Source organism: Paenibacillus sp. Soil724D2 (assembly GCF_001427935.1).
Classification (GTDB): domain Bacteria; phylum Bacillota; class Bacilli; order Paenibacillales; family NBRC-103111; genus Paenibacillus_E.
Map to the genome: position 1 here is coordinate 232,072 of NZ_LMRY01000023.1, position 57,671 is coordinate 289,742.

General features: G+C 44.8%; 46 protein-coding genes and 2 pseudogenes (2 of these 48 only partly in view). 9 read left to right on the forward strand and 39 right to left on the reverse strand.

All coding sequences use genetic code 11. The features are described from left to right. Positions 1 to 416, forward strand: partial view of a hypothetical protein gene (locus ASG85_RS20310; RefSeq protein ID WP_235550185.1) — the 3' portion only. It extends 31 nt beyond the left edge of the window; 416 of the gene's 447 nt are visible here — the last part of the coding sequence; its start codon lies off the left edge, out of view; the stop codon is at positions 414 to 416. Between the two features lie 572 nt (positions 417 to 988). Here the strand turns inward: ASG85_RS20310 and ASG85_RS20315 are convergent. The 7 genes from ASG85_RS20315 to ASG85_RS20345 are packed head-to-tail and all read right to left on the reverse strand — an operon-like array spanning position 989 to position 7,459. Beyond that, positions 989 to 2,092, reverse strand: a complete 1,104-nt coding sequence (locus ASG85_RS20315) for a Gfo/Idh/MocA family protein (RefSeq protein WP_060647607.1) — start codon at positions 2,090 to 2,092, stop codon at positions 989 to 991. A 19-nt stretch (positions 2,093 to 2,111) separates the two neighbouring features. Beyond that, complete coding sequence (locus tag ASG85_RS20320) at positions 2,112 to 2,552, reverse strand: MaoC/PaaZ C-terminal domain-containing protein (protein ID WP_057307662.1); 441 nt, start codon at positions 2,550 to 2,552, stop codon at positions 2,112 to 2,114. A gap of 22 nt (positions 2,553 to 2,574) precedes the next feature. Continuing rightward, positions 2,575 to 3,408 (reverse strand): amidohydrolase family protein, encoded by an 834-nt coding sequence (locus ASG85_RS20325; RefSeq protein WP_060647608.1) that lies wholly within the window; start codon positions 3,406 to 3,408, stop codon positions 2,575 to 2,577. A gap of 6 nt (positions 3,409 to 3,414) precedes the next feature. Next, positions 3,415 to 3,939 (reverse strand): MaoC family dehydratase, encoded by a 525-nt coding sequence (locus ASG85_RS20330; RefSeq protein WP_060647609.1) that lies wholly within the window; start codon positions 3,937 to 3,939, stop codon positions 3,415 to 3,417. Then, on the reverse strand, positions 3,932 to 5,098 hold the full coding sequence (locus tag ASG85_RS20335; RefSeq protein ID WP_060647610.1) for a CaiB/BaiF CoA transferase family protein: 1,167 nt from the start codon (positions 5,096 to 5,098) through the stop codon (positions 3,932 to 3,934). The genes ASG85_RS20330 and ASG85_RS20335 overlap by 8 nt, the downstream gene beginning before the upstream one ends. A 52-nt stretch (positions 5,099 to 5,150) precedes the next feature. Continuing rightward, positions 5,151 to 6,308 carry a CaiB/BaiF CoA transferase family protein gene (locus ASG85_RS20340; RefSeq protein ID WP_060647611.1) on the reverse strand — a complete coding sequence of 386 codons (1,158 nt, stop codon included), beginning with the start codon at positions 6,306 to 6,308 and terminating at the stop codon, positions 5,151 to 5,153. After that, a complete protein-coding gene (locus ASG85_RS20345; RefSeq protein ID WP_060647612.1) occupies positions 6,305 to 7,459 on the reverse strand; it encodes an ABC transporter substrate-binding protein in 1,155 nt (384 codons plus the stop codon). Before ASG85_RS20345 ends, ASG85_RS20340 begins: the two co-directional genes overlap by 4 nt. Positions 7,460 to 7,601: 142 nt before the next feature. Here ASG85_RS20345 and ASG85_RS20350 point away from each other — a divergent pair, with 142 nt between their 5' ends. Further along, the gene (locus ASG85_RS20350; RefSeq protein ID WP_060647613.1) at positions 7,602 to 8,312 is read left to right on the forward strand and encodes a FadR/GntR family transcriptional regulator; all 711 of its coding nucleotides are present in this window, start codon (positions 7,602 to 7,604) and stop codon (positions 8,310 to 8,312) included. A 121-nt stretch (positions 8,313 to 8,433) separates the two neighbouring features. Here ASG85_RS20350 and ASG85_RS20355 read toward each other — a convergent pair. Continuing rightward, positions 8,434 to 8,784: pseudogene (locus ASG85_RS20355) on the reverse strand (cache domain-containing protein); the annotation flags it as partial. Between the two features lie 930 nt (positions 8,785 to 9,714). On the opposite strand from ASG85_RS20355, the gene ASG85_RS20360 reads away from it, so the two are divergent. Both ASG85_RS20360 and ASG85_RS20365 read left to right on the forward strand, forming a co-directional pair. Then, positions 9,715 to 11,172, forward strand: coding sequence for an MFS transporter (locus ASG85_RS20360; RefSeq protein ID WP_057307670.1), 1,458 nt, complete (start codon positions 9,715 to 9,717; stop codon positions 11,170 to 11,172). Positions 11,173 to 11,192: 20 nt separating this feature from the next. Beyond that, entirely contained in the window at positions 11,193 to 11,948 is a 756-nt protein-coding gene (locus ASG85_RS20365; RefSeq protein WP_057307671.1) for an IclR family transcriptional regulator, read from the forward strand. Positions 11,949 to 12,704: 756 nt separating this feature from the next. Here ASG85_RS20365 and ASG85_RS39955 read toward each other — a convergent pair. The 3 genes and pseudogenes from ASG85_RS39955 to ASG85_RS20375 all read right to left on the reverse strand — a co-directional run. Further along, positions 12,705 to 12,845: pseudogene (locus ASG85_RS39955) on the reverse strand (helix-turn-helix domain-containing protein); the annotation flags it as partial. A gap of 311 nt (positions 12,846 to 13,156) precedes the next feature. Continuing rightward, complete coding sequence (locus ASG85_RS20370) at positions 13,157 to 13,972, reverse strand: TrmH family RNA methyltransferase (protein ID WP_057307672.1); 816 nt, start codon at positions 13,970 to 13,972, stop codon at positions 13,157 to 13,159. A gap of 10 nt (positions 13,973 to 13,982) precedes the next feature. Continuing rightward, on the reverse strand, positions 13,983 to 14,642 hold the full coding sequence (locus ASG85_RS20375) for a potassium channel family protein (protein WP_057307673.1): 660 nt from the start codon (positions 14,640 to 14,642) through the stop codon (positions 13,983 to 13,985). Positions 14,643 to 14,799: 157 nt separating this feature from the next. Between ASG85_RS20375 and sspI the strand changes: the two genes are divergently transcribed. After that, positions 14,800 to 15,003 carry a small acid-soluble spore protein SspI gene (gene sspI / locus ASG85_RS20380; RefSeq protein ID WP_057307674.1) on the forward strand — a complete coding sequence of 68 codons (204 nt, stop codon included), beginning with the start codon at positions 14,800 to 14,802 and terminating at the stop codon, positions 15,001 to 15,003. 57 nt (positions 15,004 to 15,060) lie between these two features. Here sspI and ASG85_RS20385 read toward each other — a convergent pair whose 3' ends face one another. From ASG85_RS20385 to ASG85_RS20455, 14 genes are all read right to left on the reverse strand, one after another. Continuing rightward, entirely contained in the window at positions 15,061 to 15,786 is a 726-nt protein-coding gene (locus tag ASG85_RS20385) for an MtnX-like HAD-IB family phosphatase (RefSeq protein WP_060647614.1), read from the reverse strand. A 107-nt stretch (positions 15,787 to 15,893) separates the two neighbouring features. Beyond that, on the reverse strand, positions 15,894 to 17,555 hold the full coding sequence (locus ASG85_RS20390) for a glycoside hydrolase family 3 protein (protein ID WP_060647615.1): 1,662 nt from the start codon (positions 17,553 to 17,555) through the stop codon (positions 15,894 to 15,896). A gap of 16 nt (positions 17,556 to 17,571) precedes the next feature. Continuing rightward, the gene (locus ASG85_RS20395) at positions 17,572 to 19,860 is read right to left on the reverse strand and encodes a glycoside hydrolase family 3 C-terminal domain-containing protein (protein ID WP_060647616.1); all 2,289 of its coding nucleotides are present in this window, start codon (positions 19,858 to 19,860) and stop codon (positions 17,572 to 17,574) included. A gap of 375 nt (positions 19,861 to 20,235) precedes the next feature. After that, entirely contained in the window at positions 20,236 to 22,941 is a 2,706-nt protein-coding gene (locus ASG85_RS20405; RefSeq protein WP_060647618.1) for a glycoside hydrolase family 78 protein, read from the reverse strand. 86 nt (positions 22,942 to 23,027) lie between these two features. Further along, on the reverse strand, positions 23,028 to 24,548 hold the full coding sequence (locus ASG85_RS20410) for an ABC transporter substrate-binding protein (protein WP_057307680.1): 1,521 nt from the start codon (positions 24,546 to 24,548) through the stop codon (positions 23,028 to 23,030). A gap of 83 nt (positions 24,549 to 24,631) precedes the next feature. Then, positions 24,632 to 25,513 (reverse strand): carbohydrate ABC transporter permease, encoded by an 882-nt coding sequence (locus tag ASG85_RS20415; protein WP_156396700.1) that lies wholly within the window; start codon positions 25,511 to 25,513, stop codon positions 24,632 to 24,634. Positions 25,514 to 25,532: 19 nt separating this feature from the next. Beyond that, the gene (locus ASG85_RS20420) at positions 25,533 to 26,510 is read right to left on the reverse strand and encodes an ABC transporter permease (RefSeq protein WP_060647619.1); all 978 of its coding nucleotides are present in this window, start codon (positions 26,508 to 26,510) and stop codon (positions 25,533 to 25,535) included. A gap of 143 nt (positions 26,511 to 26,653) precedes the next feature. Continuing rightward, positions 26,654 to 28,264 (reverse strand): response regulator transcription factor, encoded by a 1,611-nt coding sequence (locus ASG85_RS20425; protein WP_057307682.1) that lies wholly within the window; start codon positions 28,262 to 28,264, stop codon positions 26,654 to 26,656. A gap of 1 nt (position 28,265) precedes the next feature. Continuing rightward, the gene (locus ASG85_RS20430; protein ID WP_057307683.1) at positions 28,266 to 30,011 is read right to left on the reverse strand and encodes a sensor histidine kinase; all 1,746 of its coding nucleotides are present in this window, start codon (positions 30,009 to 30,011) and stop codon (positions 28,266 to 28,268) included. Between the two features lie 141 nt (positions 30,012 to 30,152). After that, on the reverse strand, positions 30,153 to 31,892 hold the full coding sequence (locus ASG85_RS20435; protein ID WP_057307684.1) for a DUF5605 domain-containing protein: 1,740 nt from the start codon (positions 31,890 to 31,892) through the stop codon (positions 30,153 to 30,155). 3 nt (positions 31,893 to 31,895) lie between these two features. Continuing rightward, positions 31,896 to 33,404, reverse strand: coding sequence for a glycerol kinase GlpK (glpK, locus tag ASG85_RS20440; RefSeq protein WP_057307685.1), 1,509 nt, complete (start codon positions 33,402 to 33,404; stop codon positions 31,896 to 31,898). An 11-nt stretch (positions 33,405 to 33,415) separates the two neighbouring features. Further along, on the reverse strand, positions 33,416 to 34,351 hold the full coding sequence (locus tag ASG85_RS20445; RefSeq protein WP_057307686.1) for a transketolase family protein: 936 nt from the start codon (positions 34,349 to 34,351) through the stop codon (positions 33,416 to 33,418). A gap of 2 nt (positions 34,352 to 34,353) precedes the next feature. Next, positions 34,354 to 35,199 (reverse strand): transketolase, encoded by an 846-nt coding sequence (locus tag ASG85_RS20450; RefSeq protein ID WP_057307687.1) that lies wholly within the window; start codon positions 35,197 to 35,199, stop codon positions 34,354 to 34,356. 96 nt (positions 35,200 to 35,295) lie between these two features. Then, positions 35,296 to 36,729, reverse strand: coding sequence for an L-fucose/L-arabinose isomerase family protein (locus ASG85_RS20455; protein ID WP_057307688.1), 1,434 nt, complete (start codon positions 36,727 to 36,729; stop codon positions 35,296 to 35,298). Between the two features lie 324 nt (positions 36,730 to 37,053). On the opposite strand from ASG85_RS20455, the gene ASG85_RS20460 reads away from it, so the two are divergent. Beyond that, positions 37,054 to 38,103, forward strand: a complete 1,050-nt coding sequence (locus tag ASG85_RS20460; RefSeq protein WP_156390276.1) for a LacI family DNA-binding transcriptional regulator — start codon at positions 37,054 to 37,056, stop codon at positions 38,101 to 38,103. Between the two features lie 611 nt (positions 38,104 to 38,714). Here ASG85_RS20460 and ASG85_RS20465 read toward each other — a convergent pair. The 3 genes from ASG85_RS20465 to ASG85_RS20475 form a co-directional block, all read right to left on the reverse strand. Next, entirely contained in the window at positions 38,715 to 38,894 is a 180-nt protein-coding gene (locus tag ASG85_RS20465; RefSeq protein ID WP_060647620.1) for a hypothetical protein, read from the reverse strand. Between the two features lie 303 nt (positions 38,895 to 39,197). After that, a complete protein-coding gene (locus ASG85_RS20470) occupies positions 39,198 to 41,201 on the reverse strand; it encodes a beta-galactosidase (protein ID WP_060647621.1) in 2,004 nt (667 codons plus the stop codon). Then, positions 41,198 to 42,550 carry a glycoside hydrolase family 30 protein gene (locus tag ASG85_RS20475; RefSeq protein ID WP_060647622.1) on the reverse strand — a complete coding sequence of 451 codons (1,353 nt, stop codon included), beginning with the start codon at positions 42,548 to 42,550 and terminating at the stop codon, positions 41,198 to 41,200. The genes ASG85_RS20470 and ASG85_RS20475 overlap by 4 nt, the downstream gene beginning before the upstream one ends. Positions 42,551 to 42,676: 126 nt before the next feature. Between ASG85_RS20475 and ASG85_RS20480 the strand changes: the two genes are divergently transcribed. Beyond that, positions 42,677 to 43,591, forward strand: coding sequence for an AraC family transcriptional regulator (locus ASG85_RS20480; protein ID WP_057307693.1), 915 nt, complete (start codon positions 42,677 to 42,679; stop codon positions 43,589 to 43,591). Between the two features lie 24 nt (positions 43,592 to 43,615). On the opposite strand, the gene ASG85_RS20485 is transcribed toward ASG85_RS20480, so the two are convergent. From ASG85_RS20485 to ASG85_RS20505, 5 genes are all read right to left on the reverse strand, one after another. Further along, complete coding sequence (locus ASG85_RS20485) at positions 43,616 to 44,035, reverse strand: helix-turn-helix transcriptional regulator (RefSeq protein ID WP_057307694.1); 420 nt, start codon at positions 44,033 to 44,035, stop codon at positions 43,616 to 43,618. A gap of 546 nt (positions 44,036 to 44,581) precedes the next feature. After that, positions 44,582 to 45,676, reverse strand: coding sequence for a Gfo/Idh/MocA family protein (locus ASG85_RS20490; protein ID WP_057307695.1), 1,095 nt, complete (start codon positions 45,674 to 45,676; stop codon positions 44,582 to 44,584). A 20-nt stretch (positions 45,677 to 45,696) separates the two neighbouring features. Next, entirely contained in the window at positions 45,697 to 46,326 is a 630-nt protein-coding gene (locus tag ASG85_RS20495) for a ThuA domain-containing protein (RefSeq protein ID WP_057307696.1), read from the reverse strand. Positions 46,327 to 46,357: 31 nt separating this feature from the next. After that, positions 46,358 to 47,518, reverse strand: coding sequence for a Gfo/Idh/MocA family protein (locus ASG85_RS20500; protein WP_060647623.1), 1,161 nt, complete (start codon positions 47,516 to 47,518; stop codon positions 46,358 to 46,360). A 77-nt stretch (positions 47,519 to 47,595) separates the two neighbouring features. Then, a complete protein-coding gene (locus tag ASG85_RS20505) occupies positions 47,596 to 48,630 on the reverse strand; it encodes a LacI family DNA-binding transcriptional regulator (RefSeq protein ID WP_057307698.1) in 1,035 nt (344 codons plus the stop codon). Positions 48,631 to 48,893: 263 nt separating this feature from the next. Between ASG85_RS20505 and ASG85_RS20510 the strand changes: the two genes are divergently transcribed. Continuing rightward, a complete protein-coding gene (locus ASG85_RS20510; protein WP_057307699.1) occupies positions 48,894 to 50,258 on the forward strand; it encodes a putative bifunctional diguanylate cyclase/phosphodiesterase in 1,365 nt (454 codons plus the stop codon). Here the strand turns inward: ASG85_RS20510 and ASG85_RS20515 are convergent. The 5 genes from ASG85_RS20515 to zwf all read right to left on the reverse strand — a co-directional run bounded on the left by ASG85_RS20515 (position 50,253) and on the right by zwf (position 56,904). After that, complete coding sequence (locus ASG85_RS20515; RefSeq protein WP_057307700.1) at positions 50,253 to 51,041, reverse strand: YheC/YheD family protein; 789 nt, start codon at positions 51,039 to 51,041, stop codon at positions 50,253 to 50,255. The genes ASG85_RS20510 and ASG85_RS20515 overlap by 6 nt on opposite strands. After that, the gene (locus ASG85_RS20520; RefSeq protein WP_060647624.1) at positions 51,007 to 52,170 is read right to left on the reverse strand and encodes a glycosyltransferase family 4 protein; all 1,164 of its coding nucleotides are present in this window, start codon (positions 52,168 to 52,170) and stop codon (positions 51,007 to 51,009) included. Before ASG85_RS20520 ends, ASG85_RS20515 begins: the two co-directional genes overlap by 35 nt. A 151-nt stretch (positions 52,171 to 52,321) precedes the next feature. Then, a complete protein-coding gene (locus tag ASG85_RS20525; RefSeq protein ID WP_057307702.1) occupies positions 52,322 to 53,905 on the reverse strand; it encodes a peptide chain release factor 3 in 1,584 nt (527 codons plus the stop codon). Positions 53,906 to 54,134: 229 nt separating this feature from the next. After that, on the reverse strand, positions 54,135 to 55,205 hold the full coding sequence (locus ASG85_RS20530; RefSeq protein ID WP_060647625.1) for a metallophosphoesterase family protein: 1,071 nt from the start codon (positions 55,203 to 55,205) through the stop codon (positions 54,135 to 54,137). Between the two features lie 163 nt (positions 55,206 to 55,368). Beyond that, positions 55,369 to 56,904 carry a glucose-6-phosphate dehydrogenase gene (zwf, locus tag ASG85_RS20535; RefSeq protein ID WP_060647626.1) on the reverse strand — a complete coding sequence of 512 codons (1,536 nt, stop codon included), beginning with the start codon at positions 56,902 to 56,904 and terminating at the stop codon, positions 55,369 to 55,371. 191 nt (positions 56,905 to 57,095) lie between these two features. Between zwf and ASG85_RS20540 the strand changes: the two genes are divergently transcribed. Next, positions 57,096 to 57,470, forward strand: a complete 375-nt coding sequence (locus ASG85_RS20540) for a hypothetical protein (RefSeq protein ID WP_060647627.1) — start codon at positions 57,096 to 57,098, stop codon at positions 57,468 to 57,470. A gap of 42 nt (positions 57,471 to 57,512) precedes the next feature. On the opposite strand, the gene ASG85_RS20545 is transcribed toward ASG85_RS20540, so the two are convergent. Then, positions 57,513 to 57,671, reverse strand: the 3' end of a protein-coding gene (locus tag ASG85_RS20545; protein WP_057307706.1) for a GNAT family N-acetyltransferase. 288 nt of this gene lie beyond the right edge of the window; only the last 159 of its 447 coding nucleotides appear in the window; its start codon lies beyond the right edge, outside the window — the gene reads right to left on this strand; the stop codon is at positions 57,513 to 57,515.

A 57,671-nucleotide genomic window follows, 5' to 3' on the forward strand; every position in this document is an offset into this window, starting at 1 on the left:
CTAAACAAGTCATTGACGCAGCAGCTCAAGCCGCATCTAATGCTGTAACACAAGCTGCAAACCAATCATCGACTTCTATTCAAACAGAAGCTTTAACTTCTCAGGTAACAACTCAAACTGCAAAAACAATTAACCCTCATCAAACAGCTCAACAGGTTGAGCAACAAGCTCAGCAAACTATTCAGAAATCGCAGCAATTGAATCAGCAGGTACAACAACAATCTCTGCAAGTAACCCAACAAGCAACCCAAGCCCTTGAAACTGCAGTTCAAGCGGACCAATTAGCGCAGCAAGCTCATCAGCTAGCTGCTACAAGTGCACAACAACTACAACAAGCAGAACAAGAGCTCCAACAAGCACAAACATCTTTACAACAAGAACAGTCCACTGCCACCACAATACAAAATCTTCAATAAAAAAGTAGAAGTTCCCTTCCTAAAACGAGGGGACTTCTTTTCATTTAACTTAGAAATTTCTAAAAACCCTTCAAACACCGGCAGCTGCTTGCGACATTGCAACGGTATTCCTTTCAAGCATTGGAGGAATAAACATTTTCTTCATAACCCATAATAATGATACACCATCCTTAGAGCTATTTGCGACTAATGGAAATTCGAAGGAAGTAAGGAGCCTTGTAAAATGAAGAAATTAATAACCCCCAGTTCCTTTATTTGTTTGAGCATTGCAACTGCCATATCATTTCCAGTTTACTTCGCTCTTAAAGGAAGATGAATTACATAGGTGAATAAACCCGGAGGCAATACGTTTTACAAGTCTATGACAAACTATTTTACAAACGGTGACAAAGTGAATTACAAACTCGCACAACATTTCATTTGTTATTGTTAGTTGTAATTCACTCTGGCATTGGAAACACCCTTAAAGGGGTGTATTGTAACATTTTGCGTATTTCGTTGAATTATTTTGGATTATTCTACTTTTCAGCGGCAATGACATGAATATAGCACCACCGATCGCACATAAACGGTTACGAATCAATTTCCGCAAGCCAAATCGGGCGATTTTCTTCCATAGACCGATAAGCAGCAAACAGCGTCTGCATTGTGAGCAAATTATCTTGAACACTATTTTCCGGCTCGCGATCTTCCTCAATGGCACACAACAATTCTCCCATCGTGCCTAGAAAAGCGTCCGGAAACCATCTGCCTTCAAGTTGCGGTGTAAACCAGTAAGCTGGATCAATCTGGCGGGAAGTAAAGCTTAAAGTATCTTTCTGACCGATAGGGTAATTATACAAAGCCCCGTTGGTACCTTTGATCACCCCTTCAGTTCCTTCGAAACGGAATGTAGCATACCAATCATCTTGTCCAGCAATATTGTTATGATTGTCGTGAATGAGTCCTCTTGTCACGTCACCAGGAAATTTCATATGAATCAATGTGCGTGTTTCACCAATACAAACTTGACCCGGGAATTTAGCTCCATCAGCGTAAACATAATCTGGCGTTCCCAATAATGAGCGGATGGCATCAATATAATGGATACTGTGATACATCAACTCTGGATGATCAATTTTTGTTATCCATGGCCAAAGCGACCAATCCGTATTCACATTCACTTGAATCGAGGCTTGTGTAACCTGTCCTAACCAACCTCTTTGAATGATTGTACGGCTTGCCCGAATTCCCGGTGCCCAGCGCAATTGCTGATTAACGGCTCCTTTAACACCCGCTAACTCACATGCTTCCACAATGCGTTTGGCATCTGCATAGGATTCGCTTAGCGGCTTTTGACAAAGAATATGTTTGCCTTTCGCTGCTGCACGCTCGGCCACTTCAGGTTGAAATTTAGAAGGGATAGCAATATCAACAACTTCAATTTCGGGATGATCCAATAACTCGTCTAGCGTTCCAAAAACGTTTTTGAGTGTAAATTCACTTCCGACTTTTTCTGCTTGACCGCGATTAGTGTCATAAATCCCGACAACGTTCAGACCGCCCATTCGATAAGCTGGCAGATGGCAGTTCTCTACAATAGCACCAGCTCCAACAATACCGATTCCCTTGCCTTTATTCTGAGGTACCTTGGGTTTGTAATCTAAATCTAGCAAAGCACTTTGCTTCAGTTCCATTGTGATCAACACCCTTCGCCTATTTCTTCTTCACCAACAATAAGTGAGCGCAAGCCAAGACTACTTGATTATGTTGATTTAGTACTTCTACTTGTTCAGTCACGATTCCGTAAGCTGGACGTTTCGGATATTCGGCTTTGGTGGAAATTGTTGTGCGAACACGAATCGTATCCCCGATATGCACAGGTTTAACAAACCGAAGCCGATCGTAACCATACGAGAACGCTTCTGGATTCATTACGCCCGCAGACATTCCGATCCCTACACTAAATATGAGTGTTCCATGTGCGATGCGCTCTCCAAAATCCTGCGTTTTACACCATTCGGCATCCATATGGTGCGGGAAAAAGTCCCCCGTTTGACCCGCATGCATAACAATATCTGTTTCGGTAATCGTTCTGCCTAATGTTATCCGTGAAGAGTCTACTTCATAATCCTCGAAAAATTGAGTCTGGATCATTTCATTATTCTCCATTCAGTTTTTATAGACGATAAAAGCTTGCAGCTGTATGTCCAAGCACGGCATCAATTTCGGATTTCGAACGAACTTCTAGCGCTTTGTTTGTTTCTTTCCATACTTTAGTATAATCACCGGCCAAATTCGCTACAGGCCAATCACTGCCGAACATGAGACGTTCCGCTCCGAATATCTCGAATGCATAATCAATATATGGTTTAATATCTGCAGCCGACCAGTTCTCCCAATCCGCAGCAGTATTCAGCCCAGATAATTTGGCGTATACATTCGGATAAGAAGCCGCTTTCTTCATCTGACTTGCCCAAGGCTCCATCTGCCCATCCTTAATTGGCGGTTTAGCTAAATGATCAATGACAATTTTTAGATTGGGTACTTTTTCAGCAAGCGTCGGTACATGCTCTAGATGTCTTGGTAATACTGCCACGACATCAAAAGTCATACCGAATGATGCCAACACCTTTAATCCTTCTATGACATTATCCTTTACGACCCAATCTGGATCCTGCTCCTCATGAATCAGATGGCGGACGCCTTTATATACAGGATTTTTTGTATACAGCTCTAGCTTCTTCGCAGCTTCGTCCGGTTTATTCAGCGGTACCCAGCCTACTACACCCGCCACCCAATCATATTTGGCAGCGGTTTCAAGCATATAATCAGTATCTTCGTAGGAATCCATCGCTTGCACGAGGACCGTTTTATCAATCCCAGCATCATTAATTAGCGGTTCAAGCTCAGGTGCTTCAATTGTACGGTATAGAGGTCCATAAGCAGGTACTAGCCACGGGTAGGCAACTTTATCCAAATTCCAAAAATGCTGATGGGCATCAATTCTCATCTCTCATCATCCCTTTTTCTCGATTTGATCTTGCCATTGTTCCGGATTACGGTACTTCACCGTTTGTAAATGTTCACAGTAGAGGACGAGCTCGCCTTCATTTTTATAAACTTCGTAACTGACTTTGACTAACCCTAACTCTTTGTACTTAGGACGCTTTTCCATATGTGTGCGCACCGTGTAAATGGTGTCTCCGATAAATACAGGTTTAATGAAACGAAGCTTATCATAACCATAGCTAAACGTATGAATATTGTTATGTGCCATCAATCCTAGACCTACACTGAACACAAAAGCCCCAGCAACTAATCTACGCTGAAAAATGCCTTCTTCTTTGGCAAAAATTTCGTCAGCTACGTATGGGTGCATATCCATCACTAATGCGTTAAATTGCATGCTCTCCCCTTCTGATAGCGTACGACGCATGGAACGGATCTTTTTACCTACCTCAAACTCTTCATACATCCAATCTTCCGTATTAAACAAAGGGAGTTCTTGGTGTGGACGGTTACCCTTTTTCGATTCATTCATTTCCTGCCAGCTCCTTCATGATTGATAGATTATCCTGACCGAGCTTCGGTGAACCAATGGTCGATGTGAACATTTGTCCGTCTATTCGGATTGGACATCTCGTAGTTAAGAGGCTTGTGCCATTATTACGAGTGATCAGTTGGGTCATGTTTAATGTTTTGAATCCTTCGTGCAGCAATAACTGATCCCAAGACATCACGTCAGCACACCAATAATCTGCGGGTTCAAGGATGGAGAGCCATCGCTGCGTTGATTCGTTCTGTAGATGCTCCGCAAGGATTCGCTTGATTTCATCGCGCTTCGTCGCCCATTCATTCGGATCGGTATAGGTCATTAAAGCTTTACATTCCAGTAACTTGCCAAGTTCTAGAACGGACCCCATTGCCAATGCGATATAGCCATCTCTAGTCTTGTAGATACCATAAGGAGCCCTCAAATAAGCATGCGCATTATGAATACTGCTCCTTTCGGGAAGCTTGCCCCCATCATTCAAATACGTTGTTAACGCCTCGAATTGAAAATCCAGCATAGCCTCAAGCAAACTCGCTTGAACGAATGACCCTTCACCCGAAAGTCCACGTCGCACTAAGCAAGCTAAAATCCCTTGAACAAGTTGTGCGCCTGCCATCATATCCGCAATAGCTAAACCAAATGGCATAGGGGGCTGGTCTGCATCACCGTTAAGCCACGCGAGGCCTGTTAACGATTGCACGAGTAAATCCTGCCCAGGTCTGTCGCGCCATGGCCCTTCGTAGCCATAGCCTGTAATTTCACCGTATATGAGCGAAGGGTTTATTTCATGAACTTGCTTGTAGTTCAGTCCAAGTCGTTCCATAACACCCGGCCGAAAGTTTTCAATAAGTACATCTGCTTTACGAATTAAGGTTTTAACGGTTTCAAGTTCATCCGTATTTTTCAAATCCACAGCGAAACTTTCTTTATTCCGATTAATGGAATGAAATAACGTGCTATCTCCGTCCAACTCCATATTGGAAATATATAAAGTTCGACATATATCACCGGTTCCGGAACGCTCTATTTTGATCACCCTTGCACCGAGGTCGGCTAATCGCAATGCAGCAGAAGGTCCGGAAAGGAACTGACTGAAGTCCAGAACGAGAATACCATCCAGCGGTTTGTAGGTTGTTGTTATTGTCATGCTGTCAACTCCATTTATAGGGATCTTTGCGTGCGCGCAAAGTCTCTCTGCTTTAATGGCTCACTTCACTCAGAAGAAATTCTTTATCCAAGCTTTCATTATCTTCACCGATGCGTGGGGCCCACTTGTCTGATTCAAGTCTGGTTCCGTTAATCCGAATCGGACATCGTGTCATTCGTAGGCTAGAGGTTCCGGGTCTCGTGATTTCCTGAATCATGTTCAGCGTTTTAAATCCTTCGTGCTCAAGCAATCGATCCCATGTATAAACATCGGCGCACCAATAGTCAGCAGGTTCTAGTCTCTCTAGCCATGCCTGCGTCGTTCGCGTCTTGAGGTGAGCTGCTAAGATGCTCTTGATTTCATCTCGGCACGTGAACCAAGTTTTCGGATCGCTAAATGTCGCTAAAGCATCACATTCTAGAAGCTCCCCAACTCGGATAATCGAACCCATGGCAAGCGCAAGATAACCATCTGCCGTTTCATAAATTCCGTATGGAGCCCCTAAATAGGCATGCGCGTTATTCACAGAGCTGCGCACAGGAAGTTGTCCGCCATCATTCAAATGCGTCGTCAGTACCTCAAACTGGAAATCCAAAATCGATTCAAGCAGACTAACTTCCACTAGCCCTCCAATGCCTGTGCGTCCACGACGTACAAGACAAGCAAGAATGCCTTGAACTAGATGTGCGCCAGTAAATAAATCGACTACAGCAAGTGCAAAAGGAACAGGAGGTTGATCACCATTTCCGTTTAGCCAAGCTAAGCCGGATAACGATTGGATTAACAAATCTTGACCTGGCTTCCCTTTCCAGGGTCCTTCTTTCCCATATCCGGTAACACTGCCATAGACTATTTTTGGATTGATTCGTTTCACACTTTCATAATCTAATCCTAGTTTTTCCATCGTTCCCGGGCGGAAATTTTCTATCATCACGTCGGCTTGCTCAATTAGCTTTTTAACTTTGATGAGATCATCAGAGTCTTTTAAATTTGCTTGATAGCTTTCCTTATTTCGGTTGATCGTATGGAATAGTACGCTATCGCCATCCGATAACAAGTTATTTAAGGACAATTGACGGCAAGAGTCACCGGTTTCAGGCCTTTCTATCTTAATTACTCGCGCACCAAGATCCGCAAGACGGAGTGCAGCAGATGGCCCGGAAAGATATTGACTGAAATCGAGTACGACGAGTCCTTCAAGCGGTTTCATGGATGATCCTCCTTTAGCGATTCGCGATATAGACTATCCATCTTTGCCAATACTTCTTTGGGATTACCGCCATAACGAATATAATCTCGGACAACACCACCTGCATGATCTTGGAAGTGAAAATATCCGCTATAACGAGGACGCATATAAGCGCGATCCAATGCGGGTAACGTGTCTTTGTAATAATTTTGCGTTTGGCGATTGATCTCTTCATCAAGCCATGCGGCTCTGTGTCCGGGCTGACCGCCGCTCTCGAAATAAATGGTTTTTTGAATACCCGCGTTTGCCGTAAACATGGCGAAATTTAACGCATCATCCATTTGTGCGCATTTGACTGAAACAGCGAGCCCCGTTCCGCCTAGGGTTGATCTCAGCTTCCCATGATCGCCGATAGACACCATGTCAGTAGAACGCACCACATACTTGGAGTAGCCTCGTCTAGCATAATTGGAATATCCGTAAGCAAAAGGACAATAATAAATATCATTGCGCGTAGACATCACTTCCATCAACTTAATTGGATTCCAATCCAACATTTCTGGAGTGCAGTAATTCGTAAGTTCTCGAAGCTGATCCAGCACCTGAAGACCCATATCTATACTGATAACGCTTTCTTTACTGATAAAAGGCTCTTCGTCTTGCGTGTAGCAAAGCATATAAAAATTCATCAGTGTATCAATCGGAATTCCTGCAAAAGCAACCTTGCTTGTCTTAGCTAACACAATTAACTCTTCCCACGTTTCTGGCAATGAAAGCCCGTCATTTGCAAATAAATCCGCACGGTACGATGCCACAGGAGTTGCCGCGTCAACAGCTAACGCACTCTGATAGCCATCAAAATTGTAGCTCAGATGCGATTTACCTACTGTATTTGCAGCTTGATCAGCCATAAACTCGCTTGGAAGTACCTGATCCAAAGGGACCAATATGTTTTTATCCGCAGCAAACCCGGCCCATGGATGATCAATAATTAATAAATCGTATTCCTCGGCTAACTTTTGAATCGGATAATCCGCAAAATGCTGCAGCGAACGTTTATCCCACGTAATTTCCACATCTGCATGCAGCTCCATATATCGTTGTGAAGCAGCTACAACTGAAACATAACCTCTTGTATGATTCCAAGTAATGCCACGAAGTTTCTTGACCATTGTTTTCCTCACCTTTGGTTTTCTGGTACTACCAGAGTACCGATATATGTACAATACCATAAATCCTTGTTACCCTCAATCATTTTCAGTATAGTTTAAGTATTAAAGATGATTTCAATGATTTCTAGGAGGTCCTACCGGAATGTTAGATATAAAAGCAGTCAAAAAAGTTACGGTTACAGAGCAGATTATGGAGCAAATTGCCGGTATCATTACTTCAGGTCAACTTAAACCAGGTGATCAGCTCCCTAATGAAAGAGATCTTGCCGAGAGATTCAATGTAACTCGGGGCCGCGTTCGTGAAGCGCTCCGCGCTTTGTCTCTTGTCGGTTTGCTTACCATAAAAGCAGGTGAGGGCAGCTTCGTAAACGAACAACAAGCTCCTTTTTCACCTGAAACGATTACTTGGATGTTTTATAGCGAAATTCATAACTTGGATGAGGTGTATGCAGCTCGAAAACTAATCGAATCCGAGGTATATCTCCTTGCTGCGAGTAGAGCAACACAAGATGAACAAGATCATCTTCTCCTGATTCTTGATGCACTTGTCCAAGCAAAAAACAAACAAAATCCGGCTGAGTTTTTAGATCTTTTAGATCAGTTTGATATTTACATGGGAGAAATTTGCGGTAATCGCATTTACGCCAAATTGATGCAAACCGTTGTTCATTTACGCAGAGAAACAAGTTTAAAGCTATTGAAAGTACCTGGAGCGGTCGAAAGCAGCACGGAAATACGCAGCTCGTTAATGCTTGCTATTCAGTCTAAGGATAAGAAACGGATCAAAGATTCTATTCATGCTTTTTTCGAAAAATCAAAACGGTTCTATGACAACATTATCGGAAAGGCATAGCTCGCTATAACTTTTGAATGATACCGCTGCTTAAAGCGGCATTTAGAGAAGGTCAAAACGGCTTAGTCGAAAAAAGTGGTTGATCAGAATACACCCTGTCAACCACTTTTCGTTTAATATCTCATTTATTAAAATTTAAAAACAGTAAATGAAAAGCTACTAGGAAGCCAAATTGAAACGGTTCTCCTAACCGTTCTTGATCATTGCTGTAAACTAAATTTCTGTCTCCATCCATAATATAATATTGGTTATTATTGTTTTGAAGTGGAGTTACAATCTTCTGTATGGCATCCAAGTCAAGATCAACGTAGATAACACCGATTTCATCTTTATTTTCCTTACTTAGGATACTTCGCCCGATGGAGAAGATATATCGCGGTGTTTGAGTGACGTAATAGTCGGATTTATGGGTAGGGATAATAACACGTTCCCCTTTCAACTCTTTCATCTTTCTAAATGATGGCTGATCGAAAAATGAGCTTCCTTTCTTTGAATCCCAACCTTATATTTCAAACTCTGCAGGGTCTGTTGGATCTCCGTGGAATAGTCGGGGGCTTTCGTAATCTTCTCTATCTCATTCATGTAGTTTTCAATGTTGGAATTTACAATACCCGTCATATCAAACTTGTCCTGTAATAGAAGGGTTTGCACGGTTTCGACGGATTTATTGTAATACAAAAAGGCCGGAATCAAGGGCTGGAATCGGGATGAGGGTATAAGAGTATATTAATTTCTTTTTTATTTGATTTCTATAGTCAAAAGAGTTCAGCATGGTATGTATAAGTCGCATAGGCGTCCTCCAAGCACTAAAAGATACAACTATCATAGAGTGTTAGAATTTTTTTTGCCATACCAATAATTAGGATATTTTGAAACAAATTGATTTTAATTGTCTCCGCGGTAGCCCCTTCATCAAGTTTGTCGTTCGTTACGTGAAGCAAACCTGCCTTAAACACCATGATCATAACCGCCTACGAAGTTATAATGTGGATTGATAGATGCTAATTCCTCGGTATAGGTGCAAGCAAGACAAAAAGACTGAAATCACCACTTCCTCCTTTGGTGATTTCAGTCTTTTCATACATTATATAATGAATTCCATGAAAATCGGTGATTGTAATTCCACTTTTGGTGCAGTTTCTTTTCTTTGATCTTACATAGGAGAAATGAAAATTTTATATCACTTTTATCTAAATGACACTCCACTGTTATTTCATCGTTATGTGAGTTGTTATTCACTTTGTCATACAAAACACCCCATTTCGGGGTGTTTTGTAATATCTATTTGGCATACGCTGTAAAATGGCTATCAACGTCCTTACTATACATCTTATGATAAAATAATGTATACTATAAATACACTAAGTTTCTTAATAGTGAATTATTACGGAGGAATGTCAAGATGAACTTACAAAAACACTGGAGAATCGCTATCTTAACCGTTTTGGCCATTGGGCCAGGTTTAATGATTAATAGCGCCTTAATCCCCAGTCAAAGACTTGTCCAGGATTCATTTCATCTTGGAAATAACGCGATGTTCAGCCCTGCTATTATTGGCATCATCGCCTTTACGTTATTCATTCCGTTGGGTCCCCTTCTTCGACATAGATTAGGAGTTCGAGCCACTTACTCTATTTCCATGATCCTTTTTATTATTGGCTCGCTCTCGGCAGCATTCTCCGTCGATGATCAATGGATGTCTGTAGGTAGATTTCTACAAGGGATCGGTATGGGCGTGATGCTCATGATTATGGTTCCCATGCTTTTGCTTTCCTTCCCTATCGAGAAACGAAATCTTTCCTTATCCGTTCTTATAGGCGGTTTTTTCGGTTCGGTAATTGCAGGTTTATTGATCGGAAATGTGGCTATTATTTATCATCATTGGAGATGGATTTTTTATTTGGGAAGTGGTTTAGCATTAGCTGGATTCATTATGAACCATATTTTCCTGCGAAATGAGCACCATACAGAGAGTAAACATTTAAATTGGGATATATTGGGTATATCTCTGATCTTAATTTGTTCAGTTATTTCTTTGGCAACCTTAAACCATCTCGAGCAATGGTTTGGTTCTCCGGGTAATCTCTGGGTCGTAATCGGAGGAGCCTTACTTACACTGATTCTTTTTATTATTGCACAACGCAAGATTAATCATCCTGTTATATCCTTCAAATTGATCATGCATCCCAAACCGGTACTAGGAATACTAATGGCTGTATCAAGCAATGTCGTCATGGCGTTGAGCCTACCGGCAGTCCAAGGACTACTGCATATCGTTTCAAGCAAACAACTCTTATCATTGTTGCCATGCATGTTTATTGGCGTAGTATTATCAGCCATAATTTGTACATTGCTTTATGATAAATTAGGGCCCGGTCTCCTTGGCCTTATAGGATCAGTCGCAATTGCTCTCGTTCTGATTCAATGGTTTTATTTGAACGACTCTTATTCATTAGTAATAATGGCTTGTAATTTAATTCTCTTATCGAGCGGTCTTGGAATCACGATTGGGGCAGGTCTTACGGGCGCCGCTTTAGGAGGTCCATTGCCTGAATTGGTAAGTCGGATGACTGCTGTTCAATTCATTCGCTTTTTAGCTAATATTATAGTAATATTATTGGTTGGATGGTATTTGAACTTCGATTATTCACACAAACTTAAAGATGTTGTCCAGTCTGGCAGGATTGGTGATGACCAGAAGCAACAATCCCTATCTCTATTAATGACTTATCATGACCTTTTCTTCATTGCTTTTATTGCTGCAGCAGTCCTTGCTTGCTTGTCTATTGGACTTCATTTAACCGGAAAAGGTCATAAACTAGCACATAAGCCTCATCATGAGCATGAATTAGCTAAGTAGTTCTTGGAAAGGTGAATGATATGGCAACGGAATCAAAGGGGCATGGCATCCAGTCTGTTGAATTGGGATTGGGTATTCTAAAGAAGATTTCGGAGGAAAGAAAGCCACTAACCGCAACGGAAATATCCATTTTATGCGACATTTCCAAGAGCAAGCTTCATAAATATCTCACGAGTTTTACAAGAGCAGGATTTCTTCAAAAAAACCAAGATCTCAAGTATTCGTTAGGTACGGAGTTGATTCTTCTTGGGCTCAAAGCATCTGAAAAACTTGATATCCAAGATATTTGTCTCCCTTATATAACTAAGCTCAGAGAAGCGCTAAATGAAACCGTTGCGCTTGCCATTTGGGGAGAAAGTGGTCCCTTCTTTGTCAGATGGGAACAAAGTAACCGAGCCGTAAATTTAGGAATCAAAGCTGGTTCTCGGGTGAGCGTGACTGAAAGTGCTCCCGGAAGATTATTTAGCGCTTATTTGCCAAAAGATAAAACACAATCGCTAATATTAAGTGAGCTAAAAACGGATCAAATTCAAGATCTGTTACTTAAGGAGCTAGAGGAGGTTAAGCGCAAGGGCTTTGCCTTAACCTCCGGAACCTTAGTTGCTGGAATCACGGCTGTTAGCTGTCCGGTATTGGATCTGAATGGATCTATCTTAGCCGCATTGACGGTGGTGTTTATGAATGATGTACTTGATACATCCGAACATTCCGATTTCATCATGAAATTAAAGCAGACAGCTTTAGAACTGTCACAAGCATTAGGATTTAAACCTTAACTCCCCCATTCATAAGCAAGAGGCTGAGGATGTTCCCATTCGGACGATCCCAGCCTCTTTTTGTATACTGCTGTCTGCAAAGGCTGTCGCCGTCTCTACAGATAATGCTATGGTATGGACTCAGGAAAATCGGTTTGTTTTATTATCTTCTTCGCTCTTACTAGATACTGGAATCAAGCCAACCACACTTGATATTTACATGAAATATCGAAATCCTAAAGGGTTCTCTTACTATCTTTATGTACTACTGGCAAGTGTGAAATCCCGCGAATAAGCGAAGCGGGTATTCGTCGTGAGAAAACTGAATCGGACTGAGGGAGCTGAATGGGTTATAGTTAAGCCACAACGCTAAATTGCGAAAGCTGAACCCCAGCCTGATCTGATGAATTCCGAATCGCTCGGAGTCAGTAATTAATCACTCGCTTCTGCACTTCAAAAGGCCGTAGGGAATGGACAATGTTATTGTCTTCCGACAGGTGATATTTACAGCTTCTTGTGTCACAATCAAGTATTTCATTTTTATTGTTTATTTTATCACTTCACTCAAATGCCCCTGCTAATTGTCCGATGACAATCTGAATCGTACCCATTTATAAAATATTATCTCTCAAACTCATTGAAATCTTGAATTGAAATAATTCTTTATCTCTCTTACTCTTGGCTAAATATTCTGGATCCTTATCTGGGCAGGTAAACAGCAAAATTGAATCATCGAAATAATTCTCAATATGCTCGATATACTTACATTCTTTCGTTTTACAGACATCGTATATACCACATTTCAACGAAAATGCAGTCGCTCATTCTGGTCGGCTGCCGCAAATCTATAGAAGGTTTACTTTTACCTGATTCAATATCACTTAGACTGCCTTGAGAAACACCGATCAGGTTGGAAAATTCAACTTGGGTTTAAGTTATGTATCTTTCTCAATCTTTTTACGTTTTCTCCTATAATGTTCTTGTAATCCTCCTTGAAGAAAACCGGTTTATGACAATAGTCATTACAGAGATTTAAATGATAAATTTCAAGAACTTTTGTTTGGTGTCCTTGCAAATTCAAATATATTCCCACTCATTCATTGCACAAAAAAGCCCGATGTATCAAGGCTTTGAGCCACATCGGGACTGAATTAGTTGTGACAAATCTACGTTCCAAATCTATGACAAACTATATTACAAACGGTGACAAAGTGAATTACAACTCACAGTTATGAGTTTATTTTCGATGGAACCAACCGCTGCCGCGAAGCCTCAAACAGCAGCACCGTCGCGGCCATCGCGACGTTCAGCGATTCCGCTTTACCCTGCATCGGAATGATCACCTGCACATCCGACTGTGCAGCGACCTCCGGCGACACGCCCTTGGCTTCGTTGCCGAGGATCAGCCACGTCGGCTGCCGCAGGTTCGTGTCGTAGCACGAGCTCTGCGCCTGCAGGCTCGTGGTCACCAGCCGCACGCCGCGCTCACGCGCCCGCGGCAGCAGCTCGAGCAGATCTGCCTCCACAATCGGCAGATGATACATCGATCCCATCGTCGAGCGGATCGTCTTGGGATTGTACAGATCGACCGTGCCGCGGCCGAGCACAACAGCCTTGGCCCCGACGGCATCCGCGCTGCGGATGATCGTGCCCAGGTTGCCTGGGTCCTGAACGCCGTCCAGGACGACCACAAGATCATGCTCGCCGGCGAGCAGCTCGTCCATGCCAAGCTGCGGCCGAGCCACAACAGCCAAAACCCCCTGCGGCGTCTGCGTATCTGAGCATTTTTCCAGCACAGCCTGGCTGACGCCGATCCATTCCACAGATGGGGTGACCTGCTCAGCTAACCCAGCAGGAACCCCTTTTTCCAAGCTATACATAATGGTCTCCACCGGAGCTCCCGCACGCAATGCTTCCTCAACCAGATGATAACCCTCAATGATATATTTTCCTTGTTTGTCCCTGCCCTTGCGTTCTAAAAGCTGCGCCCATTCTTTGACTCTGGCATTCTGAACAGACATAATTTCCGTATGTGCACTTGTCATTTATCTTTACCTACTCTGCAAAAGTCACTTCAAAAGTTTGAAGATTTGAATTTTTTCCAACAATAACCAAGATATCGTCCATTCGAAGCGGCTCTTCCGCAATTGGCGGAATAATCAGCTGTTCATTTTGTTTGATCGCAATAACATTACAGCCATATTTAGCCCGGATATCCAGCTGTTTGAGGCTTTTACCAATCATTTGTGTAGATACCTTAATCTCAACGATACTGTAATCGGCAGAAAGCTCTATGTAATCAATAATATTAGATGAGATCAGATGATGCGCCACACGCTGTCCCATATCTCTTTCTGGATAAACGACTTTGTCTGCGCCAATTTTCTTTAACACTTTTCCATGCAAATCATTAACAGCTTTCACTATAATCGTAGGTATGCCCATTTCTTTGAGGATTAATGTAGTCAGAATACTCGCTTGAATATCCTCACCAATAGCCACAACCACAACGTCAAAATTACGAATACCTAGAGCTCGCAGCGCTTCTTCATCCGTAGAATCTGCTTGAACGGCATGTGTGACGAAAGCAGAAACCTCTTGAACCGTCTCTTCACGATGATCAATAGCAAGGACCTCAAACCCTAATTGTGACAATGTTTTAGCGACGCTAGACCCGAATCTTCCCATTCCAATAATCGCAAATTGCTTTCTCACCGTTGGCGTGTCCTCCAAATTCCTAAGATGATTATATTATAACATACACACGGTACCCATCTCACTATGCATGAAAAGGTGGCGAAGTATGGAAGGATGAACGGCTAGAAACTTGCGCATATTAATAACGATAACGAAATGGAAGCGAGGTCCACGAATGAACATCACTTTAAGACAGGCCATCGTTCAGCGAGTCCAGAATAAATCGAATAATGAGCTTCAGGAAGTTATTGAGGATTCCATCGGCGGAGAAGAACGGGTTTTGCCCGGACTTGGTGTGCTTTTCGAAATCATATGGCAGCATAGTGAGGCAAATATTCAAAACCAACTCGTAGAAACACTCAAAGAACATCTCGAATGACTACAACATCTAGCTGGCTAGGGGGTTGCATGTGGCATTCCCTTAGCTGGTTTTATCCTATTCCGGAAATTTACAGGCAGCAGGAAATCTCCCTTCAAGACGGTGAATTGCGGTGCCACTCAGAAACGAATCCCAAGCTGATCTTAGTATGTTTAAAATATCATGAAACGTCTCAAAAGGATAATAGGCCGTTCCTTCCTCATTTAAATATCTAGCAAGACTCGCTGGCGCAAAAATCCAATCGGCAAAGCCGGAGCCATAATAGTCACTGCTGCCATCACCAATATAAATGACAAGCCATCCTTCCTCTTTGAGCTGCTTAACAACACTTGCCTTGCAGCACCCGCACCATTTGCATGCTTGATTCATATTCTGAACCCCGAACTGAAATTGACCATCCTCCAAATAGGTAATCGGATTCCCGATAACTCGGTCCACTATTACCTGCTCACGACCTAAAATTTGCTCAATATAATAAAGCATCCCATCACTTAAAACCGTAACGGGCACATCTTTCTGCTGGCAAAAATCAATAAAATCGCGTGCTCCTTCGCGCAAATTCACTTGTTCTATCAGCTGATCAACCTGCTCCTGCCGACCCGCAAACATAGGGTATGCCGCTTCAATCCAAGCCAAAGAACCGACCTTTTTCTCTCGGAAAAGTCTCGATGCTTCAGTTACCTTCGGTTCATTTAGCACATCTAATCCTTCCATTAATACATCGCCAACATCCTGATCCATCAATGTTCCGTCAAAGTCTGTTACGACAACAATCTTTTGCATGGCCAGCCCCCCTTTTTAAACTCACAATCCGATAATCATAGTTTCTAGATAACAACAAAAAAACCTGCCCAAAGGACAGGTTCCTACGCTAACTATTCTACTCTCATTTATAACTTAGCCCACTCAAGACCGCAGAAAGCATCAATTGGAGACTCACCACGAAATGGCTGCTTACCAATCATACATCTAATGATTTCCTTCTGTACGGCCAAAGTCGCGTTATATGCATTAATCATCGTAGGCATAGACGGGAGTTCATATAGCGTGTACGGATTTCCCAGCGAGATAAAGATAGTCGGCACCTGTGTAGGGTACCATTTGAAGAGTCCTCCTGTCTCCTGGGGTGAGAGACGCATGGAATTTTGCATGAATCCGGGCGATTTCTGAACAAGAAAGACTACCGCATCTATTTCGTTGCCCTCTTCTTTCACGTCATATTCCCGAACAACCGTGAAGCCTTCTTCACTTAGCATCCGGGCAAACTCGTCTCCCGTTGCGGCCTTATCTGCAAAAAAGGAAGCCTCATCCGAAGCAGCTAATAATAAAATACGCTTCTGCTTTTGCGGGGTTAGAGGTAGAAGGCCCTGAGTGTCCTTAACCAGCGTTACCGATTTGCTCGCAATTTCCGCTGCAAGCTGCAGATGGTCGGCTGAACCTACCACGTCAAGATCCCTCTCATCCGCCAGAGTCAAATGTAGACCAAGTGACGCTTTCAGAGCCAGTATTCTGGTAACCGCCTCATTCAGCCGTTCCTCCGTGAGCACACCGTCCTGGACGCCCTGAAGCATAGCCTGAAAATCTTCCTGCATATTATTCGTAAACAGGAACATGTCAACACCCGACGCAATACATTGCGGAATGATATCTTTACGTCGGCCAAAGCTCGTCATGCCAATCATCGAGGTAGCATCGGAAACGATAAGTCCGTTAAACCCAAGCTCCTCCCGTAGAAGCTTCATGTTCAATTCAGACGATAAAGATCCCGGTGTATGTTTAGTTCTTACGTCCGTGATTCCCAATTCTTCATAATAGCTTGGCAGCGTGATGTGAGCGCTCATGATTGTTTTGACCCCGTTCTCGATCGCCGATTTATACACACGGCCGTAGGTCTCACGCCACTCTTTCATCGTTAACGTATTATTCGTGAGCACCTTATGCTGGTCTCGGTCATCCATGCCGTCACCAGGCCAGTGCTTCACGCAGGCAGCCATCCGGTTGTTCTTCTGAATAGCATTCATAACGGGTAGCGCAGTCTGTTCCACGATACCTGGCGTATCACCGAATGCCCGAATGTTGACGATGGGATTTTGATAGTTGTAATTGATATCAATGACCGGTCCGTACACCCAGTTGAACCCCATAGCGTGACCCTCGGCTTCTATTGCAGCTCCAAACGAGGTTGCTAGGTCTGGATCGTTTGCGGCAGCTAACTGCATGTTTGAAGCCAAATTCGTTCCATCGGCTGCCCCGCCTTGTCCGCCATTTTCAAGATCGCCTGAAACAAGCAGCGGTACTTTACTGCGCTTTTGCAAGTCACGGATGATAGCTGCCTGATGCTGCTTCGTTGCATTTGGGGAAAATCCAAATACATGGACTCCCCCTGGGCCAATACTAAGCAAATCCTTTTTGGCTCCAGTATCGAACGGTAGATCGACAGTAATGAACAGTTGGCCCACTTTTTCTTCCAAAGATAATTCACGTAATGTTTCGTTGACCCATTGAATCGCTTCTTCGTCCAAATGAAACGGTTTAACTTTCAGATTAACCATGCCTGTCTCACCCCTTTTATCGCGTACTAACGTTTACTTTTCTTTCCGAGATGGCGTTCAAGTTCTTTAAATCGTCAGCCAACATCTCTTCAGAATATTGCCCTTGCCCAAAGCCAATCATTGCGCGCAGCGGCATATATCTCATCATAGCCATCAGCATGTCGGGATTGTCGCCCAAAAGAGCATCAAAGCCGAATTTCCCTATAAATTCTTTCGCTTTATCTGCCGTGAGCGGATTAGCCATCAAGTCGCCGATTAGCGAGTTGCGATTATACGTCCCCGGTAGGGTGACCGTAGATTCGACCTCAATCGTTACACGAAGGTCGATATCTCGCGAAGATTTTCCAAGTAAGATGTCAAATGCCCCGGTTTCCACATGCCAATCGGCAATTTGAACGTTGTAATATGCGAAAGCCCTTTGATCCAACACAAAGGTAACGGTTTGTTGTTCTCCTGGCTGCAGCTCGATTTTTTGGAAGCCTTTCAGTTCTTTTTGCGGACGATTGACACTGCTCTGAACATCCTTGACATAGAGTTGGACGATTTCTTTTCCGGCATAGTCCCCTGTATTTTTCACAGTCGCTTGAACGGTAACCGTCTCATTATCTTTGATCGCTGATTTGTCTACCCGCAGATCACTGTATGCGAAATTGGTGTAGCTGAGGCCGAACCCGAATGGGAATAAAGGCTCAATCTCTTTGGTGTCGTAATAACGATAACCGACAAATACGCCTTCTTTATATTCAACCTTGTCGCCTTCACCTGGGAAATTCAAGAAGGAGGGGTTGTCACTTAGTTTCACCGGGAACGTTTCCGCAAGCTTGCCGCTTGGGTTCGCAATGCCAAACAATAAGTCGGTTACCCCACCGCCAAAAGCTTGACCCCCTAGATATCCTTCCAACACGGCTTTCGCTTTGTCAATCCAAGGCATTTCAACCGGCGAGCCGTTGCTTAAAATAATGATGAGATTGCTTTGGACTTCCGCAACCGCTTCGATCAGTGTACGATGATTGACTGGAATGGCCATGTGCGTACGATCATATCCTTCCGATTCGTAACGATCAGGCAATCCAACAAATAGTACCGCTACATCCGCCTTTGCCGCCGTTTCCTTTGCTTCCCTTACCAAATCTTCATCGATTTCGTCGCTATCCAGCTTGTAGCCTTGTGAATAAATGATTTGTGCCGCATCTCCTGCCACATTCATCATTTCTTCTAGCGCATCATCCAGCTTGGTCGGATTGACATGGGAGCTGCCGCCGCCTTGGTAACGCGGATTCTTGGCAAATTCACCAATTACAGCAATCTTCCCTTGCTTACGAAGCGGTAGAATCCCCCCTTCATTCTTGAGAAGCACCATGCTTTCATGTGCAGCCTCTCGAGCCAACCGATGATGGGCTGCAGTATCGTAAACTGCGTCTGTCTTACTGCTATCTGCAGCTTTAAAGATGAAGGTCAACATCCGTTCAACCGCAAGATTCAGCGTTTCCTCCGAAAGCTCGCCGTTTCTTACTGCCGCAACAATCTTAGCATCTCCGATGCCAGCGCTTGAAGGCATTTCCAGTTCCAAGCCAGCCTGGAGAGATTTTACACGTTCGTTAACCGCACCCCAGTCTGAAACTACAAAGCCTTCAAAACCCCATTCATCCCGCAAAACCTCTGTTAGCAAAAAAGCGTTCTCCGAAGCATATTCGCCATTGACTTGATTGTACGAACACATCACACTCCACGGCTGTGACTGCTTAACAGCGCCTTCAAAGCTGGCCAAATAAATTTCCCGCAGCGTGCGCTCGTCAATAACGGCATCAACGGACATTCTCCGATGCTCCTGGTTATTCGCGGCAAAGTGCTTAAGCGAAGTGCCTACACCCTGACTTTGTACGCCTTTAATGTGATTGGCCGCCATTTCCGATGAAAGGTACGGATCCTCCGAAAAGTATTCGAAATTTCTACCGCACAGAGGCGACCTTTTGATATTAGCTCCAGGCCCAAGTAAAACCGCAACGTCTTCCGCCTGACATTCCTTCCCTAATGCTTCGCCTACTTTGCCGATTAGCTCCCGATTCCACGAAGCAGCCATGCCCGCGGCCGATGGGAAGCAGGTAGCAGGCACACTATTATGAAGGCCTAGGTGATCCGCGTCTTTTTTTTGTTTCCGTAAGCCGTGAGGACCATCTGTCACCATGAGTGACGGGATTCCAAGCCGCTCTATCCCCTTGGTATGCCAGAAATCCAAACCCGAGCATAAGCCGGCCTTTTCCTCCAGCGTTAATTGGGAAATTAGGTCTTGAATTTTCGAATTCATAGCTATTCCTCCATTAATTAATAATTAGTTTTATGCCACACCCTAGTGAGAGCGGAAAATGCATGCCATTTTTCTTGTCTTTTCAGCCATTGAGGAACGTAGATGCCTTATTTCTCAATTATTCAGACATTGTTCAGTGAAAAGGAACGTCAGTTCGTTATTTTCTCAAATATCCTTGAAAAAAGAGAAATTGCGGCAAATAGCGAATCGTCGTTCTCTTTCATCGCAAATTCACGGTTTTTCAGTGAAATAGCGAACCATTGTTCCTTTTGAAGCATAATTGACCGAGGAAATGCTATACCTGTCGAGCGTGCATAGTAAGAACTCGTGTTTTTAACTAGATCACCTTCACCCCAATCAATCAAATGAACCTACTTAGCCAAATACAAACGGCTTCACTTGCGGAAGCGGCGGAATAGGTTGCGTCAACATATAGCTGAAGCTGTATTGACCGGAGCCTGCTTCTAAGCTCACACCCGTGTCCGTAACCTCAACATTGCATATACCTGCAGCCTGTATAAGAGCTGTTCCACTTTCTGTCACACCATCCGCACTAGCATATGGCAGGCGAATTTCAGCCGTTGTATTCGGCGGAATCACCACCTGAATGTCCAATCGTTCACCATCCAATTTCGTCCAGCGGCAGCTAACCTCTCCGTACATCGTGTCGATACGCCCTTCTGCAAATGTCAGACCATCGCCAGGCTGAGGACGGATAATCACCCGTTTATAGCCCGGCTGCTGCTCATCCGTATCAATTCCGGCAACAACACGGTACAACCAGTCTCCAATGGCTCCGTAGGCATAATGGTTAAATGAATTCATATCCGGGCTCCAAAAACTGCCATCCGGCTTAATCCCATCCCAGTGCTCCCAGATGGTTGTGGCGCCTTTGGTCACTTGATACAGCCAGGACGGATAATCCTGTTGATGTAACAGCTTATAGGCGAATTCCGATTTGCCGTTATCGCTTAGCACGTGGTTCAAATAAGGGGTTCCGACAAAACCGGTTGTAAGATGGTACTTCTCCTCTTCGAGCAATTCCAGCAGCTTGTGCACGGCACGTTCCTTGGCTTCACCCTCGACAAGTCCAAACATAAGGGACAGCACCTGTCCCGTCTGAGTAGGTACTGATAAACGACCCGAAGGCGTGACGAACTCCTGCGTAAAAGCATCGAGTATGCGCGTATGCAGCTCTGTATAATGTTCTGCTTCCTCTGACCTGCCCAGCACCGCGGCTGCTTTCTGCACTAACGATACGGAATAAGCATAGTAGGCCGTTGCGACAAAATCCCGCGCCGTAGCCCCAATATAGCTGTCTGGCCGAGAATCCAAAGCAAGCCAATCCCCGAAATGAAAGCCGGAATTCCACAAATATTCGTTGTCGCCTTGGCGCCTGATATACTCCACCCATGCCTTCATACTATCGTACTGTTCTTCCAACACCCGCTTATCCCCATAGCAGATATAGAGGGTCCACGGAATAATGACAGCAGCATCCCCCCATGCGGAAGCTGACTGCGCTTTCTCACTCAAAACATTGGGAACTACAAACGGCACGCCTCCATCAAGCTCCGCTTGCTCGGCCTTCAAATCGCGAAGCCACTTCCGGAAGAAAGGTACGACATTCGACAAATAGGCGGATGTACGGGCAAACACCTGAGCATCCCCTGTCCAACCCAGCCTCTCGTCTCTTTGCGGGCAGTCCGTAGGAACGTCCAAGAAATTCCCTTTCAACCCCCACCGAATGTTATGTTGAAGCTGGTTGACAAGCGGGTCAGAGCATGTGAACTCTCCTGTTGTTTCCATATCTGAATGCAGCACGATACCCGTAAAATCTTCAAGACGGATCGGCTCCTGAAACCCATCAAGCCGGATATACCGAAAACCTTGGAAAGTAAAATGAGGTTCGAAATTTTCTCTCTCTCCTCCTTTGAGCACATAACGGACCGTTTGCTTCGCTTTACGGATGTTGTCCAAGTAGAAATTGCCTTCGGCATCCAATATTTCGGCATGACGGATGCAGACCTCCTGACCAGCGTCTCCCTGCACGGTAAACCGGATCCAGCCGACCATGTTTTGGCCCATGTCGATGACAGTTTCGCCCTTGGGGGTCGTGATGAGCTCGATAGGTTGGATGCTCTCAATTTTACGTACTGGCACATTCTCCTGAGCCACTAAAATATCTTTGCTTTGTTCGATCACATCGGCAGGATACCATCCGCTGTCATCGTAATCTCCAAGACTCCAATTGGATCGCTCCAACCGGGCATCGTATGTTTCACCATCATAGATTTCCGACATCAAGATTGGACTTCCTGACACTTTCCAACGGCTATCAGAAACGATGACCTCTTGCCTTCCATCCGCATAATCAATGTGGATTTGCACCAAAAGTGCTGTTCGGTTTCCGTAATGCTCGTTTTTTCCGTCCCAGCCAAGAACGCCTTTGTACCAGCCGCTGCCTAATAAGGCGCCAATCCCGTTCTTTCCGCTGCTCAGCAGTTCCGTAACATCATAAGTTTGGTATTGTAGACGGTGCTTATAGCTGGTCCATCCGGGGACAAAATAATGATCCCCCACCCGTTTCCCATTCAACTCTAATTCATAAATGCCCAGCGCTGAGGCGTAGACACGAGCCGCTCTTACTTCTCCATCAATGAGAAAATCCCGTCGAAACATCGGAACTTGATCAACACCCGCAGTCAGCGTCCCAGGAGCACTGATCCATTCAGCCAGCCATTCCGAAGAACCTTTGAATCCGGTTTCAAAGATGGCCTGATCAGACCAGCCAGAACTTAGTCCTTGCTGGTTCCAAGCTTGAACGCGGTAGTGATACCGTTTGCGCGCAGCCATTTGAAGCTCTTTCAATTCCACATGAACCGATTGATCTGAATCCACTTTCCCGGAGTCCCAAACCGTCTGCTGGAAATCTGCGTCTTCCGCCACTTCGATGCGGTAAGCTGACTGTACGGCGGCTCTTTCAGTGGCATGCATTCGCCAGCTAATCCTTGGAGATCTGTGATCCAATCCAATCGGATTCACTTGATATTCACAACGAAGATCCTTTACTTTAAACATGACTATGTAACCTCCTACTCTGAATGCATGATCTAATTAATAAAAACCGTACCCCACCTGTTGTAGAGTACGGTTCATGTTCATCCTTATTTACCTGCCGTTTTAGCCCAAGCATCAATTTGCTTTTGTTTCTCAGCGATGATCTTGTCAAGACCGGCCGTTTTGAGCTTTCCATTGAATTCAGCAGTCAATGCCGGATCTAACGTACCGCTTTCCAGACCTACTTTATATTGATTGATCACATTAGTCGCAGCAGCAAGTTCTGTTTTAACCGGATCTACGTTAAATGTGAATCCGACTGCTTTCGATTTAATAGCCTTGTCGTTGTGCGCTTTCGTCAAATCCCAAATTTTCGGGTCCGTACCTTCCCATACATAGGTTAGGAAGTTATTGCCGACTTCCCATTGGTTGAATTGGTAACCGCTTTGTTTGACGCCATCTGGAAGCGTAATGATGTTATCCGCTTTCTTCACATAGTGTTTTCCTTCAATACCAAGGGAGACCAAGTTAGCAATGTCCTTATCTGTGTACATCATATTCATGAATTGCATAGCTCTCTCAGGGTCTTGACTGTTTTTAGTAATCGACATCATGAAACCTGTAATCGAAACGGAAGTTTGCAAAGGTTTTGTCAAACGAACAGCAACCATTTCTTTTCCGGACAAATTCTTTTCCTGCTGCTCAAATCCAGGCTTCATATTCGATGTATATGAGAATGCCTTGCCCGCTTTGACCAAGTTAACTCCTGTTTCTTGCGAAGTAGCGATATCTTTCAAAATATAACCGGCTTGATACCATTTACGAGCTAACGCAATAGCATCTGTAAATTCCTTCGTTTCGAACAAATTCACGATTTTGGTGCTGTTCCCCGGATCGGCAAGTACACCCAGGTTGTCCCCTAATGTATCCACGATAGAGTTGTACATATTGGTTCCCGGCATAGAAGTGTTCGTTTGCTGAACCAATGGCGCTAGGCCGGGCTCGTTTTCTTTGATCGTTTGGAACACAGGGTCCAGATCCGCCCAAGTTTTGATTTTGCTCAAATCAATCTTGTACTTGTCCACCAAATCTTTTCTCATAATGATGCCATTATCGGAGCCAATGTCCCTCAAGCTTGGAACCCCGTATACTTTTCCGTCGATCTTGGATCCATTAATCAAATCCATTCCCACCGTGTCTACAAGACCTTTTCCATGCTTCTTAAGCAAATCGTCTAATGGCTCTAATTGTCCTTTAGCGACTTGGCTGCCAAAGTTGCCAATAATTGAGGAGGAGACCATCAGATCAAGCTTCTCGCTTCCTGCCAGCATCAAATTCATTTGTTGGGTCCAAGCAGAAATGCTGATCGGCACCAGTTTAACGGTTGCATTGATTTTTTCTTTGGTAATTTTGCTGATTGCCTCAGACACGAGATTCGCTTCAGGCATATCATTTAGCTGTATATACGCCATCGTGATTTCATATGGCTTGGAGTTGGCAGGCTTAGCGCTATCTGTCGCTGCTTTATTCCCATCATCACTACTGCTGCTGCCGCAAGCTGAAAGCAAGGTCGATGTTGCAAGAACAACACTTAGTAATCCACTAGCTCTTTTCCATTTCTTTTCCATGGTTCATAATCCCCCTAATGTATATGAATAATGGTTGATCTATACTAATCGAATCCGAAGGGATTCAAGAGTAGCCTCGTTCGTTAACCTTTTACAGCACCAAGCGTAAGACCTTTGACAAAAAACTTCTGGAAGAATGGATAGGCGCAAAAGATCGGAACGATTCCGATAACAGCTATAGCCATGCGAACCGAATCTGTCGGTATGTTCGAAGAAGCTTGTGCAGCATTGGTCATGCTGCTCTTCTGAAGGAACTGAATATCGCTAAGCATCCGATTCAGCATATTTTGAATACTGAAGAGCTTGCTGTCGGTTACAAAGATTAATCCATTAAACCAATCATTCCAGTAGGATATACCCAGCATCAGTCCGATGGTAGCCAGAATCGGCAATGAAAGCGGGAGCACGATGCGGTAAAAAATCTTGAATTCGGAAGCGCCGTCAATATACGCCGATTCAATTATCGCTGCCGGAATCGAAGTGCTGAAGAACGTTCTGATTAGTAAAATGTAAAAGCCGTTCGTCAGCAATCCAGGGATGATAAGCGCCCATATCGTATTTTTAATATGGAAAAATTCGGTGTAAATCAGATAGGTCGACACAAGTCCGCCGTTAAACAGCAGGGTGAAAAATACGAGAAACGACATCACTTTGCGAAGCGGCATATCACTGCGTGATAAAGGATAGGCGAGCATCGTCGAGATAGCCAAGCCCACAACAGTTCCGATAATCGTAATGAACACCGTGATGCCATAAGCCCGAAACAACGAAGTTGAGCTCTTCATCATATACTTGTAGGCTTCTAGACTAAACACACTTGGTAAGAGTGAATAACCATCGTTGATAATTGCTTTCTGATCGGTAAAGGAGGCCATAACAAGCAGGACAAACGGGAAAATGCTGGCACAGGACATGAGAATAAAGATCAGGTTGACCGCGTATTGATTCATGTGATTCGATTTCATGGTAGCACGCTCCTTTCTTTTAGAATAAAGCTTGTTCCGGGCTTTTGCGGCGAATGATAAAGTTAGATACTAATACCAGAACGAATCCCACGACTGACTGGTAGAATCCTGCTGCTGAAGACATTCCGATGTCGCCGAGCGTCATTAACCCCCGGTATACATACGTGTCAATAACATCCGTTGTTGGCTGTAACGGGCCTGAATTAAGAGGTACTTGATAGAACAAACCGAAATCAGAGTAGAAGATGCGACCAATGCTTAACAAGGCCATGATAATGATTGCCGGTGATAGAAGCGGTAGTGTTATCGTCCGGATTTGCTGCCATTTGTTCGCGCCATCTAGCGTCGCTGCCTCATAATATTCGTTATCGATCCCAACAATGGCTGCCAAGAAGATGATACATAAGTAACCAACATTTTTCCAAATGTTCACAAGTGTTAAGATGTATGGCCAATATTTAGGTTCTGAATACCAGGAGATAGGCTCGATTCCGAATAGCGGTAAAATATGATGATTAAGAAATCCGTTCTCCCCATTCAACATGGCAAGTGCCAAATATCCGACGATTACCATCGAGATCAGATAGGGTAATAGAATGATACTCTGGTAAAAACGGGACATGAACCGATTTTTCACTTCATTCAGTAAAATAGCTACAGCGACTGCCAGAGCCAAATTGATGATAATGAAGAGCCCATTGTATAGAATCGTATTTCGGGTAATGACCCAGGCATCAGCGGTTTTAAACAAATATTCGAAATTCTTGAGACCAGCCCAATCACTTCCGAATATCCCTTTGCGGTAGTTGATATTTTTAAATGCGATCACAATCCCAAACATTGGGAGATAATTATTAATAATTAAATAAATCATACCAGGCAAGACCATTAGAAATAGCGCACGGTAGCGTTTAAACGTTTTCAACGTCTTCTGCAGCGTACCCGGCTTCCTTACAACCTTTGCTTTTTCGTATAAGACTTCTGCTTTGGTGTTCATCCGGTGTCAACTCCTTCTCTTTATAGGTTTAGTATAGAAGAAGTTGAGCTAGGCTGCTCACCACGAATACGACTTTATACTTTAGATTTTCCGACATTTTCGAAAAAAAAGACTCCACGCCTATGTTTTAGGGCAGAGTCTTTCTATCTTTTCTCAAATTGCTTTCTATATTCATTAGGATTCATACATACAGCCTTTTTGAAAAGCGTCGAGAAGTAAGAAACATTTGAATAACCCGCTAATAGCGCTATATCGATAATGGATTTATCCGAGCCCGCAAGTAAATCCTTGGCATATTGGATCCGCTGCTGCTGCAAATAGTCGGAAATGGATAAGCCTGTTTCTTTTTTGAACACCCGTGTCAAATAATCGGGGTTTAAAAATACGTGTGCCGCGATAACATCCCTGGATAATTCCGATACGGAAATATGAGCCGCTACGTATTGTTTCACCTTTTCAACAACAGACATGCCCCCTTCCGTTGAATGGATCTGATTCATAGCCACCTCGATGACGTATTGCACCCATTCTTCCAAAGCGATAATAGATCTTAGTACTAATTCCGGCTTTTCCGTGAATAGATTAGCTGCAAACACTTTATTCGCATGTAATCCCTTCATCTGAAGAACGAAGAAAAGCATTTGAAGAAAATCTTGATAGAAGCTATGCAAGAGCGGAGCGCCAATTCCTTCTCTGGTCTCCCTTAACGATTTGAACAATAACTTAACTTCAGTTAGCAGTTTTTCCTTTGACCCCTGCTTCATCCACTCTGCCCAGTCATTCAAAGATGGGAGCTCTATCCTGCTCTCCCCTTTTCGCACATCCCAAAGCACAATGGTTTCATTAACCATAGAGACATTGTCTCGATCCAAATCGTCCATTCTACGCACCATAGGAACGACTTCATGAAGAGAGGCGGGTTCGCTGATGTAACAGCATAGATCACAGTAAAAGTATTGGTTGCAAGATTGCACGTATTCCTCGCATACCTCTCGAAGCTCCTTCATTTGATGTTGGCGTTCGTAAGGAATCATGATCAGCAAACATCCATTGTCCGGAGAGATGATCGCTGTATGCTGATTGTTTCGCGTAATCTTCTCTTCCGCAGCATTCTTCAAAGCATACTCCATAATTCGTTCATCCCGCTGATTCAGATTCTTATGCCAACGCCTAACGCGAATCATAATCAGCACAAACCGCATGGCATCCAAAGATAATAAATTATACTTTTGTAAATGCTCCGTTATTTTGTCCTTGGTGGAGGGAATCGTTTGTTGGATCAGATCCTGCCAAAAACGTTCTTTCATCAGTGGCTGATGGGACTCCCATAGCTGGTAATAATGCTTATACGTTTCCTCGAAAGAAAGAAGCTCCTGATCTTTTTTAATTTTGGCCAAAACCTTCAGGATCACATCTTCAAGCTCCTCGTAATCCACAGGCTTGAGTAAGTACTCGAAGCTGTCCAATTGGATCGCACGCTTTGCATACGAGAAATCGGAATGACACGTTAAAAATATCGTCTCTGTGCGGGAATAATGTTCTCTGACCCAGCTCAATAAATCCATGCCGGAGCCCTGAGGCATTTCGATATCGCAGATCATCAAATCAATCGGAGATGTGGCAAAGATCTCTTGTGCCTGCTTCATACTATGAGCTGTGTGAACCGTAGAAATATGGAGCTTATCCCAGTCAACGCCAGCCTGTAATCCCCTCACTGCGTGCACTTCGTCGTCGACGATTAACACCTGAACCATTTTACTCACCTCCTGTAGGTGGAACATCTGCGGGTATGCGGATTCGCACGCAAGCGCCTTTGCCGACTTCATTATAGAAATCAATAGCGGCTTTATCGGAATACAACAAGTGTAGTCTACGTTTGACATTCCAGATCCCGATGTGCTCCCCTTCTTCACTAGTCAAATCCATATTGCTCTTCAATAATTCCAAAATAGGATCTGGAAAGCCTGCTCCTGTATCCTCAATATGAATAACCACCCATTGGTTTTCTTCGTCTTCCTCCGTATTCACCCGGATATCGATCCGAATCTGTTCATCCATATTAACAGCATGTTTAATGGCATTCTCGACCATCGTCTGAATGACAAGCGGAGGAATCTGCAGCGAAAGAACAGCATCTGGCGCTTCGATCTGATACGATAAAATCCCCGGAAATCGAAGCTCTTGAATACGCAAGTAGTTCTGGGTATGAAGCAGTTCATCCTTGAGTGTTACCAAATAGGAATTACTTCGGAACATAAACCGGAAGTAAGCAACCAGACACTTCGTCATCTCCTGAATTAATTTGAAATCCTTTACCGTTGCCAAGTTGTAGACGATGTTCAACGAATTCAAAAAGAAGTGAGGATTGATCTGAAGCTGCAAATGCTTAAGCTCAGCATGCTGATGCATTAACTTTTCTTCATAGACATTAATTTTCAGATGTTGAATTTCAGTAATCATACGGTTATAGGTTTCGTTCATCATACTAAACTCAGTAGATGTCGGGTAATGCTCGATTTGCGAATTCCAACGGCCATCGCCTAACTTTCTCATTGCTAGGATGATTCGATTGATCGGCAGCAAGAACACTTTTCTCATGTAAAAGACAAACATCAGCAGAAATGCAATGGCTCCCATCGATATGATGGAAGAAATACGTTGAAGATAAGGTAAATTCTCTAGTGCGGTTTCCTCGGGGATTAAAGCGAATAAATAAAAGTTACCTTTCTTCGACGGTTCCCCCATGACTAAATAATCCGCATTCGTTCCCGAAAGTGTGTAGGCCTGATTGGTTAGAGCTAATTGAATGCCTTTCTGTTCAATTAATTCTCCGTGACTCATGGGTTCTAGTTGATCTGAGGTTAAAAGCGCCGCACCGTTAGATCCCAGGTTAATGAGTTGAAGAGGGATCATCAGCTTATTGGCATCTACCCATGCCCCAACATAGACATTACCGGTTTTAATCACATGATAGACATAATGGTTGCCTTCCGATTGCCAAGTATACCAGCGATAAACATTTGGAGTCACCGTGGTATCCTGCAGCATCTTTACAATTTCATTTGCCACCTGATTTCGTTCATCAAAGCTGCTTCCGAAACCTTGAGTCATTAGCAGATCTTTGTTTAGGCTGGAATATATAAAGAACGAATCGATTCCTTTGTAATAGCTGACACTGGTATTAATTGTTTGAAACAGACGAAGCTTAGCTTTCATGTAATTATTTTCGTTGGCAATCCTGTCCGTATCCAAATCAAGTAAATCCAAATTCGTTTGGGATAAGTTGATCAAGAAGTTGTCTACTTCCTGCAAATTGCGGTCGATCTGCCCCATGTATAAGCTCAGCATGTTTTTATTGGACTGGGCCACTTGGTTGCGAACGACTTGAGCCGAGTAATGGTTGATTATAAGCAAAACGATGATAAGAGGAACAATCGTGAATAATAATCCAGAGAAAAGCTTGAAACGTAAGGAGTTCAGCCATAATTTCATTTTTCGCATGAAGACGCTCTCCTCTATAAGGTGTAAGGTCTCCCTATTGTACAACGAAGACAGGAACAAAATCACCCTGCGGTGTTCATTGCAAAAAATGACAAGCAAACTGTTGTCAGCTTGCATGTCATTATTGTTGTCAATCAATCTCTATACCTTCCTAAATCTAACGGCAATATACGATGTCCCAGGCAGCTCGATCCGGAAGTCTCCCTCATAAGTTCCAGGCTGCTCATTGATGAGCATATTCCACGTGTCGATAACATCCACTTTGTAACGGATGCCTGGCTTCATGCTGTACTTCCTGAAACTGGGTTGGTTAAAGCCATAGTAGTACAAGTAATATTCATCTGGAACGCCCGCTGACGGAGCATCCCACTCGGACTTTAACGGATTCAGGCCTTCTGCAGGGCCCTCTGCCATAATTTTGTGCAGGAAGGAGATCCGTTCAGGGCTGCTTCCGTAAAGCTTCCCACCCTTGGACCACCAAAGGATGTCCTCGTCATGCAAATAGGTTTCACCATGACCGACATAGCCGCCTCTAATGGCGCCTTCCCAGAAGCGGCGCACCATTTCCAGTCCGGAAATGTTCCCCCAGCCCTGATCAATGTTCCCTTCATACGCGCATTCGTCAATGACAATTGGCTTCTGCCACCGCTCACGCCATTCGTTGGTATTTTCCGCAGTTCGATAAACATCGACCCGCTGGATGCTGCAGTGAGTGATCCAAGGCCGACTGTAATCGTAGAAACCGAAGCAGTTATGAATGGATATTAAATGATGATTCGGATCATTCTCTGTTACGATCTTAGCGAAGCGTTCCCAATCCTCCGTCTCCTTCTTCCACATCAAATCATACTCATTGGCGAGTGACCACCAAACATGACGATAAGCCGATAACCGGGCTGTCAGATATCGCAGGTAACGGTCATCTGCGGACTTGGACATTTCGGAGAAGCCCCAACGGTCATACCCATGGAATAATATCAAGTCTGCTTCGATGCCAAGCTTCCCAAGGTCAGAGATTCTATTTTCCAAGTGTTGAAAGAAGGCAGGATTGAATCGCGTATAATCCCAACCTTCCTCTAGGGAGCCCTCGTAAGGGTAATACACTGGCTCATTCGCGTTAAACTGGTAGGATTTCGGGAAGACACACATGCGCATCTTATTGAAAGGGGCAGATTTAAGCGTAGTCAGCGTCTCTTCCTCCAACTCATCGCCTTGATGGGTCCAGACGTAACTAGTGGTCCCGACCGGAATATAAGGAGTCCCGTCCTCGTATGCGAAATGGAAGGTATTCTTGATCCGTACCGGTCCATGGTTCCCCTCATCCGGGGCTGTACATATAAATTGCCCTGTCAGTCCACTAAGGGAGCGCGCGTTACTATTGGTACTGTACGTCCACGTACCTTCCGCATCCGGCATAAAACGGATCCGATAAATACCTTGCCCGTCATAAAAACCTAGAGTACGGACAACTCGGCCTTCGAAATTGAATTCAGCCTCCAAGCTTACATCCACGAACGGATTACCGTGTTGCGGCCCTTGAAGCGTTAGCTCGTAAACGCCCCATTTTTCAATTTGATCGGGCGCATTGGTCCTCGCTGACCCCAAAGCTACATCATCGTTCTCATAATCGACGGCTGGAGTGATTCCTTCATCCGTTTCTGCTTCAACTTCGATTAGGGACAACTCTGTGAGTATTGTCTCCATCAATTCCGGTGCTATTGTCCAAGCTGGATTGAACGCATTGTACGATGGCAACGTATTTTTCTTAATGAACGAAAGAAATGGGGAATCCTTGAGATGAGGTAAATATGTCAAAAGCAAGGCTCTACCTGCTGGACTCGCCCAAATTTGACCTATCTTCGACTCTTCATTAAACGTCATTGTCTAAGCCTCCGCCTTTTTAGTTGTGCATAGTACCAAAGCTACCGCATGTTTCCATCCATTGATATGCTGTTCACGTATGTTTTCCTGCATCTTTGACTCATAGGCAGAATAAATTTGGCCCCGGTTCTTAAGCTCGTCAAGCGATAACCAAAATCCGACCCCAAGCCCCCCTAGATAAACAGAACCCATCGCAGAAAGCTCGGCAACCTCCGATTTGATGACGCTGCGTTCCAGCACATCTGCTTGAAACTGCATAAGCGTGGTATTATCGGAAGCGCCTCCATCTGCGCGCAGTTCTTTCAGCCGGATGCCGGATTCAGCTTGCATCAACTCTACCGCATCCTTCACTTGATAGGCTATGCTTTCCAGTGCGGCGCGGATGATATGTGATTTCCCGGTTCCCCGGCTCATCCCCGTAATAGCTGCCCTGGCATAGGGGTCCCAATAAGGAGCGCCTAGTCCGACGAATGCCGGTACTAGATATACACCTTCGTTATTCGGAGCTTGAGCAATCAATTCCTCCATCTCATTAAAACTGCTAAAAAGGCCCAATTGGTCACGAACCCATTTGATCGTATCGCCAGAGGTGCGAATGATTGCTTCAAGAGCATAGGTGATCTCTCCGCTCATTCCCCATGCAATGGTAGTCACCAAGCCATTTCCAAGCTGATCATGTTTCTCGCCAATGTTCATGAGTACAGAGGTGCCGGTACCGTACGTCGCTTTGGCCATACCGGTATCAAAACATTGATTGCCAAATAAAGCGGCTTGAGAGTCACCAATGATGCCCGAGATAGGAATGTTTGCTGAGAATAGCTCAGGATCCTGTGTATAGCCGAAAATCTCATCGGAGGATTTAACCTCCGGCAGTATGGCAGATGGAATGTGGAACCATTCGCATAACTCTTTGTCCCACTCTAGCGTATGAATATTGAATAATGACGTTCGGCTAGCATTCGTAAAATCAGTGGCATGAACGCTGCCCCCCGTGAGCTTCCACAGGAGCCAGCTGTCTACCGTCCCGGCCAGAAGCTTCCCTTGTCCAAGCTTCTCCTCAGCGCCTTCAGCATGCTCCAATATCCACCCCCACTTGGTTGCAGAAAAGTAGGGGTCTAGAAGCAGGCCCGTCTTGGCGCGAACGATCTCTTCCATATTAGCAGCTTTATATGCCGCGCATCGATCCGCTGTCCGCTGACATTGCCAAACGATAGCTGGATAGACCGGCAGACCTGATGTTCGATCCCAGACCACAGCCGTTTCACGCTGATTAGTAATGGTCAGACCGGCTAACTGATTGGCGTCAATGCCGGCCAATTCCATGACATGATGAGCTGTTTTTTTCACATTGTTATAAATCTCAAGAGGATCATGCTCCACCCAGCCAGATTGCGGGTAACTCTGCTTATGTTCGGCCGTACTGCGGGCGATGATACTTCCGGAACGATCTATGATCAAAGCCTTCGTACCCGATGTACTTTGATCTATGGCTAGGATAAAGGTTTCAATCATGGGCTGCCCACCTACTTGCCAAGCATCTCAAGCGCTACACGCTTAAGATTATCTGTATGGATCCCGTAATGCTTGAATACTTCCGAGCTTTTGCCCGCGATGGCTGGTTCATCCGGAATGCCGATAATACGCATCGGAACAAGTTGATGCTGGACGACTACCTCTGCGACTGCGGCTCCGAGCCCTCCGTAGATACTGTGCTCCTCAACCGTAATGATATGCCCCGTTTCCCCGGCAGCACGAATGATCGCTTCTTCGTCTAACGGCTTAATCGTGTGCATATTGATGACTCGGCAGGATACGCCGACCTCTTGGAGAGCTTTCTCCGTATCGAGAGCTACCCGAACGGTTTCTCCAGTAGCAATGATCGTCAGATCCGTGCCATCACGCAACGTCACCGCTTTGCCAATGACGAATTCATAGTCATCGGATTCGTAGACATCCTCTACAGCATTTCTTCCAATACGAACATAAACGCCGCCTTGGTGCTTAACTAAAGCCTCAGTCATTCTCTTCGTTTCATGACGATCGGCAGGCAATACGACCGCAAGTCCCGGAATTGCTCGGGCTACAGCTATATCCTGAACAGAATGGTGTGACATGCCGAGGGCGCCATAGCTAACTCCTCCGCTTATGCCTACAAGCTTCACATTGGTTCCAGAATAAGCCACGTCCACTTTGATCTGCTCAATGGAGCGCATACTTAAGAAACAAGCCGGCGAAGTGACAAAGGGCTTCTTCCCGCTATGGGCTAGACCAGCCGAGATGCCGACAATATTTTGCTCGGCGATGCCGACCTCAACGAATTGATTAGGAAACGCATTGGCGAAAGGCGCCATAGCCGCGGAACCTCGGGAATCGCTAGTTAGAACCATAATATCCGGATCGGTTTCCGCCAATTTCAATAGTGTCTCGCAAATAACCTGACGGTTAGGGATCGTATTCATGTTTAGCGCACCTGCCCTTCTTGACTCAATAGCTCAAGCGCCGCGGAAAGCTCTTCCAATGCTTGCGAAAGCTGTGTATCGTTAGGCACATGATGGTGCCACGCAGGATTATTTTCGGCAAAGGAAACGCCCTTGCCTTTCACCGTATTGGCCATGACCAAGGTAGGTTTTCCAGGTACAGTTGGCACTGACCCGAAAGCCTCAACCAGAGATTCCATATCGTTTCCGTCAATGGAAACAACGTTCCAACCGAATGCCGCCCACTTCTCTTCAAGTGGCTCCAGCCCCATGACTTCTTCCGTGCTGCCGCTGATTTGCAGGCGATTTCGGTCAATAATACCCACGAGATTGTCAAGCTTAAAATGGGGACCAGCCATAGCCGCCTCCCAAACAGAGCCTTCTGCCTGCTCGCCATCACCCATGAGGCAAAATACACGATAGCTTTTACCATCTCGTTTAGCCGCAAGTGCCATGCCTACCGAAATAGCAAGCCCATGCCCAAGAGCACCGGTGTTCATTTCAATCCCAGGCACTTTATTATTAGGATGGCCGATCAAACGTGTACCGAATTGACTGAAGGTCTCAAGCTCTTCTTTCGGGAAAAAGCCTAGATCGGCAAGGATGCACCACAGTGATTCCACCGAGTGGCCCTTGCTAGCGATGAAGCGGTCCCGCTCCGCCCATTTCGGATTCTGTAGATCGATTTTCATGATTTTATAATATAATGCCGTCAAAATATCCGTATTACTGAGGGAGCCTCCGGTATGTCCTGTCTTGGCTCCGTGTATCATCTTCAGCAGATCCATACGGATCTGGATAGCCTTTGCTTTCAGTTCTGTATGATTCATGTTATCCTCCTTTGAGTTTTCCGTAGGAAAACTAGCTTCGTAAGCTCTAACTGAGTTTTGCTTTAGCAAAACTGGCTTCGTAAGCAAACGCTTGGTTTACAGATCAGAGCCGCGCAGCCACGCCTGAATTTCTTGTACCGTCGGATCCACGGGATCCGGGGAAAGACCTGGTATATATTGGCACGCTTCATATAGTGCAGGAATCACATTAGCGTGTATACCGACGGCATGGTGAACATAAGGACCTTTCACCAACTTCTCTTCCCATAACGACCAGTCATTGACTTCAACCCAAACATAGGAACCGCGTGTATAAGGACCTTTGATACCCTGTGCACGCCCTAAAAATAACTGATATTCCCCATGGTCGCCGTCAAAACGGGCCAGCGTTATTCCGCCGCCTTTGATTTCCCCTTCGTGAGTACCTGGCGCATGGTCATCGAACAAGAAGTGCTTGCGCAGCTTTGGCTTATCCTCAACCGAGAGAGAAACAGGGAAATTACCGCAGTGAAAGAGCAGCTCTCCGTTCGGATTCTCAGGATGACGGACCGTCAAGTCGGCGAAGAATGTCGGAGCTTGGTTCATCGAAGCTGCTTGCACCATGATGGAGGTAATCGCTCCGTGAATGTCGGTTTCGCAGGTTACCGGAATCTGTTCATCCGTTAGAATCGCATTAGCCAGACAAGGCATAATTCCCATAGCATCTTGAAGAGAAGACCAGCATTGGATAGCGATAGCTGTACTGCCGGTTTTGGTTGCGTATTGTTTCATAGCTACTTTCAGTGCTGCGATACGTTTCACGTCATCCTCAGTAACTTCGCTGTAATCAAGCTTTTCTTTGATGTAGGCAATAGCATCATTCAGCTCAGCACTGCTTCCTTTTTCAATCTGTTTCGATGTCCGTTGAATATCGATCAGCGTAATGGGATGAATCTCGATGCCGAAGCGCTCCAGCAGTTCCCCTTCGTTACACATCATCGTTAAGAAAGACGCTGGCCGTGGTCCAATTTGCAAAATACGCAGGTTACGCATTTGACGAACCACATTCGCAGCCGCAATGAAATTGATAAATCCACGTTCAAATACTGGATCATTCACCCGACTGTTGGTCACATACGTAAAAGGCACATTAAACCGGCGCAGCACTTTACCTGTGGCGAATAGCCCGCATTGGGTATCCCTCAAACGCATACCGTCCTCTAGAGGCGATTCATCGCGAGGTCCCCATAACAACACAGGCTTTCCAAGCGCTTTACCAACCCGTGCCACGGTATCCTCGGTACCAAAGTTACAATGCGGAAAAAAGACAGCGTCCACCTTTTCTTCTTTGAAGCGTTCAATAATCGCATCCGCATTGATATGGTCATCATAAAGCAGCCCCTCGGAATTCAGACCCTCTAAGTCCACGATGTCGATGTCCAAACCAAAGCTCTCGATTTTCTCCCGGATTTGAACCTTATACTTGAAAGCATCTTCAGCACTAAATACAAAACGACGGGTAGGGGCGTAGCCCAGTTTAAATTTCTTCATGTCATGTCTCTCCTCTAAAAGTCAAATGATAAATGGATGAATAAAGAACTAAACATTGTAAGAAAGAATTCAACGAAATAACTAAACTCTAATTAATTTTAGTGTTTAATGATGTAAACAATTTACTTAACAAACTTTATAAAATCATCCTATCACCCTGATTTTCTGGTGTCAACGACTTATTTTAGCTATTTTAAAATAAAATTTAGTTTGTTTTCAACTAAACTCAACTAAACAAATTAGATTCAACTTGTATATGTTTATCAATCGTTGTAAACTAAACTTACTTAACGAATTAGTTAACATGAAATGAGGAATCCGATAATGAAGATGGAAGATATTGCGAAATTAGCAGGCGTTTCCAAATCTGCCGTATCTTTTGCTTTCAGTGGAAAGCCTGGAATCAGTCCAGAAACACGGGAACGCATCCTGCAAATCGCACAGGAAAGCGGATACCTCCCTAGAGCAAAATCCCCATCCATTGACCATACAGCTAAATCGCTTACCTTTTTAGTCATATCAAACTCTGGCATCGTACTAGAGCAGTTTTATCAACAACCATTTTTTAGGGAACTTATCCAATTCATTGAGGAACGATGCCGTACGAAAGGCTATTCCTTACTTTTTTCCTCCATCGATATGGAGTTTTTGGAGAGGGATATTCGGATGGTTGCAGAGGAAAAGAAAAGTAATGGCGTCGTCCTTTTAGGTACGAACTTAAATAAGGAGCAAATCGCAGATATTGCCAACAAACTTCAATCGCATCTCGTTGTTTTAGACACCTGCTTTGATACACTGCCGATTCATTTTGTAGAAATCAACAATTTTATGGGCGCTTATCAGGCAGGCACTCATCTCTGTGAGATAGGACATACCGATATTGGCTATATTGAATCGAATGTGAGAATTCATAATTTCGAGGAAAGAAAACGTGGCTTTACCGCAGCCATTCAAGAACATGGCAGGGAGATTCTGAATACCCACAAATTTTCCGTAGCGCCTACCATCCTATCCTCCCAAGATTCGCTCAAAGCTCAGTTGCTCGCATTCCTGAAGGAAGGGCATCGTTTGCCGACTGCTCTATTTTGCGAATGCGATTATATCGCCATCAGCGCTATGAAGACCCTTCAAGAACTCGGATACCGAATACCAGATGACGTGTCCGTTATCGGTTTTGACAATATCTCCGAAGCGGTAATTGTTTCGCCAGAATTAACGACCGTCCATGTGGAAAAGCAGCGCATGGCTTATCTCGCTGTGGATCTGCTAATTGAATCGATTGAGTTAGAGCAAAGTGCTGGCACTAAGATCAAAGTCGATACTCATTTCATCGAGAGACTTTCCTCGCGAGCGAATCTTGCATCGATAAACTAGGTCAAAGTGTACCTAGCCTATTACGGCTTTTCAATTCAAATACCTTTAACCACTTTTTCACAATTTAGAAGCTTCTGGGGGGCTTATTTCTGCGGAATAATCCAAATGGGCTGCATTCACGGTCAAATAAGAGTCTTTAAAGACTCTTATCGCCCAACATTATCCACTTTTTCACGAAATAGAAGCTTCTGGGGGCTCTTATTTCCGCCGAATAACCCAAATGAGCTACGTTCGCGGTCCAATAAGAGTCTTTAGAGACTCTTATCGCCCAACATTATCCACTTTTTCACGAAATAGAAGCCTCTGTGGGCTCTTATTTCCGTGGAATGATCCTATGCGGTCAAGATCATCACTTTAACGATGAATTTCATCGTTATACTTCCATCTACTCTGCTTTTATGTGAATTTTCCTGCTCGTAAGCATGTTTTTCATCGTTAAAGTTGGGCTTCTGCTCAAGACCAATACTTTAACGATGAATTTCATCKTTATACTTTCATCTACTCTGCTTTTATGTGAATTTTCCTGCTCGTAAGCATGTTTTTCATCGTTAAAGTTGGGCTTCTGCTCAAGATCAATACTTTAACGATGAATTTCATCGTTATACTTCCATCTACCCTGCCTTTATGTGAATTATCGTGCTCGTAAGCATGTTTTTCATCGTTAAAGTTGGGCTTGTGCTCAAGACCAATACTTTAACGATTAATTTCATCGTTATATTTACATCTACTCTGCTTTTATGCAAACTCCCCTGATCGTAAGGCTGTTTTTCATAGCTATAGTACTGTTCCATACTAAAAAGCCCCCCCTCAAATGTGGGAGGCGCCAAACTCACTTCATGCTCACGCGGTTCTACTCTCCGTGGATACTTGCATAGCCGCTGATAATCTGAGCTGTGTTCGGCATCAAATAAGAGTCTCCAGAGACTCCCATTTTCCACACTAGCCATTTCTTCTCGAAATAGAAGCTTCTACGAATTCTTATTGGGCATTTCCGAACGTTTAGTCAATTATGCATTTTCTCCAATCGATACGCAGCCACGCGCAACAAAAGAAGACTACCTCTCTAGTTAGTCTTCTTTGTATAACCTCATCAGTTACGCTTCTTCGATAATCGCAATTCCCCAGCGAGTCAGCTCCCTGACCTCACCTTGCTTCACAGCCTGTCCACTCAACAATTCTTTCCCCTCACCGTGCGGATACTTCAACGTCTCGCTACGGTCCGAGTAATTGAAATAGTAACGGATGGTCTTCCCTTGGTCATTAACGCCCGATTTAACAATAAGAGGATACTGGATATCTTGATCCTTCCCCCATAGTCCGGCATCTTTGACTGCCTTTTCCAGCACCTTACTCATCAAGGCAGCGCTCGGCAGACAGCCAATATAAGTCGCAGTGCCTTTCCCATAGCGGTTCTTTGTAATAGCCGCATACGCTCCCCAATGAGGATGGTCATAAGAAGCCAATACCTCTGCCGTTGTAGGAGTAAGCAGTTCCATCCATGTGTTCACGATGTTGTCCTCCGGTCCAACTTCAAAAGGGTCACCCTTGAATGAAACAGATTTCGGCTCCACAAACATACTGTAGTGGATACCGCAAGCTTCATCGATAGCACCTGGTTGATGTGTGGTGCGGACTTTGACATTTTCGTTGGTAAAGCCACTTTTAAACGTATAGACGACATGCCCGCCATTTCGGACGAAAGCGTTCAACCGCTCCAGCAGTTCATCTGACGCTGCATATAATGCCGGAACAAGAATCAGCTCATAATTCTCCAACGCATCACTGTCCGGATGAACGATATCACAACCGATATTCATTTTATATAACTGGTCGTACATAAGCCGAACAATATCGTTATAGTTGACTTGACGCCCGGGCAGAGGGAACCATTCCATCGCCGTCAAAGCCTCATTGCTGACCAGCATCGCGGCCCGATTCGATTTTTGCAGATTCACAAGCTGCGGCGACAATCGGTTAAAATCTCTACCGATGGTCTTAGCTTCTTCATAAACGGGATTCGACTCCAAATCGTGACTTAGCAGGCCCTTCCAGTAGGTTTCAGCTGAATTGTGGATCGAATGCCAATGCCAATAAGAGACCATGTTAGCTCCAGAGGCCAGATGGCTGAATGCCTGAAGCCTTAATTGTCCTGGGTAAGGAGTCCAGTTAGGAAAAGCTTGCGCCTGAGTTTCCAATACGAAATAATTGGTTCCTTTTAGAGAACGGGTAACGTCTCCACCAAATGAAATTTCGGTTCCTGTCAGCTCATCCTGGGACGGATGATAAATATCCACTCCGGCAATATCCAAAGACGATGACGCAGCGAAATGGTCTACATCCGGTTGAACACCGTAGGAGTAACCTCTCCACTCGAAATCAAAGTTATGCGTGACGAACTGACCTGGTCGCTTATACTCATTAACGATAGATGCTTGCCACGCCAGAAAATCGGTGACGAGCTTCCTTTGGAATCGGGCGAATTCCACCCCCAGACTGCCGTTGATCGTACCAACGACGGAAGGGAAATCCTCCCAACTGTTAATTCGGTTGCTCCAGTAGTCCAGCCCGAATTCCTGATTGAGACGTTCTAGGGTCCCGAACTTGTCTTTCATATATTTCACGAACATGAACTGGACGTTGGAACCCGCAGTTTGATAATGTTTGGTCTCGTTATCTACCTGATAACCAATAATCGCAGGGTGATTTTGAACATGACCGATCAGCTTCCGTATGATTCTTTCGGCATAAAACAAATACGTTGGATTCGTAATATCCATAATTTGACGAGCACCGTAACGCCCTGGCCCCTTAGGAGTTACAGCCAGTACGTCAGGATGCTCCTTCACCATCCATGTAGGAATTGCATATGTGGGTGTTCCGACTATGACCTTAATGCCGGCTTCATACATCGCATCCAACACGCGATCTACATGTGAGAACTCGAATACCCCATTCTGCGGTTCATGCGTACTCCATGTCGATTCAGCAATTCGCACCAAATTAATACCGGCATCCTTCATCATCTGGATATCTTGGTCCAATCGTTCATAGGGCATGTATTCTCTATAATATGCAACACCATATAGCAGCTCTTTCATCGCCCATTTCCTCCACTAAAAACTATTGTATTGAACGAATCCGGTTCAAGTTCAAATGTATTTACCTTTGCTCCGTCTGATAAACAAACATTCTTTGTTTCTGCAAACGGATTAGCGATCACGACCACTTTTTCTCCGTTCGGCTTTTCAAATGCAAGCGCATTTCCGGTCCAAGGACCTTTTAACCCTATGCGTATTGATTCTGGAGAAACAAAGTGTGAGAAGTGCTTCATCACATAATATTCTGGGTTGAAAGTCGCTGCCTTGGTCGCTGGATCTACCGTAATCATCGAGTTTTGCTCCCAGCCCCACGTGCTGCGTCCCTTCGGCTCAAGCACCATGTTCCAATAGATGTAGGCATTCACGCCGTTCGTGAAATAGTGCTGATACAAGTTAAAGATGTATTTGGCATAATCCCACGTATTCGTGCCGTCTCCACATTCATTTTCCGTCTGCATATAACGAAGTTCCGGATAGCTTTGAACGGTTCTTTGGATTCCGTATTTTCCAGCCCACTGGTAGCCGACACCTTTAATATACTTGTAAGCCTCAGGATCACTCAGCACGGTAAAAGCATAGGCATTGAAATCAGACGACGATTTTTTCAACCATTCCTGCCAAGGTTCTGGCGCGTTAATCGTTCCCAGCCAAATTTCAGCATCAATCCCATGCTTCTCGAATGCAGGGCCCAAGTAATCTCGAATGAAATCGCGGAGCTGTTCCCCTGTCCACAAACAGGATGGGAATTTTTGATCAGCAACAACTTCGTTTTGAACGTGAATTTGATGAATCGTAATCCCTTCATTGCGGTAGGCTTCTACATATTTGACGAAATAAAGCGCATATGCTGCTAATATTTCCTTCTCCCAACGTAATGTGCCATAGTTATAGGCTCTAGGGAACTTCATCCAAGTTGGAGGGCTCCAAGGGGAGGCGAAAAACTTCAAATCCGGATTATAGCTTAAGGCTTCTTTGATATATGGAATCAAATATTTCAGATCCCTTTCGATGGAGAAATGCTTCATTTCAAAATCTCCATCTGTCTCATTTAGACTATACCACTCAAGTGCGTAATCACTGGCGCCGATCGGAAGACGGCAAATACTAAACTTATGGTCACCATCCGGGTGAAACAGCGAGTGTAAAACCTGCCCGCGTTCCTTTTCCGACAAATGAGCAAGCGCGGCGAAACCCAACTCATTGAAACATCCGCCGAAGCCCTCAACCAATTGAAATTTTTCATCAGTGAATGCAAGGTTTGCAGCGTCACTGCCATTATGAGAGACTGGCTTTTCTTGCCACACGGATTCTTTCGTACTTGATATCCACTGTATGTTAGCGTTTTCCATGATCTATAGCCTCCATCCGTTTTTCGTACAACTTGATCCTTTTCTCTCTTTATTATAGATTGAGAATAGATCTATACGCGATTGTCCAAACAACGTGAAATTTACCCAAAACCAAGGTGAACCCATATGGCTAATGAAAAACAGTATTTGTCTTGGGAAAAAGCCAATTGGCTTCCCATGTTTGATTGGAATGTCAAATTTTTTGGAGCTCACTTACAGCAAGTGGAAAACAATTGGGAAATGCCCATAGAATCTCATATTGGCTTTGAAGTTAATCTAATTCTAAAGGGCTGTCAAGAAACGGTCATGGAAAAGAATCGTTACTTGCTGCAAGCCGGAGATATCATTCTGATTCCGCCAGGATTCAAACATGCTAACCGTTGTATATCCAGGGAAGGCATGACGTATTTCACTGCCCATTTCAACGTAGATGACCCCCTATTTCGCCAAGAAATGATCAAAAACTCTAAGATTCTCTTCTTATCTGAAACCGAGGAAAATGGTAAACTGCGAAAAGTTCTCGATGATTGGGTTGAAATGGCCATGCAACCTCGCGACTATACGACAACTGATCGATTTCGCTTGCAAGCTGCTTTATTTGAGTTATTTGGAATCTTGTCTCAATTTGTCTGTCCGGCACAGGATCAGGATCAGAATGAAAGCATCCCTCCCACTTCCGTTCAGTATGCCAAAGCAATTGCTGAGGCCATCAAAGCATCCTTTAATCCATATTCACCGATAGACGAAGAAACGCTAGAAAAGAAATTTCGGATCGAGGACATTGTTTCCTCACTTGGGATCAGCTCTGGTTACGGACTTGAGGTTTTTCGCAAAGTGTTTGGGATGTCTCCCCGGCAATATTTGTCCGATCTTAAATTGCATGAAGCGAAGGTCCTCATTGCGCAGCCCGATCTACCACTCAAAAAAATCGCCTCCTTATTGGGTTATTCTCATTTATCACATTTCAGTAGACAATTTAAACGGTGGAGTGGGATGAGCCCCTTGCAGTACCGACAATCCAAAAAAGCTGCCCATCATTAGGCAGCTTTCTCTTTCTCTATGACATTAACCGTCAAGATTGTTCCGATATTGGCTGGGAGTCATACCCATGTACTTTTTAAAAACCTGAAAAAAGTACTTCTCGTCGTTGTAACCGACCTCATGTGCAATATCGCTTAATTTTTGACTGCGATTATTCAGCCTTTCACAAGCATGCTCCATGCGGATTTTATGCAAATACTCCAAAAAATTTGTTTTTAATTCCTGTTTAAACAATAGATTTAAATACCCTGGTGTGATGAAGACTTCACGCGCCACCTGCGTTAGTTCTGCCAAGTTTTGCCCGAAAACTTCATTTGTGTTAATGTTTTTTTCGATGCAGAATCTATACAAGGCAAAAACCAAAGCAAGCGTTGATTTCAGAACATGCTCTTTTGAGGTGCTTTCCGGTTTTAGTGCCTCGTTAAATGCTTTTAATGATGACAAAATAGTCTTCGAATCCCCAATCAAAACGGCTCGAAGAATGGAATTCTCTTGTGATAAGGGATATGACGTATAGACGGGATCGTCGTCTACGGTTTCTTTGTAAAATATTGTGTTGAACTTTCTCTACGTGTGGAATCAATCCCTCCGTTCCCGTCCATTCCTCCCTCACCGATAATCGGTTGAGGCGCTTTTGCATTCACATATCCCAAAACTTTTACCTTCGTGTCAACACAAAAAAAGTGGCTGTCCCAAGTGTAGATAAATCTACCTGGGACAGCCACTTATAGTCATTGAACTTTTGGGACATTCGAAGCAGTATTCAAACGAAGCTCATACTTCCATTGGATTTTTTCCAATGGAATTGATCTTCAGGCTTCAAAATTCGTGCTTCTATTGGAGTAACCCCAATGAAATCGACGTTTAGGGCGCTAAAACCCTACTTCCACTGGATTAACTCCAATAGAAGTAGCAGCAGACTGAGAAATTTATAAGTAGGAGCTGAATTTTCCAAATATGACATAGGAACAGTCCCGCATCTAAAACTTTTTATAGTACCGAATCAGGTGACAGCGGGGCTGGTCTTTCACAGCTGCTTTGCATCACATAATGCTTCCCAGAGTCAGACGCGTCGTGGAAGCCATGCATTGCTTCGAGCACGTGGTACGCCAGCTCCCCATTCGCGCGATGTGCATCACTTTGGCCGCTTATCAGGGCCTCAGCCATGGCTGCAACACCTAAACCGCGGTGGTTTTCTTTGTAACCGTGCGACAGAGGAATCGGCTCCCAATCTGAACCTCCTTTGCGAATAAGCACCTGACCGCCGAATGTATTCGGATCCGGAACACGTAAAGACCCTTGACTGCCGTAGATTTCAATGTTCGGCAGCTGAGTGCCGCCCATAATATCAAAGCTTGTTACAAGCGTTGCAATCGCTCCGCTATGGAAATCCAGTACACCCGCAATATGCGTTGGTGTTTCTACCGTTATTTTTTGCCCACGTTTCTTCTCACTAGAAATGGTGCGCTCCGGGAAACTAGCGGCAGCCGATCCGGTTACTCGGCGGATAGGACCCAGCAAAGCCACAAGCGCAGTTAAGTAGTAAGGACCCATATCGAACATAGGGCCGCCGCCTTTTGCATAATAAAATTCAGGATCCGGATGCCAATGCTCATGGCCTTTACCCATCATGAATGCCGTTGCTGCAATTGGTGTGCCAATCCAGCCGTCATTTATCAGCTTCACACACGTTTGGATACCTCCTCCGAGGAATGTATCCGGTGCACTGCCAACCAGTAATCCCTTACGGCGCGCAACTTCTAGGATCTGCAAACCTTCTTCACGGGTAACAGCAAGCGGCTTCTCCACATACACGTGTTTACCCGCTTCCAACACTTGAATACAGACTTCGGCATGCGCTGCCGGAATCGTCAAATTAATCACAATATCAATATTCGAATCATTCAATAGCTCTTGAACCGTGTACGCATGAGGAATGCTGAATTCCTCCGCACGAGCCTTTGCTCTGTCCAAATCAATATCGGCACACGCGAGCAGCTCCAAATGCTCAAAGTTAGGAATATTTTTCATATAGGCTGCACTAATATTTCCGCAACCGATAATACCAACTTTCTTCTTACTCATCTCTTACTTCCCCCTAATCATTATCGTGTTGCCCACAGTAAGCCGCGACGCATTAATTCTAGTGTTTCTGGCATCCGAACGATGTTAGCTTGGTGACCCAGCGAGTTATAATATACCTTGCCCGCTCCATAGGTTTTGGTCCAAACAACCGGCATCTCCACATCGTCAAAGTCTGTAACCGCATGTACGTGAATGGCTGGATCCACATGCATGTAATACTTTTCCGAGACAACAACGAAATCTTCCATGCCCTCCGTCAATAGATGCCCCCGATCCTTGATTCGAACCGTATACGTAACGCCGTCATTCCCAGGATGCGCTACCCATTGACCGCCAACCATGTATTGATATTCCACTTCATTACGGAAGGAATCTCCCATGCCGCCATGACAACCTGCAATGCCAGTTCCGCCTTCTTTTACCGCAGCGATTAACGGATTCAACTGCTCACTTTCGATTTTACCCATGGTCCATACTGGAACGATAAGATCAACGCCCGCCAAGCGCTCTGCATCTTTGAAGCTGTCCAGTGTATCCGAAACTTCTACGCCAAAGCCTTCCTCACGCAATAACCCTGCGAAAATACCAGCCACCTCTTCAGGCTGATGACCGTCCCAGCCACCCCACACAATCAATGCTTGTTTACTCACTGCCCAAATCCCCTCTCCTACTTATCTATCCTTAGACTTCGCTAATACTCACCCAACGACGCTGCGCAATGGATTGATCCACCGCTTCCAGCACCTCTTGACACTTCACACCATCTACGAAATTCGGGACCGGCTGACGGTCTTCCGAAAGGGCGTTCATCAGCTCAACGACTTCGTGGACAAATGTGTGCTCATACCCAATCGTATGTCCTGCAGGCCACCATGCATCCATATAAGCATGGGACGGATCCGTCGCCAGAACTCGTCTGAAACCCTGTACATCCTCATCATCGCTTGTAAAATAAACCTGCAATTCATTCAACCGTTCAAAATCAAACTTCACACTGCCCTTACTGCCATTAATTTCAAAAGAATTCGTGCACCGGTGCCCTGGCGCAAAACGAGTGGCCTCGAAGCTGCCGAGCGCCCCGTTCGCGAAGCGTGCCATGAACAGTGTCGCATCATCGACCGTTACCGGTCCGCGCGGTGCATCCTTGCTGCCTTTGGCGCTAAGCCCCGTCATCGAAGTCGGCAGTGGCCGCTCCTTAATGAACGTCTCACTCATGCCGATAACCTCCCTCATGTCACCGACTAAGAAGTGCGCCAGATCGATCAGATGCGCGCCTAAGTCGCCGTGCGACCCAGAGCCGGCAATCTCCTTCTGCAACCGCCAGACCAGCGGGAACGTTGGATCTACGATCCAATCCTGCAGGAACCAGGCGCGGAAGTGATAGATATCGCCGAGGCGGCCGCTCTCGACGAGCTTCTTCGCGAGCTGCACCGCAGGTGCAAACCTGTAGTTGAAGCCCACCATGTGCTTCACCCCGGCTGCTTCAGCCGCCTCCAGCATTTCCCTTGAATCGGCAAGGGTCAGCGCCAGCGGCTTCTCACAGAATAGATGCTTGCCGGCCTTCGCCGCAGCAATGGCGATTTCCTTGTGCGCATCACTGGGTGCATTGATATCGACGATGTCGATATCGGGATGCGTGACCAGCTCGCGCCAGTCGGTGACATACCCGTCCCAGCCGAATTGTTCGGCTGCACTGCTGACACCGCTTTCATCTCTACCGCAGATTAGCTTCATCTTCGGTACCGCTGTCTGCGGGAAAAACATATGCAAATCCTTATAAGCATGACTATGTGCTTTACCCATAAACTTATAGCCAACCATACCGATATTGAATGATTTCATAAAAGTGCGCCTCCTTAGAGTGATGCCTTAGCAAAACTAGCTAAGCATTAACTTGAGTTCTTTCATCCTTATAACAATTAATCATTTATGATGATTGCTCTCGATGATTTTCGCACAACTAATCGGGTTGGCAGCTTGATTCGTGTTTCCTTCGTGCCTTCCCCATGCAGCAAACCCGCCAGCACACTGCGTGCCGCCTCTTTGCCCATCTCGTAGAAAGGCACATTGATGCTGCTTAGCGGTGGATCGCTGAGCTTAGCAGCATCCGAATCATCGCAGCCAATAATAGCGAAATCGCGCCCAGCGATCCAACCACGCTCACGGAGCCCTTGCATCAAACCGATCGCCATCCGATCATTGGCCGCAAATACCGCTTCCACCTGATCCCGATGTTCCCATAGCCCTGATGCCGCTTCATAACCGCTTTTACGGCTGTAATTGCCTTCAAGAAGCAGCTCAGGCGGAACTGCTAAACCTGCTTCACTCATTGCTTTCCTATAGCCCTGAAGTCTATCGCCAGAGTTCGAATACTGGGGCGAACCGTTCAGAAAAGCAATCTTCCGATAGCCCTCTTCCTGTAAATGCCGAACAGCGCTATAACTGCCTTCTACATGATCCGCATCCACCTCATGAAAGGTTAACCCCTCGAAGCTTTGATTGACCAAACAAAAAGGTAATCCCTGCGCCTGCAGCTGCATTAGCGATTCCCGCTGCTGAGGAGTATCCCTTGAACCCAGGATGACACAAGCATCCACCTTCTGCGAGCGATAAAGTCGGGTGTAATCCAAACTCTCATCCGGTGTTAAAAGTGACAGCAGCATGTCGTAGCCCTGCTCCCTTACTTGTTCCCCTATGCCGCTTAATATTTCCGCGAAATAAAAGGCTGAGAAGAGATGCACTTTGGGCATATAGGGCAGCACAACGCCAAGATTACCACTGCGCCTCCGAGCGAAGCTTTGCGCAATAGCATTTGGATGATAGTTGAGCTGTTTAGCAGATTCAAGTACACGCTCTTTCGTAGCAGGCTTCATGGGGCCTAACCCATTGAATACACGGGATACGGTCGCCTCTGAAACACCTGCTAGTTCAGCAACCTCTTTTCTCGTCACCATGCATAAGCCTCCGATAATTCATTCATTAAACTAACAATGTACACGCGTACATTTTCTCATTCAACAGCCATTCATGTCAATACAAAATTATTGAGTATTTTATTCAACAGAATTCGACATTTTCATCAATTTTACATAAAGTTAACCAAGAAATTTGCTATTATTTGTAAAAATAACTAATTTATAATCTTGTCTACTGTTCGCATTTGGACTTATGATAAGGGGTACAGTGGACAACTATGATGTGGGAATGAGTGATAGCAATGAAAGCAGTCTGGCGCCTTTTTCACTTCGCCGCATCGGCAGCATTAGGTATTCTTAGGGGTAAGAAAATAATCACTCGCATTCACCATCGACAGCGACTTCAAGCATTATTAAAGCAGGCTATTGAAAGTCAATATCATGTTAAGCGCACAGCCCTTTTACGTTCTCTTCTCATCCTTGATATTGACCGGTTTCGCCAAGTTAATTTCTCGCTCGGATACAAGTCTGGCGATCTCCTTTTGGAAGCAGTGGGCAATCGTCTGCGGACCATACACGGCTGTGATCTTGTTGTTCAATCAGGAGATGATGAATTTGCTCTCCTTATACATGCTAATACCCAAGATCAGCTTTCCCAAACCATTCAAAGCATCCAGCACGTTTTTGTTACATCCTTCATCGTAATGGATCAAGAATGTTATATTACCGTGAGTATAGGTATGAGTGCTGTCGACATATCGCTTGCTACGATCGAACAAGCCTTGCATCAAGCTGATCAAGCTCTCCTAGCCGCTAAGCGTACAGGTAAGAACAAGCTTGTCACCTATCATTCATCGCACGTGCAGCGGTTCTCCAATCAGGTTCAGATGGAAACTGAGCTGCGGAAGGCTATACTTGAGAATCAACTCATCTTATACTATCAACCACGTCTTGAACTCTCCACTGGAAACATTATTTGTTTGGAAGCGTTGGTGCGCTGGAATCACCCGAAGCTCGGCTTAATTGCTCCAAACGAGTTTATTCCGCTTGCTGAAGAGAGCGGTTTGATTTTACAGCTTGGTGAATGGGTGCTCCGCGAGGCTTGTCTCCAAAAAGCAAGATGGCTGGAGGCCGGTATTTTGAACTATCAAATTGCTGTAAATATCTCCCCTTGCCAATTTCAAGATGAGTCCTTTTCTGATAAGGCCATTCAGATTATTGAGCAAACCGGCGTCGACCCTGCCTTTCTTGAATTTGAAATTACCGAAAGCTCCATTATGCAAAATATGGATACAACCGTCGCGGTACTGGATAAGCTATGTACGAAAGGGATTTCGATCTCGATCGATGACTTCGGAATTGGCTATTCATCACTTAATTACTTGAAACAATTCCCTATCCATTGTCTCAAAATTGACCGTTCTTTTGTTAAAAATATACATAGCAATAAAGATGATTGGGCCATTACAAATGCTATTATCCATCTCGGCCATGCTCTTGAAGTGCAGGTGGTTGCAGAAGGCGTAGAAGAATGGAGCCAGCTTGAAATATTGAAAGAAACAACCTGCACGACGATTCAAGGCTATTTATTAAGTCCTCCCGTATCCGCTATAGAAATTGAGCAAACCTTTCATAGGAATAACAACAGACCGGTTATGATTTCATAACCGGCTGTAAGCTTTGGCATAACGTCTCATTTTGGCAAAAATACGTTTATCGCTCAATCTTCGAAAAATATAGGGATCAGGACTCGTATTTACTTCAAGAATCCATGGATGCAGCTTATCGTCCAAGGCAACATCGACACCGATCTCCTTAACCCCTTTATAACGCGTGTTAATCGCCTTAGCAATCTGCAACCCCAGAACATGCAGCTTCTTGACATAAACCTTTCGCTTACTTGAAGGCAAATACTTGTGGAGCAGCGTTTCCACCGGCTTCAATGTTCCCCCATTGTGGAAATTAGTAACCACTTTTTTAGGATGGGCTACTCTGCCTATTACACCCGTAGTCTCCCATTTGTGAAGAGGCGTTTGTTGAACCATAACACGAAGATCGAACCGGTTTCCTTTGTATTTGAGCAGATGAATCCCTTTTTGTACTAAATAATGCCGTTTTTTCGTCACTTTACTGATGGATGCATACATCTCATCAAATGTTCTAAACTGTTTTAATCGAACGCCTGACTGATACGAATATGGCTTTTCTGCCCCCTCCTCCGCCATTTCCACACGTATAACACCGTTTCCAAACATACCTACATTGGGTTTAATATACACCATTTTGTATTGGTTAAGCATTTCCCTTAGTGTCTCTTGATTCATTCGTTTAGTGGTCGGAACATATTGACGCAGCTTTTCCTTTGATTCAATTGCTTTTGTTTTGCCAATTTTGCTAGTGACGTACCTTGCTCTACTAAGACGAACCGGTTTCCTTGACGTATTTTTCATGTTTTGCCTCCAGCTTCAGTCTATAGAAGTCGGCCAAAGATTGTGCTGTGGCCTGCCAGCTGAATTGCTTTTTGACATCGCTCCGCGCCTGTTTGGCTAAACCCTCTGCCCATTCTTTCCGTTCGGCCACCGCCACAATACTCCGTGCGAATGCGCGAGGATCTCGAAATTCTTTAATCAGAACCCCGTTATGTTCATGCTGAATGACCTCTTTAATTCCTCCAATATCCGAGGCGATAACTGGAAGTCCAGAAGCCATCGCTTCCACATTCACCAATCCAAATGCCTCATGCTTTTGTGAAGGACAAACGAAACAATTCGCGAGTCCATATACTTCATGTATCTTTCGATGCGGAATATTACCTAGAAACTTTGTTGGCACTCCAAGCGTATTAGCCTTCCTTTTAAGCAGCGCCTTGAAACCCTTACCTTGCTCGCCCCCAGCAATCAACAGCTTCAACCCAGGGATCGATTTTCTAGCCAGATGAACAGCATGAATTAAAGTAGGGATGCCTTTGCGATGGATAAGTCGGCCGACATAAAGGATCTGAAAACCGTTATTGCTAACCCGATACTTTCTTCTTAAACGTCTCCTCGCTTTCTCCGATTTTGGGCAAAATCTAGCCAATTCGGTCCCGAGGTAAATCTTGTGAAGCTGATCTCGTTGTTTCGGATACAGTCTTGTTAGCTCCTCTGCGAGTGAACTGCTGTTAGTTATAATACAATCCACTTTATTCAAATGCTTGGAGCATCTACGAACAGAAGCATAGGGCGGCTTTACGAAAGTTAAGGAATGTAAGAATAAAGATACTGGCGTTTTCGGAAAATGGCGTTTGATGACGGCAGCATACTGGGGTCTGTTATCAACTTGAATCCAATCAAATGTCTTTCCTTTGGTTGCCTTAAGCACTTCCTTCAAGTACGTATGAGAGCTTCCCGTAGGTACTCTTATTATCGTAAGTTGACCTCGCCGCGAAATATGGCTATACCTAGGATGCTGCCGCGAAATAACGGTAACTTGATGCATTTTGGCAAGCTCCCGTGCAATGGAATGAATGCATATTTCGACGGAACCACCTAGAACTGGCGGTACTGGAATTTGTTCAGGAGCAATGATTAAGAGGTGCACGTCTCTAATTCACTTCCTTAGGGCTAGCTTAATGACAACTTATTAACCCGTACCTATTGTATGAAGCAAACCATCCATTGGCGACAAAATAGAAAGAAGAGGCTGTTCCCAGATTAAGTTCTGGAAACAGCCTCTTCTTCAATTACAACACTTATGGAGCGCTAGTTAAAAATTTAGCAGTCGGGTTTTTCTCGATCGAAGATCGCAGCGCATACTCGCTCTCGAACAAGCCTACGAAATTCCCTTTTTTATCTTTTACCAGCTGTGAGTTAATGCGGAATTTACTCGGATCCAGCTTCTCGTCTATAATCCAACGAGCGAACTGATAGTTCTGACGTTGTAGTAAAATGTCTACGCCATATTCGGATTTCATCCGGTGTTCAAGCACTTCGAATTGCAGTTGACCGACTACGCCAAGAATCATATCCTCGAAACCAATCGTGGTAAATACTTGAATCATACCTTCTTCGGTCAATTGATCAATCCCTTTGAGGAACTGCTTTTGCTTCAAAGCATTCTTGATCGAAACTTTGCTGAACAGCTCCGGAGAGAACGTAGGCAGCTCGTCGAAAACGACCGCTTCCCCTTCACTTAAGGAATCCCCGATCCGGAAAATACCGGGATCAAACAAGCCGATGATATCGCCCGGGAATGCCTCTTCAACGATGTCACGGTCTTGCGCCAAAAATTGCTGCGGCTGAGCTAACTTAATGTCTTTGCCAAGTCGAACATGTTTCACGGACATACCACGCTCGAACTTACCAGAAACGATTCGCAGGAAAGCCACACGGTCGCGGTGAGCTGGATTCATATTCGCTTGAATCTTGAATACATAACCTGAGAATTTCTCTTTGGTAGGCTCTATGATGCCTACTGTGCTGTTGCGGGGCTCAGGCGCTGGCGCAAGCTGAAGGAAGTTCTCTAGAAACGTCTGCACACCAAAGTTGTTCACCGCACTGCCGAAGAAAACAGGTGTAAGCTCACCTTGCAGCACTTTCTCCATATCAAACGGATCCCCGGCTATATCGAGCAGCTCGATATCCTGGCTTAATTGTTTGTGCAAGAATTCGCCGGCAATTTGCTTCACTAATGGATCATCAACACCATCCACCTTGCGCACTTGAATCTCTTTATGATCTTCACCTTGATACAGCTCTAATTGTGATTTCCCGCGGTCGTAAACCCCACAGAACTGTTTACCCGAACCAATCGGCCAGTTCATTGGATACGAACGAATACCGAGTACTTCTTCTAATTCCTCTAAGAGTTCAAACGGATCACGGCCCTCGCGGTCCATTTTGTTAATAAACGTGAAGATCGGTATTCCGCGCATTCTACACACCTGGAATAGCTTCTTCGTCTGCATCTCGACCCCTTTGGCTACGTCGATCAGCATCACCGCACTATCTGCAGCGGTAAGTGTTCGGTACGTATCCTCACTGAAGTCTTGGTGACCAGGTGTATCCAGAATATTCACGCGATGCCCTTCGTAGTCGAACTGCATAACGCTGGACGTTACCGAAATTCCACGCTGCTTCTCGATTTCCATCCAGTCGGATGTCGCATGTTTGCTAGCCTTACGTCCTTTGACCGTTCCGGCTAAGCGAATCGCGCCTCCGAATAACAGCAGTTTCTCGGTTAATGTTGTTTTACCCGCATCCGGGTGAGAAATAATCGCGAACGTACGTCGCTTAGCGACTTCTGTTGCGAGAAGTTTAGTGAGTTGAGTTGTCATCTGTTAGATTATTCCCTTCTTGTTTTACATATAGAGGTAGTTTAAAAAGTTCACTTTGATAACGAAGTTATTCAGGAAGCATCTCGGCATCGAATCTTGAACGAAACCGGGAAGTCCGGTACTCACGTAGCAAATCTCTACGCTCCGTTCCTCCTTCTCCGGACTTCGTCCAACCTTCTCGGTTCTGAAAGCGAGCTTTTTAAACATGCATTTAATAGCTTACTATGAATTAGGCTTGAACTTTCTGCAAATCAATACTCCAATTCGCTTCATCTAGGAAAGTTCGATTGCTAAACTCTCGGCCGCGCACGACGACCTTATCCGCAAATACTTGCACATAGATGCCCTGTGCTTTATTTTTGGCTTCTTGCTGGTACGCACGGTTAAGCGTTCTTCCAACCGAAGCATTGTGGAAATAATGGAAAGACTCCTTCACATAATGCGGTGTCCCATTCTGGAAATCTTGATGGCGATGTCCGCAGAACACGAACACATTCTTATAAGGCTTTAACGTCTCGCGGAACTTGATTGCACGTATTAATTGATGTGATCCTCCATCTGTGCCACTGGCTGGCAGCGGTTGATGCGTCATCACGAACAGTGGTCTTCCTGGTTGATAGAGGCTTTTCACCCGTTCTTTAAACCATTCCAGCTGCTCATCGGAATACCAAGCTCCCTCACCGACCTCTGGCTTCTCCTGCACGTACGCTTCTTGTGAAAGCAGCAAGATGGAGTGACCCTTGGTCGTAAAATCATTGTAGAGTTGCTTGTAACCAAAAAACTTCTTGAACGACTCTCGGCTCATCGCGTCACTTTTGCCGTTAGGAACAGCTGCTTGATCCCAGTTATTCGCTTTATTAATCCAGATGGAGTAATAATCATGATTTCCCATGTTCGCATGAACAGGCGGAAGTTTATATTCACTTACAATGGTACGCAGCTCCTTATAATCTTGTTCCGTTCCTGTGTCCGTCAGATCGCCTGTTAGCATGATAGCATCAACAGGTCCGTCAAAATGTGTAATATCATCAAGCGCTTGTCTTAATTTCTTACCCGTAAGTGCATCACCTATACTGATATGAAGGTCGCTTAATATAAAATAGGACATGAGGGGACCTGTCAGCAAGGGTTCTGCCGAAGATTGTGCCACGGATTGAGAAGGCTCTGGTTTCACAGATGATAGGGCGGGCTGAGCATCTGGAATAAACTTTTTCTTCACCATTTGACTAAAAATCGCACTTAAACCAACGAGTGCAGCCCCTATTGCCAGCAGCCATCTGATAAAAGCTCTTCGTGACATATACGCACCTCATGTAATGAATAGTAAAATTTACTCCGTAATATTTATTATACCACAAAAAAAATCCAACAGGCAGAGTCGCCAGTTGGATGTTAAGCTTGTTACCTCAAGGATAAACGGCTTACGCCGTCCATAACGAGCGCGTTTGTCAAGGTTGAATCAACTAGGTTAAAACCGTTGTTTTTTGAACGGCTTCCCAATCAACTTCACCTTCATTTTGACCGTTAATCGGCCACCACTTGAAGCCGTCATCGCTTAGGAGTTTCGATGCCTCTTCAGGCCCCCAAGATCCGGCTGGGTAGTGTTTCAGATCTTCCGTCTTCTCACTCCATGCTGCTGCAATACGATCCACATAGGACCAAGCAAGCGCCACTTCATCCCAACGGGTAAAGTACGTGGAATCTCCACGCGTTGCATCATAAAGCAAGCGTTCGTAAGCTTCCGGTGTATTGATACCGATCTGACAGCTTTGGCAGAAATCCATCGCTACTGGTACGATGACGCCTTCCGACCCCGGCTGCTTCGCATTCATTTTCAGATAGATGCCTTCCATCGGATTCACACGGAAAACAAGCAAATTCGGCTCCAACTCATGCTTCTTAGCCAAATACACATTATTCGGGATATTCTTAAATTCTACAACGACCTCCGTCGTTTTAACTGGCAGCCTTTTACCCGTACGAATGTAAAAAGGTACACCTGCCCAGCGGAAATTATCCACGTGAACCCTGGCTGCGAAATAAGTCTCTGTTGTCGATTGCGGATTCACCGAATCTTCTTCGCGGTAAGCTGGCAGGGCTTTGCCTTTGGATGAGCCACTCGCATATTGACCGCGGACCACATTCGCACGAACATCTTCGCCGGATTCGAATAAGCGGAGGGAACGCAGGACCTTCACCTTCTCATCACGGATATCTTCCGGATGCAGACGGCTTGGCGGTTCCATTGCCATCATCATCAGCATTTGCAGCATATGATTCTGACCCATGTCTCGCAGGGCGCCAGAATGATCATAATAACCGCCGCGTTCTTCAACGCCGACAGTTTCACTTAACGTAATTTGAATGTTAGCTATGTATTTGTTGTTCCAAAGTGGTTCAAAGAAGGCATTCGCGAAACGAACGAACTCAATATTTTGTACCATTTCTTTACCTAAGTAGTGATCAATGCGGTAAATATCTTGCTCTTCAAATACTTGACGAAGTTGTCCATTCAAGCGCTCAGCAGATGGCAGGTCGTAACCGAACGGCTTCTCAATAACAAGACGGTGCCAGCCATTGGTTTTGAGCAATCCACCTTCACTTAAGTTGTACGATACGTTACCGAAAAGCTCTGGAGCCAGAGCCAGGTAGAACAAGCGGTTCCCGCCGGTCTGATACTTCTCATCCAGTTCTGCTGTCAGTACATTAAGTTCATGGAAACCAGCAACATTATTGATATCCAATGACATGTATTCAAAACGCTGCGCGAATCGATCCCATTCCGCCTCATCCGTCACTTTATAACGGGCAAAATTCTCAATCGAATGCTTTACATCATCACGAAATTGTTCATTCGTACGAGGTCTTCTAGCCAAACCAACTACGGCAAAATTTTCTCCTAACTTTCCTTCACGATATAGGCTATAAAAAGCAGGAAACAGTTTTCTTTTCGCCAAATCGCCCGTTGCTCCGAAAATATAAAACACAGCTCCACTCATCTATGCATCATTCTTTCTCTATTAGGATTAGTTAATATGCTTAGCATACCTAAAATAGTCAAGCTATTCAACTTTTCTGAGAACTTTCTCTCATAACTTTTTCTTATGAGAATATAGACATTCGTCTATACCGTTCCGCCCGGCCATGAATAGGCTGAAAGTACACAATAACACGGAGGTGCTAAGATACGATGCAGCCTATATATCCGATTACTGATAAAACCTGTCAAAGCTTTTACGGAAAGCCTGTTCTAATATTTTTAAACGATGGCTCCGAAATCTTTGGTGTATTAAGTCGTATTGAAAAAAACAAGCTGATCCTGAATGATGATGCCACTCCAAAGCTCAACACGACAACGAAGAAAACCAAAAAAACCATTTCCAAATCAAAAACAGTTAAAGCGAAGCAAGCAAAATCCCCAGATCAAACCTCATTCTCGGGTACAGCAGCAGAGGGGTATTCTTCCTTTGGCCTTCCTCTCTTAAGCTTCGGTGGCGCGGCCCCTGGCTATCGAGGCGCAATCGATATTCAACTCGAAAACGTTGCAGCTATGTTCAGTGAATGATGAAAGGGCTGTGGATGAAACCATCATCTGCAGCCCTTTGTCTTATCTTCTCAATTTCTTACTCATTTTATAGCAGCTTAGCTCGGGAATAAACGAATGGACTTCGTATCCTTTGCGTAAGTAAAATTGAATCGCTTTAGGGTTGCTTTCATCAACAAAAAGTTCAGCCGTCACACAGCGCTCACTTTTCCCATACTCTTC

Bases quoted from the DNA above. Each gene is read 5' to 3' on its own strand.
- ASG85_RS20315 (WP_060647607.1), bottom strand. From the start codon at position 2,092: ATGGAACTGAAGCAAAGTGCTTTGCTAGATTTAGATTACAAACCCAAG.
- ASG85_RS20320 (WP_057307662.1), bottom strand. From the start codon at position 2,552: ATGATCCAGACTCAATTTTTCGAGGATTATGAAGTAGACTCTTCACGG.
- ASG85_RS20325 (WP_060647608.1), bottom strand. From the start codon at position 3,408: ATGAGAATTGATGCCCATCAGCATTTTTGGAATTTGGATAAAGTTGCC.
- ASG85_RS20330 (WP_060647609.1), bottom strand. From the start codon at position 3,939: ATGAATGAATCGAAAAAGGGTAACCGTCCACACCAAGAACTCCCTTTG.
- ASG85_RS20335 (WP_060647610.1), bottom strand. From the start codon at position 5,098: ATGACAATAACAACAACCTACAAACCGCTGGATGGTATTCTCGTTCTG.
- ASG85_RS20340 (WP_060647611.1), bottom strand. From the start codon at position 6,308: ATGAAACCGCTTGAAGGACTCGTCGTACTCGATTTCAGTCAATATCTT.
- ASG85_RS20345 (WP_060647612.1), bottom strand. From the start codon at position 7,459: ATGGTCAAGAAACTTCGTGGCATTACTTGGAATCATACAAGAGGTTAT.
- ASG85_RS20350 (WP_060647613.1), top strand. From the start codon at position 7,602: ATGTTAGATATAAAAGCAGTCAAAAAAGTTACGGTTACAGAGCAGATT.
- ASG85_RS20360 (WP_057307670.1), top strand. From the start codon at position 9,715: ATGAACTTACAAAAACACTGGAGAATCGCTATCTTAACCGTTTTGGCC.
- ASG85_RS20365 (WP_057307671.1), top strand. From the start codon at position 11,193: ATGGCAACGGAATCAAAGGGGCATGGCATCCAGTCTGTTGAATTGGGA.
- ASG85_RS20370 (WP_057307672.1), bottom strand. From the start codon at position 13,972: ATGACAAGTGCACATACGGAAATTATGTCTGTTCAGAATGCCAGAGTC.
- sspI (WP_057307674.1), top strand. From the start codon at position 14,800: ATGAACATCACTTTAAGACAGGCCATCGTTCAGCGAGTCCAGAATAAA.
- ASG85_RS20385 (WP_060647614.1), bottom strand. From the start codon at position 15,786: ATGCAAAAGATTGTTGTCGTAACAGACTTTGACGGAACATTGATGGAT.
- ASG85_RS20390 (WP_060647615.1), bottom strand. From the start codon at position 17,555: ATGGTTAATCTGAAAGTTAAACCGTTTCATTTGGACGAAGAAGCGATT.
- ASG85_RS20395 (WP_060647616.1), bottom strand. From the start codon at position 19,860: ATGAATTCGAAAATTCAAGACCTAATTTCCCAATTAACGCTGGAGGAA.
- ASG85_RS20405 (WP_060647618.1), bottom strand. From the start codon at position 22,941: ATGTTTAAAGTAAAGGATCTTCGTTGTGAATATCAAGTGAATCCGATT.
- ASG85_RS20410 (WP_057307680.1), bottom strand. From the start codon at position 24,548: ATGGAAAAGAAATGGAAAAGAGCTAGTGGATTACTAAGTGTTGTTCTT.
- ASG85_RS20415 (WP_156396700.1), bottom strand. From the start codon at position 25,513: ATGAAATCGAATCACATGAATCAATACGCGGTCAACCTGATCTTTATT.
- ASG85_RS20420 (WP_060647619.1), bottom strand. From the start codon at position 26,510: ATGAACACCAAAGCAGAAGTCTTATACGAAAAAGCAAAGGTTGTAAGG.
- ASG85_RS20425 (WP_057307682.1), bottom strand. From the start codon at position 28,264: ATGGTTCAGGTGTTAATCGTCGACGACGAAGTGCACGCAGTGAGGGGA.
- ASG85_RS20430 (WP_057307683.1), bottom strand. From the start codon at position 30,011: ATGCGAAAAATGAAATTATGGCTGAACTCCTTACGTTTCAAGCTTTTC.
- ASG85_RS20435 (WP_057307684.1), bottom strand. From the start codon at position 31,892: ATGACGTTTAATGAAGAGTCGAAGATAGGTCAAATTTGGGCGAGTCCA.
- glpK (WP_057307685.1), bottom strand. From the start codon at position 33,404: ATGATTGAAACCTTTATCCTAGCCATAGATCAAAGTACATCGGGTACG.
- ASG85_RS20445 (WP_057307686.1), bottom strand. From the start codon at position 34,351: ATGAATACGATCCCTAACCGTCAGGTTATTTGCGAGACACTATTGAAA.
- ASG85_RS20450 (WP_057307687.1), bottom strand. From the start codon at position 35,199: ATGAATCATACAGAACTGAAAGCAAAGGCTATCCAGATCCGTATGGAT.
- ASG85_RS20455 (WP_057307688.1), bottom strand. From the start codon at position 36,729: ATGAAGAAATTTAAACTGGGCTACGCCCCTACCCGTCGTTTTGTATTT.
- ASG85_RS20460 (WP_156390276.1), top strand. From the start codon at position 37,054: ATGAAGATGGAAGATATTGCGAAATTAGCAGGCGTTTCCAAATCTGCC.
- ASG85_RS20465 (WP_060647620.1), bottom strand. From the start codon at position 38,894: ATGGAACAGTACTATAGCTATGAAAAACAGCCTTACGATCAGGGGAGT.
- ASG85_RS20470 (WP_060647621.1), bottom strand. From the start codon at position 41,201: ATGAAAGAGCTGCTATATGGTGTTGCATATTATAGAGAATACATGCCC.
- ASG85_RS20475 (WP_060647622.1), bottom strand. From the start codon at position 42,550: ATGGAAAACGCTAACATACAGTGGATATCAAGTACGAAAGAATCCGTG.
- ASG85_RS20480 (WP_057307693.1), top strand. From the start codon at position 42,677: ATGGCTAATGAAAAACAGTATTTGTCTTGGGAAAAAGCCAATTGGCTT.
- ASG85_RS20490 (WP_057307695.1), bottom strand. From the start codon at position 45,676: ATGAGTAAGAAGAAAGTTGGTATTATCGGTTGCGGAAATATTAGTGCA.
- ASG85_RS20500 (WP_060647623.1), bottom strand. From the start codon at position 47,518: ATGAAATCATTCAATATCGGTATGGTTGGCTATAAGTTTATGGGTAAA.
- ASG85_RS20505 (WP_057307698.1), bottom strand. From the start codon at position 48,630: ATGGTGACGAGAAAAGAGGTTGCTGAACTAGCAGGTGTTTCAGAGGCG.
- ASG85_RS20510 (WP_057307699.1), top strand. From the start codon at position 48,894: ATGAAAGCAGTCTGGCGCCTTTTTCACTTCGCCGCATCGGCAGCATTA.
- ASG85_RS20515 (WP_057307700.1), bottom strand. From the start codon at position 51,041: ATGAAAAATACGTCAAGGAAACCGGTTCGTCTTAGTAGAGCAAGGTAC.
- ASG85_RS20525 (WP_057307702.1), bottom strand. From the start codon at position 53,905: ATGACAACTCAACTCACTAAACTTCTCGCAACAGAAGTCGCTAAGCGA.
- ASG85_RS20530 (WP_060647625.1), bottom strand. From the start codon at position 55,205: ATGTCACGAAGAGCTTTTATCAGATGGCTGCTGGCAATAGGGGCTGCA.
- zwf (WP_060647626.1), bottom strand. From the start codon at position 56,904: ATGAGTGGAGCTGTGTTTTATATTTTCGGAGCAACGGGCGATTTGGCG.
- ASG85_RS20540 (WP_060647627.1), top strand. From the start codon at position 57,096: ATGCAGCCTATATATCCGATTACTGATAAAACCTGTCAAAGCTTTTAC.